Origin of the sequence: Bradyrhizobium sp. LMTR 3, from assembly GCF_001693485.1 — a bacterium.
Classification (GTDB): domain Bacteria; phylum Pseudomonadota; class Alphaproteobacteria; order Rhizobiales; family Xanthobacteraceae; genus Bradyrhizobium.
The window spans coordinates 57,672-115,342 of the sequence record NZ_MAXC01000010.1; the positions used below are offsets into that span (position 1 = coordinate 57,672).

Sequence of the window (57,671 nt, forward strand, 5' to 3'; positions counted from 1 at the left end):
AGCATCTGCTGCGATCCATCGAGATTGGCCGGGCGACCGGCAACCGTAACGCCAAACGTCACGGTCTGCTGGCCGGTATAGCGTTGCAGCAGCAACGCCCATACGCCTTGAACGACGGTATTGAGCGTGATCCGCTCACGGCGCGCGAATGCTTTCAGCTCCGCGGTCGCCGTCTCTCCGAGCCGCGTGTAGCAGCGCTCGTGGCCGGATGCATCATGGCGGCGAGCACCGAAAGCGTCCGCCAGTTGCGTCGGCTCTTCGAAGCTCTTGAGCTGTTCGCGCCAGAAAGCTTCGGCACCCTTGGCGTCCTGCGCCAGCAGCCAGGCGATGTAGTCGCGGTAGCGCGTCGGGTTCGCCGTGGGCACGCCGCCATAATAGCATTCCAGCACTTCCCCGACGAACCTTGCCGAACTCCATCCGTCCATCAGGATGTGATGATAGGTCCAGATCAGCCGATAGAGATTGTCCTCGAGGCGCAGCAGCCGCACGCGCTGCAACGGGGGCGCGGAGAGATCGAACTCGGCGGCGCGTTCGCCGGCAAGCGCCGCCGCAATCCGGTCGTTGTCGATCGCTTGCCCGCGCCAGTCCTCCTGTTCGAACGGCGCGACGGCGTCACGATAGACGGCTTGCAACGGAGACCCGGCAAGCTCGCGCCACAGAAATCCGGTCCGAAGCATCTGATGGCGTACGGTCACCTCGCGCCATGCTCTCCCGAGACGCTCCGCATCAAGTCCGCGGATTTCGACGCTGACCTGGTTGACGTAAACGCCGCTGCCGGCATCGCGCAGGCTGTGGAACAGCATGCCCTGCTGCATCGGCGACAGCGGATAGATGTCCTCGATGCGGCTCCAGTCCAGATCGAGCCGTTCGAGCTGTTCGCTGGTCAAGCCCGACAGCGAGCCGCGCGTTGGTGCCGGAATGTCATTGTTCGGGCTGACGTCGCGGGACAACGCGGCCAATGCTTCGATCGTCTGGTGCCGGAAGACATCGCGCGGCTCGATCGATACTCCTTCGCGGCGCGCGCGGCTCACCATCTGCAGCGAGATGATCGAGTCGCCACCGAGCTCAAAGAAGTTGTCGGTGACGCCGACGTTGGGCTGTTTGAGCAGATCGGCCCAGATCGCGGCGAGCGCCGCTTCTGCCGGCGTGCCCGGTGCGACGCGCTCGGTTGATGTCGCGAACTGGTCCGGTACCGGCAGCGCCTTGCGGTCGATCTTACCGTTCGGTGTCAAAGGCAGCCGGTCCAGCACCACGATCCGTGGCGGCACCATGTAGTCCGGCAGCAGTGACGACAGCGCGGTCTTGAGCTTGGCTGCATCCAGCGACGTTTCGCCGCTGACATAGCCGACGAGTTGACGTGAAGCGCCGACCTCGCGCGCTACCACCACCGTCGACCGCACGCCGTCCTGTTCGAGAAGCCGCGCCTCGATCTCGCCGAGCTCGATCCGGAAACCGCGGATCTTCACCTGGTGATCGGCGCGGCCGATATATTCGATCACCCCATCGGCGCGCCACCGTGCCACGTCGCCGGTGCGATACAGCCGTGCCCCTGGCGCGCCGAACGGATCGGGGATGAAGCGCTCCGCGGTCAACCCGCCGCGTCGCCAGTAGCCGCGCGCAAGCCCCGCGCCGCCGATATAGAGCTCGCCCGCGACGCCAACCGGCGCGAGATTGAGGTCGTTGTCCAGAATATGCAGCGTGGTGTTGCCGATCGGTCCGCCCAGCAGCGGACGATCGTCCTTGGCATCGAGGCGGTGGCGGGCCGACCACACCGTGGTCTCGGTCGGGCCGTACAGGTTCCAGGCTTCCCCGGCCTGCGCGATCAGCCGCCGCGCCAAGTCAGGCGGCAAGGCCTCGCCGCCGCACAGCGCGCGGCAGCTTGGCAGCGATGGGCCGTCATGGTCGAGCAGCATCCGCCAGGTCGATGGCGTCGCCTGGATCATGGTGACGCCGTGCTTCGCCATGATAGCCTTCAGCCGGGCCGGATCATGCGCGGCGGCGCGATCGGCCAGCACCACGCATGCCCCGATCGTGAGCGGCAGCCACAGTTCCAGCACCGCAATGTCGAACGACAGCGAGGTCAAGACGAGCACGCGATCCTCGCGCGCAAGGCCCGGTCGCTCCGCCATCGTCGCCAAGAAGTTCGTCACGGCGTCATGGCGGACCATCACGCCCTTGGGCAGGCCCGTCGAGCCGGAAGTGTAGATCACATAAGCAAGGCTCTCGGGATGGACGGTGACGTCGAGATTCGCCGCATCACCGCTCTCGCCATCTCCGTGCTGCTGCTCGTCGAGCAGCCACGCCTCGGCGCCGGTCTCCTCCAGCACCGCAGCAAACTGTTCCAGCAGCGTCCGCTGCGTCAGCACCAGCGCCGCGCCGCTGTCGCGCAGCATGTGCGCCAGCCGCTCCGCCGGGTAATCCGGATCGAGCGGCAGATACGCCCCGCCCGCTTTCAATACCGCGAGCAGCGCGACCATCATTTCGAGGCCGCGATCGAGCGCGAGCCCCACCACCACGTCCGTTTCAACACCGCGATCGCGCAGCCGCCGCGCCAGCCGATTGGCGCGAGCGTTCAATGCGCGATAACTCAGCTCCTTATCGCCAAACACCAGCGCGATCGCGTCGGGACATTGGCGAACCTGTGCCTCGAACTGCTCGACAACTCCCCGGCGCGGCGCATCGCAGCGCGTGTCGTTCGCCCGGGAGAGCAGCGCATCATCAGCCGGGTCGCCGGCCGCGATCATGCCGACGGGCCGCTCGGCATCGGCGCTCAACGCCTCCATCAGCCGCACAAAGGCGCGCTGCAGCCGCGCGATCTGCGCCTCATCGAAATGCCTGCGCTGATAGTTGAAGACCAGCCGCAACCGGTCATCGAGGCCGACACTGGCGAACAGCGGATAGTTGCTGGTCTCGACGATCCTGGTCTCGCCGACACGGATCTGTCCATTTTTCCCCATCAGCGCGCGGTCGACCGGGTAATTCTCAAACACCAGGATGCTGTCGAACAGCGGCCGCCCGGAACGTCCCGCCAGGCGCTGGATCTCGTAGAGCGGCGTCCAGCCGTATTCGCGCAAGGTCAGATTGCGATCCTGCAGCTCGCGCAGCCATGCGCCGACTTTCTGCTGCGGACCGACATCGTCGATAACAGGCAAGGTGTTGATGAACAGGCCCACCATATCCTCGGCGCCCGTCAATTCCGGCGGCCTGCCTGATACGGTGACGCCGAAGCAAACCGTTCCCTGCCCTGCATGTTGCCGTAACAGTTGCACCCAAGCCGCTTGCACCAGCGTGTTCAGCGTCACACGCTCGCGCGCAGCAAATTGCTGCAGGCGTTCGGTCGCGGCAACATCCAACTCCAGCGCGAGCATGCCGTGACCAGGCACCTCCGCGTCTGCATGTTCGGTCGAACCGCCTGCCAGGAAGCTCGGCTCTTCCAGCTTTGCCATCGCATTGCGCCAGAACGCCGCCGATTCATCGCTATCCCGGCTCTGCAGCCAACCGATGTAGTCGCGATAGCGGCGCTGCAATGCAGGCAGCCGGCCGTCACCATTGTGCTGCATCACCTCGGCGATCAGTCGCGCCGAGCTCCATCCGTCGAGAAGGATGTGATGGTGCGTCCAGATCAGCCAATGACGATCTTCTCCGAGCCGGATCAGCCGCACCCGCTGCAGGGGCGGCTTAGACAGGTCGAACCCTTCGACCCGTTCGCGCAGCGAAATTTCGCCCAGCGCAGCCTCCAACTGGGACGGCTCGGACGCCGCGGCCCGCGCGCGCCAGTCCTCCTCGACGAACGGCACCTCAGCACGCCGATAGACGATCTGTTGCGGCGAGCCGGAAAGATCGCGCCAGACGAAGCCAGTTCTCAGCACCGCATGGCGATCACTGACCGCCTGCCAGGCGCGATGGAACTTTCCGGCATCGAGGCCGCGCACTTCCGCTGCGACCTGATTGACGTAAAGCCCACTCTCGCCGTCGTGCATGGCATGGAACAGCATGCCCTGCTGCATCGGCGACAACGGATAGATGTCCTCGATCTCTCGCCAATCCAATTCCAGCCTGTCGAGATCAGCCTGGCCAAGGCCCGACAGTGCCACGTCCGACGGCGTCACGCCGCAGGCGCCGCTGGTGCAGTGATCGACCAGTTCGCGCAGCGTCACCTCGTACAACCCAGCCAGTCGCTCGATCGTCTCGCGCCGATAGCGCTTGCGACCGAAGCCAAACGAAAGCCGCAACTGGCCTTCGCGCACGGTGCCATTCACGCTGAGCCAGCGCCGCAACGGGCTCGATGCGTCACGTGAGGGACCGGCGCTTTCCGATGCCATGGCAAACAATGCCACGTCTTCGACGCCGCCGTCGATCTGGCCGAGATAGTTGAAGACAATCTTCGGCTCGGCAACGTCAGACAACGCCGCGCGCTGCTCCTCCGAGCCGAGATAGCGCAATATGCCATAACCGAGTCCCCGGCCGGGTATGCCGCGAAGTTCCTCCTTCACGGTCTTGATGAGTGACGAGGGATCCTGTGACCCGCCAGCCAGCCGCACGGGAAAGGCGGTGGTGAACCAGCCGACGGTGCGCGAAATGTCGAGATCGCCGAACAGGTCCTCGCGGCCGTGGCCCTCCAGCTCGACCAGCACGTCGTGCAGTCCGCTCCATTGCCAGACAGCGCGTGCAAGGCCGGCAAGAAGAAGATCGTTGATCTGCGTCCGATAGGCGGACGGCGCATCCGTCAGCAGGCGTTGCGTCAATTCCCGCTCGAACGTGAGCAAGACCTCGTCGGCATCGGCGACATAGTCGATGCCGCCATGCTCGTCATCGCAGGGAATATCCGCATTCGCACGGCGATCGATCCAATAGGAAAGTTCAATCGCCAATTCGGGCGACCCTGCATAATCTTGCAGCCGCTTGCCCCACACTGCATAGGCATGGCTCTTCGGCGGAAGCGCAACCGCCGCGTCGCGGTTCATTAGCTGCACGTACGCGGCAGCGATGTCTTCCAGCAGGACCCGCCATGACACGCCGTCGACCACCAGATGATGGATCACGATCAGAAAACGCTGAGTGCCATCGGCGACGTCGATCCCGACCGCCTGCAGCAGCGGTCCCCTCGATATCGAAAGACTTGCCTGCACTGATGCTGCCAACGCCGTCACAGCTTCGCCGTCGACCGCGCTTCGGATCCAAAGCAAATCCGCGGCGGCGGGTGCGGCGCCGTGCTCCGCGCGCCACGTTCCTTCGACTTCCTCGAAGCGAAGCCGCAGCGCGTCATGATGGTCGACGACGGCCGCTAGCGCGCGCCGCATCATTTCCCAGTCGAGACGATCCTTCGGCCGCAGCAGCACCGCCTGGTTCCAGTGATCGCGCTTTCCTGCGTCCTCTGCAAAGAACCGCGCCTGGATCGGCAGCAGCGAATGCGGGCCGGTGACCTGCCCCTGATCGGCAAGCGTTTCGCTGCGCTGCTCGGTGCGTGCCGCGAGCGCCAGCGCTTCCAGCGTCTGATGCCGAAACACATCACGCGGTTCGATCAGGTAACCGGCGCGGCGGGCCCGGCTCACCATCTGCAGCGAGATGATCGAATCGCCGCCGAGCTCGAAGAAATTGTCGGCGAGGCCGACAGCAGGCCGGCCGAGCAGTTCGGCCCAGATCGCCGCCAGCGCCAGTTCGGCCGGCGTGCGCGGCGCCTCGTACTGCGCAGCCGTGGACGCAGCGTCGGGCGCCGGAAGCGCCTGGCGGTCGATCTTGCCGTTCGGCGCCAGCGGCAGCCGCTCCAGCACCACGATCCGCGACGGCACCATGTAATCGGGCAGAACGGCCGACAGCACCGTCCGCAGCACCTGTTCCTCCAGTTCACTCGCGCCGCTGACGTAACCGATGAGCTGGCGGCCGAATCCGACCTCGCGCGCCACCACCACCGCGGAGCGGACACCGGGCTGCTCAAGCAGCCGTGCCTCGATCTCGCCGAGCTCGATGCGGAATCCGCGAATCTTGATCTGGTGATCGGACCGCCCGACATACTCGATCGCCCCATCGGCGCGCCAACGCGCCAAATCACCCGTTCGATATAGAAGCGCGCCAGGGCCGCCGAAGGGATCGGGAAGGAAGCGTTCCGCCGTCAGCGCCTGACGTCGCCAGTAGCCCCGCGCCAGCCCTGCTCCGCCAATGAACAATTCACCGGTCACGCCGGCCGGGACCATATTCAGATCGGTATCGAGGATACGAATGACCGTACCCGGGATCGGCCGTCCGATCGGCACCCGCGCCGCGCCATCGTCGCGACAGTTCCAGAACGTGGCATTGATCAAGGCTTCGGTCGGACCGTAGCGATTGTCGAAGCGCACGTTGGGGAAGGCTGCGAGCGCACGCGTCTTCAATTCCGCCGGCAAGGCTTCGCCGCCGGAAAATAGCCGCTTGAGGGTGACGCAGCGCTCCGCTTCGGGCTCGGCAACAAAATGTTCGAGCATCTGCGGCACGAAATGCAGCGTCGTCACCTCATGGGCGACGATGACATCGACGAGAAGCCGCGGCTCCCGATGCGCGCCCGGCGCCGCGATCGCAAGCCGTGCGCCGGTCGCCAGCGGCCACAGGATCTCCCAGACCGAGACGTCGAAGCTGAACGGCGTTTTCTGCAGCAAGGTCTCGCCGGCATCGAGGCGATATTCCGCCTGCATCCAGCCAAGCCGCGCAGCCAGCGCACCGTGCGAGCACGCCACGCCCTTCGGCATGCCCGTCGATCCCGACGTGTACATCACATAGGCTAGGCTGTCGGCATGGAGCGCTACGTCGAGATTGCAAGCCGGCTCTCCTGCCCAAGTCTCGCTTTCTCCTTCTATAGCCCAGGCTTCAACGGACGCGCTCGCAATTGCGCGCTCGAGACGATCCAGCAGCCGGCTTTGCGTCAGCACCAGCGCGGCTCCGCTATCGCGCAGCATGTGCAGAAGACGGTCCGGCGGATAATCGGGATCGAGCGGCAGATAGGCTCCGCCGGCTTTCAGCACGGCGAGAACACCGACGATCAGTTCGACGCTGCGCTCCAGTGCCAGCCCGACCAACCGGTCGTGGCCGATTCCGTGGGCTTGTAGCCGCCTTGCCAGACAATTGGCGCGAGCGTTCAAATCCTCGTAGCTGACCTGCTGGTCGCCAAATACCAACGCAATAGCGGATGGCGAAGCAGCCGCACGAGCCTCGATCTGAGCGACGATACTATTGGCAACATTCGGAACCTTGGCAAAGCCACCGCTCCAGCCGAGCACCTTCCGCGTCTCATCGGCGACGAGCCCGCTGAGCTCACCCAGCGGTCGGGAGGCATCCGCGACGATCTCGGCAAGGAGCCGCGACAGCGTGAGCTGCAGATATCTGACCTGGCCTTCATTGAACCGGGCTCGGTCATAGCGGAAGCCGAGATTGATGCCGTCGGCCTTGGCGAATACCGCTACCGTCAGCGCATAGTTGGTGATCGAGACCTGCTCGACCCGCCCGAAACGGCGACCGCTTTCGTTCTCGCCGCGCAAGGCCTGATCGATCGGATAGTTCTCGAACACCAGGATATTGTCGAACAGCGGCCGGCCGGATCGTCCGGCGAGGCGCTGGATCTCGTAGAGCGGCATCCAGCCGTGATCGCGCAAATCGATGTTGCGTTCCTGCAGGTCCCGCAGCCATGCACCAACATCGGTTTGCGGGTTTGCCCGATCCACAACCGGTAGCGTGTTGATGAACAGGCCCACCATGTCCTCGGACCCGCCGATCTCTGCCGGCCTGCCCGATACCGTCGCGCCGAAGCAGACCACGCGCCGGCCGGTATGACGGCGCAACAATTGCGCCCATGCGCCCTGCAACAGGGTGTTCAGCGTGACGCGCTCGCGCTTTGTAAATGCGTGCAGCTTTGCAGTCAGATCGGCAGTGAGAAGCAGGTCGAGCGAACCATGGCCGGATGCACCGGAGGCCGCAGGTCCTCCCAGCGTATCCGCCAGGAAACCCGGCTCATCCAGTTCCGCCAATGCGGTGCGCCAGAACGTCCCGGACGCGTCGCGGTCCTGCCGTTGCAGCCAGGCGATGTAGTCGCGGTAGCGGCCCTGTACGGCGGGTAAACGATGGCCGCGTTCGTGTTGCAGTATCTCGGCCACCAGCCGCGCCGAGCTCCAGCCGTCTAGCAGGATATGATGATGCGTCCAGATCAGCCAGTGGCGGCTTTCGTCAAGCCGGATCAGCCGCACGCGCTGCAAAGGCGCCTGCGACAGGTCGAATCCCCTGGCGCGCTCGGCCTGCGACGCCTTCGCCAGCGCCGCCTCGCGTTCGCCGCGGTCCATGGCTGCGGCCTGCTCGCGCCAGTCTTCTTCCACGAATGGAAGCGTCACATGGCGATAGACCACTTGCTGTGCCGCGCCTGACAGTTCGCGCCAGGCAAAGCCGGTCCGCAGCACCGCGTGACGCCCGCTCACCTCGTGCCAGGCTGCACGCAACCTGCCGGCATCGAGACCTCGCACTTCGAGACCGACCTGGTTGACGTAGTTGCCGCTTTCTCCGTCGCGCAGTGCGTGGAAAAGCATGCCCTGCTGCATCGGCGACAGCGGATAGATGTCTTCGATGTCGCGGCAATCGATCGTCGCGCCCAGGAGATCGAGATCGGCTTGACTCAAATTCGACAATGCGACGTCCGATGGCGTGATGCCGCGAGCGCCGCTTGTGCAATGGTCGACGAGTTCTCTCAGCGCCGCGGCATAATGTTCTGCGAGGCGTTCGATCGTGGCTCGCCGGTAACGCCTGCGGCCGTAGCTGAACGACAGCCGTAGCTGGCCTTCCCGCACCTGGCCGTTGATGCTCAGCCAGCGGCCAAGCGGCGCGCTGTCGCTGCGCGACGGCCCGGCGCTCTCAGGAGCGATCCTGAACGGTGTGCCCTCACCCACGCTGGAATCAAACTGGCCGAGATAGTTGAAAACGATGCGCGGCTCGGGCAGCGCGCCGAGCGCATGGCGCTGCGCCTCGGTGCCGAGATGGCGCAATACGCCGTAACCCAGTCCGCGGGCGGGAATCGCCCGAAGCTCCTCCTTGACGAATTTGATCAGCGAAGCGTCGTCGCCGGAGCCGCCCGGCAAGCGCACAGGGAAGGCGGTGGTGAACCAGCCGACCGTGCGGGAAATGTCTACGCGAGCGAAGATGTCCTCGCGGCCGTGCCCTTCGAGCTCGACGGCAACATCCTCAATTCCGCTCCAGCGCGATACCGCCCGCGCCAATGCCGCCAGCAGCAGATCGTTGACCTGGGTCCGGTAGGCGGACGGTGTTTCCTTGAGCAGCCGCGTCGTCAGCCCGGCATCGAATGCCAGCAGAATTTCCTCACCCTCGGCAACCCGGTCGATCCCATCATGATCGTCGTCGCAGGGCAGATCGGCGCGCGAACCTCGTTCGAGCCAATAGGGCAACTCGGCAGAAAGCTCTTCGGCGCCGCTATATGCCTGCAACCGCGCGCCCCAGGATGCATAGGATTGGCTCCTCGCCAGCGCGAACGACGCTGTGCCTTGCCGAAACTGCCCGTAAGCCGCAGCAAAGTCTTCGAGCAGCACGCGCCACGACACGCCGTCGATGACGAGATGGTGCACCACGATCAGAAGCCGCTGGCTGCCGTCGACGAGATCCATGCCGACCACGCGCAGCAGCGGTCCTGCCAGCGACAGGCTCACCTGGGCGGCAGAAGCGACGGCCGTCACCTCGGCTGCATCGCGGATGCCGCTCCGAATCCACAACAACTCCGAAGCTGCCGGCGCGGCGCCATAGATTGCGCGCCAAGCGCCATCGACTTCCCTAAAGCCAAGACGCAAGGCATCGTGATGCGCGACGACGGCGGCGACGGCGCGCTCAACGCTCGCCCAATCCAGCCGCGACTTCGGCATCAAGAGGACGGCCTGGTTCCAGTGATGACGCTCGCCGGCATCTTCGCTGAAGAACCGCGCCTGGATCGGCAACAGCGGATGTTCGCTGCCGTCGAGGTCTTTCTCCGGAGCCGCCTCTTCCACCGGCCGTTCGACGCGCGCGGCCCACGCCAGCTCCTGCAAGGTCTGGTGCCGGAAAACGTCACGCGGTTCGATCACGAGGCCCGCCTGCCGGGCGCGACCGACCAGTTGCAGCGAGATGATGGAATCGCCGCCGAGCTCGAAGAAATTGTCGTCAATGCCAATGAGCGGCTGGCCGAGCAGCTCGGCCCAGATCGCCGCAAGCGTCGCCTCGGTCGCGGTGCGCGGCGCGACATGTCCGCCCGCAGTAGCTTGCGCATCGGGCGCCGGCAGCGCTGCGCGGTCTACCTTGCCGTGCGCGGTGAGCGGCAGCCGCTCAAGCTTCACGATACGGGCCGGCACCATGTAATCGGGCAGTTCGTCCGAAAGGGCCGCGCGCATTGCCGCTTCATCGAACGCAGCCTCGCCGGCGACATAGCCGACCAGTTGGCTGGTTACGCCGACTTCACGGGCAACGACCACCACCGATCGCACGCCCGGCTGGCGCATCAGCCACGCCTCGATTTCGCCGAGCTCGATCCGGAAGCCGCGGATTTTCACCTGGTGATCGAAGCGTCCGACATACTCGATCACGCCATCGGGGCGCCATCTCGCCAAATCGCCGGTGCGATATAGCCGCGCGCCGGGCGCGCCAAAGGGATCGGGGATGAATCTCTCGGCCGTCAGTTCGGCGCGCCGCCAATAGCCTCGCGCCAGTCCCTCGCCGCCAATGAACAATTCGCCGGTCACGCCGACCGGCACGATGTTCAGGTCACCATCCAGAATATAAGCCGAGCGGCGTCCCACGGGACGGCCGATGGGCGCATAGTTGCCTTCGATCTCTTCGCTGGCATCGACCTTCCAGACCAGCGGCGTCACCACCGTTTCAGTCGGGCCGTAGCCGTTGATCAATGTCCGCGGCTTGAGCGCGCGCTTGACCTTGTCGAAGCCTGCCTTCGGCATGGCCTCGCCGCCGAACGAGTAAAGCCCGACCGGCGGCGGATCGCCGCGCCACGCCGCGAAGTCGGCGAGCTGCTGCAAATAGGCCGGCGGAAAGCCCGCGTTGGTGACGCGCTGCTCGCGCAGAACGTCGAGCGTCTGTTCGGCCGACCACAGATTCTCGTCGCGCATCACGAGCGCCGCGCCGCAAGTCAGCGCCGTCCAGAGCCGCTCATGGGCGCCGTCAAAGGTAAAAGACAGGAAGTGCAGTTCGCGCGAGTACCGGTCCATGTCGTAGAGTCCGGCGGTCACCTCGCAATGCATCGCAAACGGCCCGTGCTCGACGGCTACTCCCTTCGGGATGCCGGTGGAGCCAGAGGTGTAGATCACATAGGCAAGGCTTGTTGCTTCGACGGCAATGCCGGGATCGTTCTCCGACTCTTGGCCGAGATCGCTTGCGTCGAGCGGGACAGCCGCGATCCCCGACGGAAGCGCAGTGAGTGCCGAGCCTTCCAAATCAACCAGCACGAAGCGCACGCCGGCGTCGTGCATGGTCCCGACCTGTCGTTTTGCCGGATGCTCGGGATGGAGCGGCAGATAGGCCGCGCCGGTCTTCAATATGGCCAACAGCGCTACCACGAGGAATGGCGAGCGCCGCGCCGAGATACCGACCAGATCGGCAGGACTGACGCCCAAGCGGATCAGGCGATGTGCCAGCCGATTGGCACGACGGTCAAGCTCGGCATAGGAGATTACATCGTCGCCAAAGATAAGCGCCGGCGCGTCAGGTGTTTCCGTGGCCAGCCGCGCGACCGTTTGGTGCACCGGCGTAAACGACGCGCCCATCCCGGCACCCGCGCCGTTCCACTCGCGGAGCGTGGCCACTTCCTGCGCTGAAAGCAGTGCCATGCCGGCGACCGACTGCGCGGCGTCCTGAACCATCGTGTTCAGGATCGTGATCCAATGCGACGCAAGGCGTTCGATCGTGGCCGGCTCGAACAGCGCGGTTGCATAGGTAACGATCGCGCGGATCTCGCCTGTCGGTCCCTCTTCGCTGTCGAGCGCCAGGTCGAACTTCACTGTATCGACTTCGGCGTCGAGCTTCTCGATCTGCAGGCCGGTGCGGACGGGCGGATTGCCCGACACGCGCCGGCGCTGATGGTTGTAGAGCACCTGAAAGAGCGGGTTCTGACTCAAGCTGCGCTTTGGCTGCAGTATCTCCAGCAACCGCTCGAACGGAAAGTCCTGGTTCTCCTGCGCTTCGATCGTGGCCGAATGAACGGCAGCGATGAAGTCAGCGATCGTCGCGCGACCGTCGAGCTGCGTGCGGAGCACCTGGGTGTTGACGAACAGCCCGATCACGCCGCGAGTCTCATCGCGATGGCGATTGGCGACCGGCACGCCGACGCTGATGTCGGACTGGCCGGTGTAGCGATAAAGGAGCAGTTTGAAGCTCGCCAGCAGGACGACGAACAGCGTGGTCCGATGCCGGCGCGCCAGCGCGCGCAAGCCCTCGGCGAGCGCCGGATCGAACGTCATGCGGAGCGCGGCGCCGGCGAGATCAGGAACCGCCGGCCGCGCCCGATCGATTGGAAGCTGCAGCACCGCCGGATCGTTCAAGCGCGCCGTCCAGTAATTGACCTGGCGCTCGCCATCGACAGCGCTCATCCAGAGCCGCTGCCAACAGGCATAGTCGGCATATTCAATATCGGGCTCCGGTAAAGCCGGCGCCTCGCCGCCTGCGAACGCCGCATACAAGCGCCAGAACTCGTCGACCAGCACGCCCATCGACCAGCCATCGGCCACGATGTGATGCAGGCTGACGACAAGGAGATGGTCGTCTTCTTCCAGCCTCAGCAACGCGGCGCGCATCAGCGGGCCGGCTTCGAGATCGAACGGCAGCGATCCTTCCTGCCGCGCCAGCAGATATGCCTGCTGCTCGCGGTCATCGCCATCGAGCAATACATGCCGCAACGTGAACGGTTGCGGGTCGAGCACGACCTGCTCGGCTTCCCTGCCCTGCTGCCGAAACACCGTACGAAGTGCGCTGTGACGGGCGACCAGCGCATCGAAGGCCTGCTGCAGGGCGCGCCGTTGAAGCTGCCCTCGCACCCGCACCGTCGCCGATATGTTATAGGCGGCGCTGTCCGGATCCATCCGCCAAAAGAACCAGAGGCGCGATTGCGCAAAGGAAAGCGGTGCCCGCGTTTTCTCCTGGCGCGCAATCGGCAGCATGGCGAGATTGACGCCCTTCGCCGCGAGCTGCGTCAGGAACGCTTGTTGCTTGCCGGCATCAAGACGCATCAAGCGTTGCGAGATGTCACGAAGCTGCTGCTTCTGCGTGGCGGCGATATCATTCATCGGAAAGTTCGACTTCCTTCAACATGTCGAGCATCGCGGCGATGTCGTCGCCGCGCTTGTCGACCTGGATCTCCGGGGCAAGGGCAGCGGCCATCGTCTCGACGGTCGTCATTTCAAAGAGGCGGTTAAGCGGCAGGTCGTGGCCGAGATCGCGCTTGATGCGGCTGACGAGCTGGACGGCGATGAGAGAGTCGCCGCCGAGCTCGAAGAAGTTGTCGGTGACGCCGATATTGGGCTGGCGCAGCAAGTCGGCCCAGATCGCGGCCAGGACCACTTCTGCCGGTGTGCGCGGTGCCACATGCTCGGTTGATGTCGCAAGCTGATCGGGCGCCGGCAGCGCCTTGCGGTCGATCTTGCCGTTCGGTGTCAGCGGCAGCCGGTCCAGCACCACGATCCGTGGCGGCACCATGTAGTCCGGCAGCGTTGACGACAGCGCGGTCTTGAGCTTGGCTGCATCCAGCGACGCGTCGCCGCTGACATAGCCGACGAGCTGGCGGGCAGCGCCAATCTCGCGCGCCACCACCACCGCCGAGCGCACGCCAGCCTGTTGGAGCAGCCGGGCCTCGATCTCGCCGAGCTCGATGCGAAAACCGCGGATCTTCACCTGGTGGTCGGCGCGGCCGATATATTCGATCACCCCGTCGGCGCGCCATCGCGCCACGTCGCCGGTGCGGTAGAGCCGCGCGCCTGATTTGCCGAACGGATCGGGGATGAAGCGCTCCGCGGTCAGCGCGCCGCGCCGCCAGTAGCCGCGCGCAAGTCCCGCGCCGCCGATATAGAGCTCGCCCGCGACGCCAACCGGCGCGAGATTGAGGTCGTTGTCGAGGATATGCAGCGTGGTGTTGCCGATCGGTCCGCCCAAAACGGGACGGTCGTCTTTGGCATCGAGGCGGTGGCGGGCCGACCACACCGTGGTTTCGGTCGGGCCATACAGATTCCAGACCTCGCCGGCCTGCGCCACCAGCCGCCGCGCCAGGTCCGGCGGCAAGGCCTCGCCGCCGCACAGCACGCGGCAGCTTGGCAGCGATGGGCCGTCGTGATCGAGCAGCATCCGCCAGGTCGACGGCGTCGCCTGGATCATGGTGACGCCGTGCTTGGCCACCATGGCCTTGAGGCGCGACGGATCATGCGCGGCGGCGCGATCGGCCAGCACCACCCGCGCGCCGATCGTCAGCGGCAGCCACAGTTCCAGCACCGCAATGTCGAACGACAGCGAGGTCAGGCCGAGCACGCGATCCTTGGCCGTCATGCCCGGCTGCTCCGTCATGGTCGCCAAAAAGTTTGTCACGGCGTCATGGCGGATCATCACGCCCTTGGGCAGGCCGGTCGAGCCGGAGGTGTAGATCACATAGGCGAGGCTTTCGGGGTGGACGGCGATGCCGAGATTCGCCGCATCACCGCTCTCGCCACCATCGTTCTCGTCGAGCAGCCACGCCTCGGCGCCGGTCTCCTCCAGCACGGGAGCGAACTGTTCCAGCAGCGTCCGCTGCGTCAGCACCAGTGCAGCGCCGCTGTCGCGCAGCATGTGCGCCAGCCGCTCCGCCGGGTAGTCCGGATCGAGCGGCAGATACGCGGCGCCCGCCTTCAACACCGCAAATAGCGCGACCATCATCTCGACGCCGCGGTCGAGCGCGAGCCCGACCACCACGTCGGTTCCGACGCCGCGATCGCGCAATCGCCGCGCCAGCCAGTTGGCGCGCACGTTCAACGCGCCGTAGCTCAATGCCTCATCGCCAAACACCAGCGCGATCCCGTTGGGAGATTGGCGGACCTGCGCCTCGAACTGCTCGATGAACGAGCGATCTCGTCGATATCGCGCGGGCGTCCGGTTCCACGTCTCGAGCAAAAGCCCACGCTCTTCGGAAGGCAGAACATCCAGTTGTCGCACCGGAGAGCGAGGCGCGCGCTCCAGCGCCTCAGCCAATTGATCGAGCGCCTGCTGCATCAAGGCGCAGATGCGATCGGCCGAGAGCGGATGGACGACTTGAGCGGTCAAGCCGAGCGCCTGGCCATAATCCTCGACCGCCATCATCAAGGGATAGTTGGTGCGCTCTTCGCCGCCGAGCCACTCGACGCCGTGCAGGCTTGCGCCGCCCTGCCCCGTGGACGAAGCCGCCGGCATCGCATTGTGCCGGTAGTTGAGGATCGAGCTGAACAGGGGCGCCGGCGCGGCGACACCGCTGCATCGTTGCGCGTGCGCCAGCGAGGCATGTTCATGCGCCATCAACTCGGCCAAGCTTGCGTGCGCATGACGAACACTGTCCTCAACCGCGCTGTCATCGAGATCGAGCCGCAGCGGCAATGTGTTGATGAACAATCCCATGGTGCGATCGCCACCGGCGCCCGCATGCATACGGCCGAACAGAACCGTGCCGAACACGACGCGCTCACGCCCGCTGCTTCGCGCCACCACCTGTCCCCACGCGAGATGACAGAGGCTGGCAAGGCTCACCCCCAGCCGCCGCGCCAGAGCGCGGAGCCGTGCATTGAGCTGTTCCGGCAGCGTTCGCCGCGCTTCCGCCATGCCACCACCGTCGCCGTGCACGCGATCCAGCCCAAACGGCGTGGTCGGTTCATCGATATCGGCCAGGATGCTGCGGAAGAAGCGCTCGTGCTCCGCAATCGCCGCCGATCCGCGCGACTGCGCCACCAGATTTCGGAACGGATACGGAGCCGGAAGCTCATGACCGCGTCCGGACAATATTTTCTGCACTTCGTCGTGCATTACCTCCAGGGTGGAGTGATCGCCGATCAAATGATGCAGCAGTACCAAGAGCAGCCAGCGCTCCTTGCCGGGATCGCGCGCGACCGCAAACCGCAGCAGCGGCGCCTGGCCGAGATCGATCCGGTTACGGCGCGGGTCGAAACGTCGCGCAAGCTGCTCATGCGCAGGGCTTTCGCGGTCCAGCACGACTTCAGTGACGACCACAGAAGCGCACCGCCAAACCACTTGCGCCGGAGCGGACAGCCCATCCCATGCAATGGACGTGCGGAGAATGTCGTGACGATCGATCACCTGTTGAACGGCAGCGAGATAGCGGTCGAGCAGGTCACGGCTGGCAAACGCCATCTGGCCGACCAGCAAATATGGATCGCCCTGCTTCGACAGCAGATGGTGAAACAGGATGCCATCCTGAAGCGGCGATAGCCCGTAGATATCCTGGATGTTAGCTACGCCCCCGGGAACCTTGGCCACGATGCTGTCGAGGTCGGATTGCTTCAAGACGATCAATGGCAATAGCTCAGGCGTAATTGCCGTCGTCTGCGGCGTGATCAGATTGGGCGGAACAGCCGCGCCGACGCCGCCATTGAGGCTGGCGACGAAATCAGCGAGCACGGGATTGGCGAACAGCGCGCGCACGTCGGCGCGGAGCGAATGCCGCTGCAAGCGTTCCAGCATGCGGACCGCAAGCAGCGAGTGGCCACCCAGTTCAAAGAAGTGATCGTTGCGTCCGATCCGGTCGACGCCGAGCAGCTCGGTCCAGATCTTTGCAACGATCTCCTCGGTCTCCCCTTGCGGCGGCTCAAAACTGCGCCTTGCAAAGGCATCATCCTCCGGCGCGGGCAGCGCTTTGCGATCGACCTTGCCGTTCGGCGTCAGCGGCAGTGTATCCAGGCGCACGAACGCCGACGGCACCATGTAGTCCGGCAAGCGCTCACGGAGGTGATTGCGCATCGCAGCCGCAAATTCACCGGCATCACGCTTCACGCCGTCGTCCTTCGCGGCCACATAGGCGACCAGCCGCGGATCACCGCTGTGATCCCGCGGCGCCAGCACCACCGCATCGGTCACGCCGGCGTGCTCATGAATACGAAATTCGATCTCGCCCAATTCAATGCGAAAGCCGCGAATCTTGACCTGATGATCGTTGCGGCCGAGGAACGCGATGTTGCCGTCCGGCAGGTAGCGTCCGAGATCGCCGCTGCGATACATCCGCGCGTTAGCGTCGCCAATGAAGGGATCCCGCACGAAACGTTCCGCCGTCAGGTCGGCGCGATTGAGATACCCGCGGGCTACTCCTGCCCCGCCGATGTAGATTTCGCCGGTCGCCCCCAACGGCACAGGTGCACCGAATCTATCCAACAGATAGGTTCGCGTATTGGGAAGCGGCCGACCGATCGGGACGACATCGCCATCAAAGCCCGCCGGCCGCAGCCAACTGGTAGCACAGACCGTTGTTTCCGTCGGCCCATAGCCGTTAAAAACGGCAACGCTAGCCGGCAGATGCCTGATCAGTTCAGCCTTGGGCAATTCGCCGGCGAGGACGAGCACCCGCAGCGACGCCAGCCTGTCGAGATCATCCCGCCCCTGCAGCATCGCCGGCGGCAAGGTCGCGTGCGTAATCGCGTTGTCCGCGAGAAAATCGAGCAGTTCCGACGTATTGCGGTGCTGTCGCGGGCCGACGAGAAACAGCTCGGCCCCCGAGCACAGCGCCATGACGATTTCCCAGGTGCTGGCATCGAAGCTGAACGAAGCAAACTGCACGACGCGGCTGCGTCGGGAAACCTCGAACAGCCCTCCCTGTGCCAGCGCCAGATTAACCAGGCCGCGATGCTCGACCATCACCCCCTTTGGCCGGCCGGTGGAGCCGGAAGTGTAGATGATGTAGGCGAGATGCCGTGACGTAAGTCCCGTGACAAGGTCGCCTGGATCTGAAGCCGTAAGCGCTGCGATGGCGGGCGCGCACGCATCGAGATCAACGATCTTGCACGCGACATTCGCGAAGATTGCGCGTCCGTCACTATCAGCGATCAACAATCTCGGTTTTGCATCCTCCACGATCTGGCGCAGCCGCTCCGCCGGATAGGCCGGATCCAGCGGCAAATAAGCGCCGCCTGCCTTCAGCACGGCCAGCAGGCTGACGACCATGGCGATGCCGCGCTCCAGGCAGATCGCGACCGGCTGATCTGGACCGACGCCCAATGCGATCAGGTGCCGTGCGAGCTGATTGGCCTTCGCATCAAGTTCGCCATAGCTCAGGCGAATGCTTTCATGAACCAATGCTGTGGCTTCGGGCGCGGTTCGGACCTGCTCTGCGAACAGCTCGTGGATGCAGCGCTCCGAGGGGAATGGCGCAGCCGTCTCGTTCCATGTGTCCAGAACGAGCTTGCGTTCCTCTTGGCCGACAATATCGATCCGGTCGACAATTTGGTCCGCGTCGGCGACCATGGCCCGCAGCAAAACCAGCAGATAGTCCCTGTGACGCCTGATCGTCGCTTCGTCGAACAGTGCCGCTGCATAGTTCAAGGCGCCGACGATGCGGCCGTCCACCTCCCCCAGATTGAGTTCGAGATCGAACTTGACTTGCCGCAGCGGAATATCGGCAATCTCGGCCCGGAGGCCGGGCAGTTCAAGTGCTGCCGCTTCGTTGTTCTGCCAGGCGAACACGACCTGGAAGACCGGCGTATGGTCCAATCGCCGCGGCGGCTGAATGATCTCGACGAGTTGCTCGAACGGCAGATCCTGATGATCCTGAGCTTCGAGCGCTGCAGCGCGCACGCGGCTGAGCAGCTCCGCCACATCAGGCTCTCCCGATAAATCGACGCGGAGCGCCAGCATGTTGACGAAGAAGCCGACCAGGCCCTCGATTTCGCGCCTGTTGCGGTTTGCCGTCGGCGTGCCGATCACGAGATCGGTCTGCCCGGAAAATCTTGACAACACCGCAGCCCAGGCTGCCAGCACCGTCATGAATGCCGTCACGCGGTGCGACTGGCAGAATAGCCTGATGCGATGCACAAGCTCGGCGTCGATCTCGATCGGCAATGACGCGCCGGCGAGAGACCTGACCGGCGGGCGGGGCCGGTCTGTCGGCAGTTCGAGCACCGCGGCAGCGCCCGCGAGCGCCTGCCGCCAATAGTCGACCTGCCGCTGCAACCGCTCGCCCGCCAGCCATTGCCGTTGCCAGGCAGCGTAGTCCGGATACTGAATTTCCAGCGGCGGCAACGGATCGTCTTGGCCCGCCGTGAAGGCTCGGTAAAGCGCGCCAAGCTCGCGCACGAGCACGCCCATCGACCAGCCGTCGGAGATGACGTGGTGCTGGGTGAGCAGGAACAGACACTTCTTCTCCGCTGTCCGTATCAGGCGTCCGCGGATCAACGGTCTCGCGGCGAGATCAAACGGCGTATCGGCCTCCTCACGGCACAAGCGCGCGAGTTCCTGTTCGGCATCCAGGTGTTGCCGCAAATCATGTTCGAGCACTGGCAGGTGCTCATCGGCCGGCAGCAATTCAACGAAAGGCTTTCCATCGACCACGCGAAAGACACTGCGCAGCGCTTCGTGACGCGCAAACAACCGGTCAAGGCTGCGACGCCACGCATCGACGTCGAGATCACCCGAAAGCTGCAAAGCGCCGCGAATGTGATAGTTGGCGTTGGCGCCATCGAGCTGCGCCAGCAACCAAAGCCGCTGCTGGGCAAAGGACAATTCCAGCGGCCCGCCGCGTGGCACCGCCGGAATCGAGGCGATTCCATTCTTGCTGGCATTTCGGCCGCGGTCTCTCGCCAGCGACAGGAGTTTTTTCACCTGTGCGGAATCCAGATCACGCAAACCTGGCTTTGATGGTTCAGCCATGTTCACTGCCCCGCCGCGATCAGATCCTGGAGCTCATCGGCATCGAACTCCTGCTCGATCAGCCTGATCGACACGACGCGCGCGAATGACGCGAGGTCGGGATGAACGAACAGATCCGAAACCGGGATCGACACGCCGATCTCCTGCGACACCCGGCTGAGCACCCGCACCGCCAGCAGTGAGTGCCCCCCGAGCTCGAAGAAGTGATCGTTGCGTCCGATCAGGTCGACGCCGAGCAGTTCGGCCCAGATCTTCGCCAGCGCGATCTCGATTTCGTCCTCGGGCGCCTCATAGAAGCGGCGTGCCTGGGCATCCTCGTGCGGCGACGGCAATGCGCGACGGTCGATCTTGCCATTGGGGGTCAGCGGCAATTGCTCGAGCACCATGATCGTCGATGGCACCATGTAGTCGGGCAGATTGGCCGACAGCGCATCACGCAAGGCGCGGCCGTCAAGGGTCGGCTCGCCGCTCGCATAGGCGACCAACTGACGGCCGGTCCTGCTCTCGCGCGTCACCACGGCGGCGGCGCGCACGCCGCGCTGCTCGAGCAGCCGCGCCTCGATCTCTCCCAGTTCGATACGGAAGCCGCGGATCTTCACCTGCTGGTCCGCGCGGCCGACATAGTCGATCACGCCGTCCGCCCGCCACCGCGCAAGGTCGCCGGTCCGGTAGAGACGCGCGCCGCTACCGCCGAACGGATCCGGGATAAATCGTTCCGCCGTCAGCGCGCCCCGGTTCAGATAGCCTCGCGCCAACCCAACACCGCCGATGAACAGCTCGCCAGTGACACCAACGGGCACGATGTTGAGATCGGCGTCGAGGATGTAGGCGGACCTGATGCCAACGGGCCGTCCGATCGGCGCCGGCAGGCCCGGCGTCAACGCAGCGTCGTCGACGAGCCACGCTGTCGGCGCGATCACCGTTTCGGTCGGGCCGTAAGCATTGACCAGAAGGTCGACGTCGGCGGTCTGGCGGAGCGCTTTGATTCCGCTATCCGACCAGGCCTCGCCGCCGACAATGCAGGCTCTGATTGCAAGGCGGCGCCGACTCTGCCGCAACGCTGCGCTCAATTGGTCCGCATAGGCTGGCGGCAGAAAGATCGTCGAGACCGAGTTTCTCGCAATCTCATCGACGAGGTCGTCCATCAATAGACCTGGCCTGGACGGCAGCACGAGCGAGCCACCCGTCATCAGCGGCACCAGCCAGCGCTCGTGGGCAATGTCGAAATTGATCGAGGCCGACTGGAATTCGCGGTCGCGCGAAGTCATGCGGTACAACCGGCCGATCGCTTCGCAATGCATCGCCAGCGGCCCATGCGAGACCGACACGCCCTTCGGCGTCCCGGTCGAACCCGACGTGTAGATCACGTAGGCCAGACTATCCGGATGAATCTCGAGATTCAGATTGGCTGTATCTTCGCCGACGGGCCGCTGCGGCTCGTCGATGCACCAGGCCTCGACGCCGGTCTCGCGCAGCACCGGCGCGAGAGGTTCGAGCAGCACGCTTTGCGTCAAGACCAGTGTCGCCGCGCTGTCGCGCAGCATGTAGGCGAGCCGCTCGGCCGGATAATCCGGATCGAGCGGCAGATAGGCGCCGCCTGCTTTCAGAACGGCCAGCAGCGCGACCATCATTTCCGGGCTGCGCGCCAAGGCAATGCCGGTCAGGCGATCCGGACCGGCCTCGAAGTGGCGAAGCCGTTTCGCAAGCTGGTTGGCCCGGGCGTTCAATTCGCCATAGCTCAGGCGCTGGTCGCCCCACACAATCGCAAGGGCAGAAGGCGCCCGCGCGGCTTGCGCCTCGATATGCGCGACGACGCCGACATATGGAGCACCTGCCGCCAAACGGCCGGCACCGCTCCATTCGAGAATTCGCCGGGCCTCATCGCCGGCGGATAATCCGAGATCGCCGATCGGTCGCTCCGCACTGGCGGCGATCCGCTCCAGCAATCCGTGCAGGATGTCCCGGAGGCGCCGGATGGCAACCTCGTCAAAGCGGGCGCGGTCGTAATTGAACTCGAGATCGAGCCGTTCGCTTCCGGCAAACACGGCAACCGCCAGCGCATAATTCGTCGGCGTCACATGTTGCACCCGTCCCAGGCGCGGGCCGCTCTCCCCCGTTCGCCGCAGCGCCTCATCGATCGGATAGTTTTCGAACACCAGAATGCTGTCGAACAGCGCCTGCCCGGCCTGCCCAGCGAGGCGCTGGATTTCGTAGAGCGGCGTCCAGCCATGTTCGCGCAGAGCGAGGTTCTGCTCCTGCAACTGACGCAGCCAGTCACCGACTCGCGCTTGCGGGCCCGGTGCGTCGACAATCGGCAACGTATTGATGAAGAGGCCCACCATCTCCTCGGAGCCCGGCAGGTCAGCCGGACGGCCCGACACGGTCACCCCGAAACAGACGGCGGCCTGCCCCGAATGCCGGCGCAACAACTGCGCCCACGCCGCCTGAACGAGCGTATTGAGCGTCACCCGCTCGCGCTTCGCAGATGCCTTCAGCCGTTCGGTCAACTCCGGATTCACCGAAAGCGCAATGCTGGCGTGTCCCTCCTCCGATGTTTTGTTGTTCGTAGCCGGCGCATTCGCCAGCAGGGTCGGTGTTTCGAGCTCTGCCAAAGCGTCGCGCCAGAATTTTTCGGCGCCTGCGTGATCGCGACTTTGCAGCCATGCGATGTAGTCGCGATAGCTGCCCTGCACGGCTGGCAGTGCGCACCCGCTCACATGCCGAAACACCTCCGCAACCAGCCGCGCCGAGCTCCAGCCGTCGACAAAGATGTGGTGATGGGTCCAGATCAGCCAGTGACGCTTGTCGTCGAGCCGGATCAACCGCACCCGCTGCAACGGCGGCTGAGAGACGTCGAAGCCGCTCTCGCGCTCGCGCCGCGATGCTTCCGCCAGCGCGGCGTCCAATTCAGCCCGTCCGCCACGTTCCAGCGCTGCGGTCCGGCTGCGCCAATCCTCTTCGACGAACGGCACCGTCACATGACGGTGTACGACCTGCTGAGCCGCGCCTGACACGTGCTGCCAGACAAAGCCGGTCCGCACGGCGGCGTGCCGGTCACACACCGCTTGCCACGCGGCGCGAAGCTTGTCGGCATCGAAGCCGAACAGCTCGAGCCCGATCTGGTTGACATAGGCATCGTTGTCGCCATCGCGGATCGCGTGGAACAGCATGCCCTGCTGCATCGGTGAAAGCGGATAAATGTCCTCGATGCTGCGGAGATCCAAAGTCGTCGCCAACCGATCGAGATCGGCCTGATCGAGTCCGGACAACGGGAAGTCCGAAGGCGTGAGACCAGATGCGCCGCTGCAGCAATGCGCCACCAGCTCGCGCAGGGCCGTTTCGTAAAGCTTCGCCAGCCGCTCGACCGTCTCCCGCCGATAGCGCTTGCGTCCATATCCGAACGACAGATGCAGACGTCCCTCACGCACCAGACCGGTGATGTTGAGCCACCCCCGCAAGGGAGCGGCGGCGCTGCGAGACGCCCCCGCGCTCTCGGACGCGAATCCGAACAGCGAGGAAGCTCCCACGCTGCCGTCGAAGCGGCCGAGATAGTTGAAGACGACCTGCGGCTCCGCCAGTTGCGCCAGGGCCTTGCGCTGGTGGTCGGCGCCGAGATAGCGCAACACGCCGTAGCCAAGCCCGCGGTTCGGAATCGCGCGAAGCCTCTCCTTCACCGTCTTGATCAGGGAGGCGTGGTCGTCCGACCCGCCTTGCAGCCGCACCGGGAAGGCCGTCGTGAACCAGCCGACCGTCCGGGAAATGTCCGCGCCGGGGAATATGTCCTCGCGGCCGTGCCCCTCGAGCTCGACCGTTACATCGTCGCGCTGGCTCCAGCGCGATACGGCACGCGCCAGGCTCGCCAGCATCAGATCGTTGACCTGCGTCCGATAGGCGGAGGGCGCATCCTGCAGCAGGCTTGACGTCAGTTCGGTATCGAACACCAGCGACACCTCTTCGCCGTCACCGACGCGGTCGACGCCGCCATGATCATCGTCGCATGGCAGGCCTGGACCCGCCGCACAATCGAGCCAGAACGGCAGTTCGTCAGCAAGCTCGCTGGTCGTCGCGTAAGAATGCAACCGTTCGCCCCAGGACGCATAGGACTCGCTCTTCGGCGGCAGCGTCGCGGCGGCGCCTCTCTTCAACTGCTCGTACGCCGCGGCCAGATCTTCAAGCAGGACCCGCCAGGATACGCCGTCGACAACCAGATGATGGATCGCGATCAGCAGCCGCTGGCTGCCGTCCGCAAGGTCCATCGCCACCGCACGCAGCAAACGACCCGCGGACAGCGACAAGCTTTCCTGCGCGGCCGATGCAAGCGCGGTGACCTGTGTCGCATCTCCGACATCGGTATGGATCCACAGCAACTCCGACGGCGATGGCGGCGTGCCCTGCGCCGCGCGCCACGCGCCGTCCACCTGCGCGAACCGCAGGCGCAACGCATCGTGATGATCGACGATCGTCGTCAGCGCACGTCGCAGGGTCTCCCAGTCCATCCGCGATTGCGGGACCAGCAACACGGCCTGATTCCAGTGATCCCGGTTGCCGATGTCTTCGCTGAAAAAGCGTGCCTGAATTGGCAGCAAATGACGCATGCCGGTTGCCGCATCGATCGATACCTTTGCGGCCGAACTCTCCTTCCTTGCTAAAGGTGCTGCCGCGACGGCGGCAACGGTAGCCAACCCCGCCACGGTCTGCTGGCCGAAGACCTGCTTCGGCGTCAGGCGAATGCCGCGCTTGCGCAGGCGCGCGATGATCTGCAGGCTGAGAATGGAATCGCCGCCAAGCTCGAAAAAATTGTCGGTGCGGCCGATGCGTTCGCGACCGAGCACCTCACGCCACACCGCCGCAATCTGTTCCTCCGTGTCTCCCAGCGGCGCGGAATAGTTCGCGGCGACCACGTCCCCAGCCGGCTCCGGCAGCGCCTTGCGGTCGATCTTGCCGTTTGGCGTGAGTGGCAGCCGTTGCAGAACAATGATGTGCGACGGCACCATGTATTCCGGCACCACCGCGGCCAGTTGCTGCTTGATCACATCCGGCTTCGGTGTGGCGCCCATCGCGGGCACACAGTGCGCAACGATCTCCCAGCGTTCGGCGCTGTCGCCGATGGCGCGTGCGACAACCACCGCGTCGTCGATCCCCTGAAGCGCCTTGATCGCGCGCCCGACTTCGCCAAGCTCGATGCGATAGCCGCGTAGCTTGATCTGATCATCGCCACGGCCGAGGAATATCAGCCGGCCTGTCCGATCGCAGCGAACGCGATCGCCGGTTCGATACAGCCGCGCTCCGGCCGGCCCAAACGGGTCCGGAATGAAGCGCTCGGCGGTCAAGCCGGCCTCGCCACGATAGCCCCGCGCGACGCCGGCGCCGCCAATGTAGAGTTCGCCGGATACGCCGATCGGAACCTCGTTGAGCGCATCATCCAGAACGTGCACGCGCAGATTGGCAAGCGGCAGGCCAATGGGGACCGGGCCTATCTCGTCTGTAGCCTCACATTCGTACGTGACCGCGCCAACAGTCGTTTCCGTCGGCCCGTAGTGATTGAGAATTCGGCATTGCGGCCGCAACTGCCGGATCTCGTTCAACAGCGCGGGATCGCTGGCCTCGCCACCGAGGATCAGCGTATCGCTGGGCAGGAGATCGGCCGAGCACGACGCCTTTAACAGCCCTCGCAGATGGCTGGGCACGATCTTGAGAATGCCGACTTCGCCGTCCCGCATGGCTTTCGCGAACGCATCCGCATCGAACACCACTTCGGGCGGCAACAAATGCAGCGTCGCGCCGCAGGCGAGCGCGCCGAACAGGACGGTGTGGCCAAGATCCGCCGCCACGGTCGAGACCATCGCCATGTTCGCCAAATGCTGCGGCTGCAGGCGTTGCAGCAGCGCTTGCACGTAATTGGCCAACGCACCGTGCGAGACGGCAACACCCTTCGGCGTCCCGGTCGATCCGGAGGTATAGATGACGTAAGCGGTCTGCGCCGGGTGGATCAGATCCTCGGGCGGCACGCTCGATGTTTCCTCGTGCGCCGCTTCGGCTTCCGCATCGAGCACGGTGCAATCGAGCGCAAGCGCTTGTGCCAGCTTCTCGCCGGCTGCCAGCACGATTGCGATGTCCCCGTCCTTCAGGATGCGCCTGATACGCTCCAGCGGCCATTTCGGATCGAGCGGCACATAGGCGCCGCCGGCCTTCAGCACGCCAAGCAGCCCGACAACGAAGGCCGGAGAGCGCTCGATCCACAGCGCAACCGGTACCTCGCGCGTCACGCCCTTGCCTGCAAGCATGTGAGCTATTCGGTTCGATTTCTGCTCCAGCTCGGCGAACGTCAGCGTCTCACTGCCGCACCGGATGGCAACCCCGGCCTGGCGATCGGCCGTCGACGCACGATGAAGACCGACCACATCGGTAAATCCAAACGCGGCTGCCTCGCTCGGCACGACCTGCCGGTTCGCATCGTCGATGACGAAGTCCGAAATGCGCCGCTCAGCATTTTCCGCGATCTGGCGCAGCATCGAGCCGAACTGCGCCGCCAGCCGCGCAATCGTCGGGCGATTGAACAAATCGGTGGCGTAGTTGAACGTCGCCTTCATGCCGCCGGCGCCATCGACGACATCAAGCGCAAGATCGAAATGCGAACCCGCGAGGTCCATGATGTCGATCTCGGCGGTGAGCCCTGCGATACCGTCGAACCCGCGCGGCGCCGTCATGTAGTTGAACTTGGCCTGGAACAGCGGATTGTGCCCACCGCTTCGTTCAGGGCGCAGCCCGTCGACAAGCATTTCGAATGGCAGATCCTGATGCGACAGCGCTTCGATCACCGCGCCCTTGACCTCTCGCAGCAGGTTCGGGAAGGTTGCGTCATCGGCAATCTCGGCCCGCAGCACCAGCGTGTTGACGAAGCAGCCAATCAGCCGCTCGAGCTGCGCGTGACGGCGTCCCGCGACCGGCACGCCGACGCGCAAATCGCTCTGCCCCGTATAGCGATGCAACAGCCCCTGGTACGCCGCGAGCAGCAGCATGAAGACGCTCACGCGATATCTTGCGGCGATCTCCCGTAATCGAGCGGCCAGCGCGCCGTCGACGGCAAGGCCGATCGTATCGCCGGCATGGCTTTGCGTTGCCAGACGCGGCCGGTCATGGGGCAGCGCCAGCACGGGGTGCGCGTCACCCAGCTTTGCGCGCCAATAGGCGAGCTGCCGATCTCCCTCGCCACCAGCGAGCCAGTTTCGCTGCCAGACCGCGAAATCCGCATATTGCATCATCGGCACCGGCGGCCGGCCTGCGTCCTGCCCGGTGCCGTTGCGGTAGAGTCCCGCCAGCTCTTCGAGCATCACGTCGAGCGACCATCCATCGACGGCGATGTGATGAGCAAGCAGCAGCAATTCGTGCGCATCATCTGCGAGCTGAAGCAACACCGCCCGCAATAGCGGCCCATTGACAAGGTCGAACGGTTTGCCGAGTTCGGACCGCCTGACCTCCGCCGCATGTTCGGCGGGACTTCCACGGAGATCCTGGTGCCTGATATCGACGCCGATGGCGTCGTGAATGACCTGCCTTGCGCGACCGTCCGTTGCGACGAATGTGGTGCGCAGCACCTCATGACGCTGAACGATTTCCGCAATTGCCTGCGACAAGGCGATATGGTCGAGCTTCCCCTTCAGCCGGATCGTGCTCGCGACCGTATACGCCGTACCATTGGGGTCCAGATTCCAGAGAAACCACAGCCGCTCCTGCGCATGGGACAAGGTCGCGCGATCGGCCGGCGTCGCCCGCTGGATCGGAGAAAGCCCCCTCTTCGCGCCATCGCGCAACAGAGCGTCGATATGATCAGCGAATGCGCCAAGCCTCGGCGCATCGAAGAAGCTGCGCAGTTCCAGCTCGACGCCGAAACGTTCGCGCAGCGCCGCGGCGATCTGGCCGGCCGCGATCGAGTTTCCGCCCAGCACGAAGAAATCGTCCTCGCGGTGCACGGCTCTTACGCCCAGCGCCTCGCACCAGATCGACGCCAGCGCGCGCTCGGTGTCGGTTACGGGCGCGGTCAGCGTCGCGCCATCGCGGCGTCGCCCTCGCTCGAACACCATAAAGCTGTCGAGCGTGTTGTTGGCCCAGCCGGCGGCGCAGGCGGAGCGCTGCAACTTTCCACTCGTCGTCAGCGGCATCGCTTGCGGATTCAACAGCACGATCACGGCCGGATATTCCTGCGCCTGCCGCAGCACCGCCTCGCCGATTCCCTGGGCGAGAGCCTCGGGACGCTCGCGCTTGAGAACGGCGCGGCTGAACTCTGCCGCGACGCCAATGCTTTCCCGCCCATCGATCTCGACCGCAAACGCGGCAACCCGTCCGCTACGGACGGATTCGACCTCGGCTTCGACCGCCTGCTCAACGTCAGTCGGATATACATTCTGGCCGCGAACGATCAGCAGGTCCTTGAGCCGGCCCGTCACGATCAGCGCGCCGTCCTTGACGAAACCGATATCCCCGGTACGCAGCCAACGCACGCCGTCGCGCTCGACGAAGGCTTTGTGTGTGGCTTCGGGATTGTTCCAGTATCCGAGCGCGACACTCGGGCCCGCGACCCAGATCTCGCCGACTTCGTCGGCCGGTGCCGCCATCGATCCATCAATGCGCATGATGCGCGTGACATGATTGGCGGCCGCCCGACCGCATGCCACAAGGTCAGTGCCCTCGTCGGCTGTTGCGACGCGGCCCGCCGCAAGCGCCGCCGTATCGAGGGTATAGCTGACGGTTTTGGTCGAGAGGTCACCTGCCGTTACCAGCAGCGTTGCCTCGGCCAAGCCGTAGCACGCGTTCAACGCTCGTCGATTGAACCCGGCCGGCTCGAACCTGTCGCCGAATCTGCGCAGCGTGGTCTGGCGCACAAATTCCGAGCCGGAGAATGCGAACCGCCAGCGGCTAAGGTCGAGCCGGCCGATCGTTTCGTCGGAGATGCGGTCGGCACACAGCGCGAAGGCAAAGTCAGGTCCGCCACTGAGCGTACCGCCGTGACGATCGATGGCCTCAAGCCAGCGTCGCGGCCGCTCGAGAAAATTGCGCGGCGACATCAGGACGGCGGTAAAGCCGGTAAACAGCGGATTCAACAGCCCGCCGATCAGTCCCATGTCATGATAGAGCGGCAGCCAGCTCACAAAGACGTCGTCGGGCGTCCCTGCGGCCACGGCCTCGATCGCCTTCTCGTTGGCCGTCAGGTTCGCGTGAGAGACGCAGACGCCTTTCGGCTGCGAGGTCGATCCGGACGTGTACTGCAGGAAGGCAATCGCATCTGCCTCCGGCCTCGTCTCGCGCCACTCTGCAGCAAGCGCCGCCGGTATCGCATCTACCGCGATGATCTCTACATTCGCCAGCTCGGGAGGTGCCGCTTCCACCGCACCAACCAGCGCGGCTTCCGTCAGGATGAAGCGAGGCGTCGCATCGCGCAGAATGCCGTTGAGACGCCCTGCATAGCGCTCGGCACCGGTCTCCGGCGCATACGCCGGGACAGCGATCACACCGGAATACAGGCACGCATAGAACGCCACGGCATAGTCGAGGCCGCTGGGCAGCAGGATAACCCCGCGCTCGCCCGCGCCGCCCAACTGCTGCAGGTAGGCCGCGACGGATCGAATCCGGGCGTCGAGACCGGCAAACGTCAACTCTTCGGCGACGCCGTCTCCCTCCAGGAAGCGCAACGCGATCCCGTCCGGGCGTAACGCGGCGTGGCACCGTAGTCGTTCGACGAGGTTATCTCTGTACATCTTCTCGAATCCAGTTCGCCCGCGACCGACGATTCTCGCCGCCCGAAAATGCCGATCAGCCCTGCCGATGCGCTTCCGCCATGGCGACGATCACCTTGCGAGGCCCCTTGAACGGCGCGCGCGCATGCGCGGTGAGCATGTTGTCCAGCATCACCACGTCGCCGGCCTGCCAGGGAAAGCTGATCTTGTGCGTTTCGAGAACGTTGCGGACGGTGGCGAGCATCTCGTCGTCGATCGGCGAGCCGTCGCCGTAGAACACGTTACGCGGCAGGTCGGTCTCGTCGCCGACCACGTCGAGCAAGCTCTCGCGCACCTCCGGCTCGAGATTGGAGACGTGAAACAAATGGGCCTGATTGAACCAGACCCACTCTCCCGTTACCGGATGCCGTGCCGTCCCCTGACAGATCTGGCGCGTGCGAAGCTCGCCGTCTTCCTTCCATTCACATTCGATGTCGTGCCCGGCGCAGTAGGCCTCGACCTCCGATCTCGACTCGGTGCCGAACACCTGCTGCCAGTCGACGTCGAGCCCGTTGCCATAGTTCCGCACATACATCACGCCCTTCTCGGCGAACCGCTCCCGAATGGCCGGCGGCATGTCGCGATAGATGGCGCGGCTGTCGGCGATCGGCGTCTCGCCGCCTTCCTGCGCCGGCTTCATGCAATAGAACCAGATCTTCATCGGCCAATCGCGCGTATAGGCCTGCTCGTTGTGCAGCGGGATATGCTGGTGCGGCGGGTATTCCGTGGAAGTGTAGACGCCGGAGGTAACCTGCGAGCGCGGCGTCGATCCAAACTCGTATGTGAGCAGCGGATGACCGAAATCGGCCGCGAACGCCCGGAACGCGTCGGGGCCATCGAGAGAGAAATCGCGAAACACGATGCCGCCGCAATCGGTCAAATGCCGGTCGATGGTATCGCGCAGCATGGGAAGCGCCGCGCCAAGCGGCTGCCCGGCCTTGTCGGCCTTCAGCAGCAACGGAAGAGTTTTGCCTTCAATGAGTGGCTGAACGGAGAATACGCTCATGATCCTCGCTCCGATGCGAACTAATCGATCGCCCTGATCGCCGGGCCAGGGCCGATCCGATCAGGCCGAGCAGTTCGGCTTGCTGCGTGTGAATGAAGAAGTGATGGCCTGGCAGCACGTCGAGCGCGAATTCCGCCGACGTTTCCTGCCGCCAGGCCTGTAACGATTCGTGGCCGGTCTTGTCGTCAGCCCCGCCGAAGACGTGCACGGGACACGACAGCGGATGCCGCCGCCGATAGACATACGCGCCGCACATCAAAAAATCCGCGCGGAGCACCGGCAATGCGGACCGCATCAGCTCCGCATTCGACAACGCCTCATCCGGCGTGCCCTGCAGATCGCGCAGCTCCTTCAGCAGCGCCTCGTCGCTCAATGGCAGGCGCCATTTGCTGCCGTCTCGAACGGCCGGCGCCTCGGCACCTGAGGCAAAGAGAATGGCCGGAGCAGCCGCGCCGCGATCGCGCAAGCTATGCGCGAGTTCGAACGCAATCAGCGCGCCGAGACTATGTCCAAACAACGCATACGGCGTATCGAGCTGGACGTGAAGTTCTGCAGCGAGTTGCCGTGCAAGCGCGTGCGGGTCGGTCGCCAGCGGCTCGTCCATGCGTGCGCCGCGCCCGGGCCATTCCACCGGCCGGACATCGATCCATGACGGCAACAGCCTGCGCCACCGTGCATAGAACATGGCGCTGCCGCCGGAGTAAGGCAGACAAAGAAGCCGCATCGGACGACAAGGCTCCGTTGGCTCAAGCCGACTTCTGCGGCGCCGTCTCGTCCATGAATTTGCGCAGCGTTAGGGGGCGCATGTCGGTCCACACTTGCTCGATGTGCTCGAGGCATTCCTTCTTGCTGCCCGTCTTGCCAACTGCTTTCCAGCCGTTCGGAATTTCCTTGAACGTCGGCCAGATGGAGTATTGCTCTTCGTGATTGATAACGACGGTAAAGGTGACGTCGTCTCTGTCGAACACCATCATGGTTCGGTCCCTCTTCAGAAAACGAAAGCAATGACGTGTTGACTAGGTCAGAAGCAAATGAGGGTCAAAGCAATATCGACGACGAAGTTTTTAATAGCTCCAAGGTGGCGATAGCGTGAAATGATGCAACCTCCGCGCTTGCGCGGCCGAGCTCGTGACAAGCGACTGATGGGCAATGCGATGCGCAGTTTCTTGCAATTCTAGCTCGCCAGGCGGGAACCTTTTTGATTTCCGAAATCGCACATCCAACGTCCGACGATTTTTTCATCGCATTGTCATCAATTTCGACGCGTCAGGTTTGCGACACCATCAGATCAAAGAAATGCCGCCGCGGATGAGATCCGCGGCGGCAAATATTTCAGGTGATGCGAACGGCGTAGCGTTCAGAAGTTGAACGTCGTCGACAGGAGGTAGGTCCGAGGAGCAGCGAGCGTGATCACGCCGCTGTAGGCCGAGGCCCAGTAAGCCTCGTTGAAGACGTTCTCGATGTTGGCGCGCACCACGATCGGCTTGCCGTTCCAGGGTGAGGTGAAGGTATATCGCGCGCCGATATCGACGCGCGTCCACTCCGGCAGCGTGAGGGTGTTGGTCTCGTTGACATATTGCGGACCGGTATAAATGACCCTTGCCGAGAGGGTCAGGTCACGCATGAACGGCGTATCCCAATCCACTCCGATGTTCGCGGTGAGCGCTGGCACGCCAACCGCCTTCTTGCCATTGTTGCGTGGGTCTCGGGCCTGTTCCTGCACGCCGTCGATCAAGGCTAGGCCACCAAGCAATCGAATCGCCGGCGTGATTTCGCCGAATACGTTGATCTCCGCACCGCGGTTGCGCTGTCTGCCGTTGAGTTCCTGGGTCGCAGTCACACCCGAGCCCACCGTGATGATGCTCGGCTGATTGATGTCGAACATACTCAGCGTTGTCGTGATGCGGCCTGCGTCGATCTTCACGCCCGCCTCGGCCTGTTGCGTTTGTGCGACCGGGAACACAGTCCCGCGATTGGCATAGATGCCACTGACGACAGTCGGTGTCTGGAGCCCTTCGATATAATTTGCGTAGAGCGAGATATTCTCGACCGGCTTGATCAAGATGGCATAGGCCGGGCTCCACACGGATTCTTCCTGAAAGGGCCGGCTCGGATTGGCGAGGGTTGGCAAGAAATTTAGCACCTCGCTTCCAGCCGTCTGACGACGAAGGCCGACGGTGAACTGGACGCGCTCGTTCAGCATCGACATGGTATCGGTAACGCCGATGCTCGACAATCTCACTCCGGTAATTTGATTGGCAGCCAGAAACGTGAAGTTGGGCTTGGGAATATTGGTCGGCTCGTTGTAGAGGTTCCAGAAGATAACGTCGGCCACAGGATTATTCGAACGTGTCCGGACCTGCTGCGTATAGGTTCGGTCGTTGATGGAGTAGTTGGCGTTCAGCGCATGATTGATCGGGCCGGTGTCCACCGTTGCACGAAGGCCCGCCTCACCTGCGAGCGTCTCGAACGTCTCCTTGCCGGCAAACGGTCGCGACCACAGGCCTCCCAATTGGAACGTACCCGGGGGGGACGTTATGGCTCCCGGAGCAAGATTGGAGATGTTGGGCGAAGGATAGGCATAGTTGATGTTACTGTCGTGATATCCAAACGCCGCATAGGCGGTTACCGAGTCGGTGAGGTCAACCTCGCCCTTTACGGTCGAGAAGAAGTCCGTTGGCGCATAGTAGGCCCACGGAACTTGGAAATTGTGTCCGGCTTTCGGCGGCGGAGGAATAATGGTTGTTGTGGGAGCGACTGTAAAGAAACGCAAGGGCGGCTTCAGATTGTCGGCCTGGTAGCCGACATCAACCTCCATGCGCGCGTTCTCACCGCGGTAGTCGAGACCGAGGTGAACGTTGCCAAATTCGTCGGTCTGACGATTCCAGGGCGTGTTGCCGTTTGAATAGGTGCTGTTCAGCCGAATGCCCCACTCCTTGCGCTCGCCGTAGCGCCGGCTGACGTCCATATGCCCGCCGAACTGCGATTTCGAAACATAGGTGCCCGTCAGCCGCGTGATGTCGACATCGAGAGCATGCTTGGTGATGAGATTGATGCTGCCGCCGACCGCACCACCGCTCGAAACACCGGTACCGCCAGTGGTCATGCCGTTGAGCACGGCGCTCGGGCCCTTCAATACCTCGACGCGCTCGATGAAATTTGCCCCGATGGAGTAGTATGGCGCGATTCCGTACAGGCCGTTCAACCCAAAATCGCCGCTGTCATAATAGAAGCCGCGGATGAACAGACTGTCGGCGCCGCCGCCCGCTGCCTGCACCACTCTCACGGAAGGATCGTTCGCCAGTACGTCACGGATGGTGCGCGCCTGCTGGTTTGCGATCAATTCCGCCGTGTAGCTGGTCTGGTTGAACGGCGTATCCATCACGCCGCGATTGCCGAGAATGCCCAAGGTTCCGCCACTCGCCACCTGTCCGCCAGCATAGGGAGCCGGGAGCGCGCCGATAGTTCCAGTCGAAGGCGTCACATACGGAACCGGCTCCACCCGAGGCGGCGCCGGCGCAGCGACGCGCCGCTGCACGCGCGACGTCGACGTTTGCGTTCTCCGTGCTGCTGCGGGCCGCGCGCGTTGCTGGGTTGGAGCATCGACGGTGACGGGCGGCAGGTTCTGCGCGAATGCGCTCGGGCCGCCGGCAAAATCCAGTGAGAGCGCAAGATAGCTCACCGCTCCCAGCGAAACAGCGCGCATAACATTTCTGGCAGCGACACGATGCGTCATACTTCTACCCCAAAGACCCACAAGCAGGTTCCGGCTCGTTCTAACTTCTGAGGTGGAAACGGCGAGTAGAAGCCATCTAAGGTAACGAAGCGTGCACATAACGGATTGCGTTAGTGGCGACGAGGCAACACCTCACACTTTTCGAATCGTTCTAAGCCGCATGGAATTTTTAAGCGTTCTAAATTTTGTGAGCTAAACCCGAAGTCGAATGAAGCGGTCGGCCGAGTCGTGATGCTTTGTTATGCAGCGATATCTGGAAATTGATTCGCCTCACATCAACCCAACAGGTTGCGCAGCGCGCGGATGAAGACGCGCGAGCCGACTTCGATCAGCTCGTCCGGAAAATCATAGTCCGGCGCATGCAGGCCGGCATGATCCACGCCCGCGCCCACGAAAAACATCGCAGACTTCGCTTGCCGGTTGAACAGGCCGAAATCCTCGGAGCCGCGCAGCGGCAGCCCCCGCGCGGAATGCGCGATGCCTTCGTCATCTAGCGCCCTCTTCAGATGAATGACGGCCTCCGGCGCGTTCATGCAGTGAGCGAAGACGTCGCGATAGGCGATCTCCACCTTCAGCCGCTCGTCTAACGCAACGCGCCGAACCAAATTCTCAGCCTGCAAGCGGATGCTTTCCATCTTTGCATCCGTCAGCGTTCTGAGCGTCAACCAGAGCTCGGCATGACCCGGCGAGATTCCAAACGCCGGCTCGCCCAGCCGCGCGTGGGTGACCGTGACCATCGAGAATTCGCTGGCGAGCTCGCCGCCCTGTCCCAGCGCGGGGATTTCGTTCAGCAGCCGGACCATGGCGGCTTGCGGCGAAACGCCAAGCTCCGGATTCGACGCGTGCGTCGTTCGGCCGAACAATGCGATCTGCATGCCGCGCGAGGCGCAATTGACCAGACCTTCTGCGATGGCAACCTCGCCCAGCACAAGTCCCGGCAGATTGTGCAAGGAAAACACGAAGTCCGGCTGGACGTGCTGAAATTTTTCGTCGGCAAGCACAGAAGCTGCGCCCGATCCATTCTCTTCAGCAGGCTGGAACAGCAACACGGCCCGCCCGCAGCGCGGACGCGTTCGGCCGAGGTCGCGCGCCACGGCTGCCAGGATCGTCATGTGACCGTCATGGCCACAGAGATGCGCTTTTCCCGGCACCTCGGACCGATGCGGAATCGCGGATGTCTCATGAATCGGCAGTCCGTCCAGTTCGGCCCGAAGCATGATCGTCGGGCCGGGCGTCCTCCCGTCATAGATCCCGGCCACGCCATGCCCGCCCAATTCCGCGATGACCTTGTCAGCCCCGGTTGCCCTGAGAAGCGCTTGTACGGCTTGCGCCGTTTCCTTCTCCTGCCCCGACAATTCCGGCCTGCGGTGTAATTCGCGGCGCCAGGCGACCAATTCGGCCAGGTCCTGTTCGAGCAAGAACATGAGCTATCCCCGGGTTAAGAGTGAAGATTGCGTTTACCAAAATTCCGCACATCAGCGCTCCGACGCGGCGCGCGAACGCAATTGTTTCGACTGCTCCTTCATATCCGCGGCAGATGCGGTACCGATGTCCAGTGGAGCTGGAATGTGCATTCCCGGATCTACCCGCGAATCCCAAAGCCCGTATTGGGGTGCCAGGGCTCTCAGCAGCAGTGTCGTGGGTTTAGCCACCCATTCTGAGGGTTGGCTTTCCCGAAAAATGATATATATTGCCGATATCATGTATCAAGGATGCAGGCAATGCGGACATTGGTTGATCTCGGCGATACCCAGATCCAAGCGCTCGACGAATTATCGAGGAAGGAGAAGCGGTCTCGCGCGGCCCTGATCCGTCAGGCGATCGACGACTATCTCGCAAAGCGACATAGCAAACAGGAAGATGATGCATTTGGCCTATGGGGCAAGCGCAAAGTTGATGGATTAGCCTACCAGGAAAAAGTGCGTAACGAATGGTGAAGCCGCTGTTCGACACCAACGTTCTGGTCGACTATCTTAATGCCGTTCCCGAAGCGCGCACTGAACTTCAGCGCTACACGGAAAAAGCAATCAGTATCATCACCTGGATGGAGGTCATGGTTGGCGTCAATCAGGATCTTGAAGCGGCGACGCGCAGCTTTCTGAGTGGCTTTGATCTCATTGGTGTCGATGAGCGGATTGCCGAACGCGCTGTCAGTCTTCGTCGCAATCATCGCATCAAACTACCCGATGCAATCATCCGGGCAACAGCACAGGTGCACGCGATGCTACTCGTCACGCGCAATATCAGGGATTTCCCGGCCGGCGATCCCGGTATCCGCGCCCCTTACAAGTTGTGAGAGAGCACGGTGTCGAATCTGACTCCGAAACGCGCATGTCTTTCTACTACACTGCGACGGCCTGATTTACGTTTATCTACGACCGGGCGCGCGGAAACAACCTAGCACTCGACACGGGGTATTAAGATGCAACGAGATTTTCGTATTCTTTCGCCGTCGCCAGTGTCACCCATTGCAGAATGGCGCAATCATGCGCGCAGCGTTGAGCATACAGCGAACGTGCAATAGTGAGTGCATCGTCAACACGCCGAAGCGACGTAAATCCCAACAATCCCATTCGACTGTCCACGGCAGCCTCGTTGGCGTTTCCCGATGGATCGATGACCAGCTCAGGGCTTCGCAAGGAGGCGTTGCGCGGTCGACTCGTCATCGAGCGTATTGCTGGCAAGGATTTCACGACGCTGGCACATATTGAGCGCATGAGGGAACTATGCCGCGTATCAGCAAGGGCCCAAGGCTCTACAAGCGAAAGGCGAAGCGAAAGAACGGACGCATCATTGCCAACGCCGTCTGGACCATCCGTGACGGAGAACGGGAAATTGCCACAGGAGTCTTTGCGGGCGAAGCTGAAAGAAAGCCGCTGAGGATGCCCTAGCCAACCACATCGTTTCAAAATATCAACCTTCCCGTCGGACCCGCGACATTGAAGATATTGATATCGCGGACGTGCTTGCAATCTACCACGCCCATCGCGAGGGTATTTATCTCGAGCGCAAAGCCAAGCAAACCGACATCACAGAATTTGCCGATCGCATTGGCCGCCTGAACGATTTTTTTGGCGGCATGATGTTGATTGAAGTGAATGCGCATACCTGCGCAAAGTACGTCAAGGCGCGTCGTCGACCAGGTGGGGCCCGCCGCGATCTCGAAGATCTGCGCGCCGCGATCAACCATCATTCGCGCGAGGGCCTTCACCGCGGCCCTGGTTCGTGTGGCACTGCCAGCCAAAGGGCGCGGCCGCGACCGATGGCTAACACGTAGCGAAGCGGCTGCTCTTTGTGGACCTGCTGGCGATATCGCGAGGTGCAGACGCAACATCGCGGTGCCTTGAAAAATCAAAAAATAGAAACCGACAAGCGTCCACTGCGTCACATCGCACGCTTCATCCTGATTGGCCTCAATACGGGGACGCGAGCCGGCGCCATCGCATCCGCGTCACCGTATCGGGATGAAGGCCGATCGTATGTCGATCTGGAGCACGGCATCTTCTACAGGCTTGCACAGGGTCAGACAGGCACCAAGAAACGCCAGCCACCGGCGCCATTACCCGATCGCCTGCTCGCACATATGCGGCGCTGGATTCGAACGGATGCTATCATATCGCATTTCGTGGAGTTCAACGGCGCGGCTGTGAAATCCGTGAAGACCGGATTTCGAAGCGCTGTCAGGCTTGCGCGACTATCCACCGAACAGGGCAAGGTCACGCCTCACACGTTACGACACACCGCCGCAACCTGGCTGATGCAGCGCGGGGCAGACCCGTGGAAGTCGGCTGGATTCCTCGGGATGTCCGTCGAAGTACTACTCGATACCTACGGCCATCATCATCCGGATTTTTTACGCGATGCGGCCAGCGCAATCACGTCGAAACCAAAGCAGAACACCGTTTCTGGGGTTATTTCCGGGGTTGACTTGGCTGCCTATCGTGAAAAAAGACGAAAAGCATAAGAATTTCATGGTCGGAGTGGCAGGATTCGAACCTGCGACCCCTGCGTCCCGAACGCAGTGCTCTACCGGGCTGAGCCACACTCCGACTTGGAACGCGGCTTATAGCCTTGGGTTTCGGCGACCGCAAGCAGCCGAATTAAGGAAATTAATCACAGTGAATGTTGGCCTGAAAACCCAGATTTTGCCCGCCGGCGAGGCTGCCGTGGCGGCTGCCGCGCGTGCGCTTTCAGAAGGCGGGCTGGTGGCGTTCCCGACCGAGACGGTCTACGGCCTCGGCGCCGACGCCACCAATCCGGCCGCGATCGCCCGCCTCTACCAGGCCAAGGGCCGGCCCGCCTTCAACCCGCTGATCGCCCATGTCGGCGATCTCGCGGCCGCGCGGCAGATCGCCCGGTTTGATGCGGCTGCGACGGCGCTCGCCGAAACATTCTGGCCCGGCCCGCTGACGCTGGTGCTGCCGAAGACGGAAGGTTGCTCAGTCGCCGATCTCGCCACCGCGGGACTCGATACGGTGGCGGTCCGCATTCCGGCCCACAGGATCGCGCGCGACATCCTGCGCGAGTTCGGCGGCCCCGTGGTGGCGCCGTCCGCGAACATCTCCGGCCATGTCTCGCCGACGACCGCAGCCCATGTGCTGAGCGACCTCGCGGGGCGGATCGACCTGATCGTCAATGGCGGCGCGGTCGAGGTCGGCGTCGAATCGACCATCGTCGGCTGCTTTGACGCGCCGACGCTGCTGCGCCCCGGCGGCCTGCCCCGCGCCGAGATCGAGCGCGTGCTGGGCCGTGTGCTGGTGCAGCCACCGACGGACGCCGAAAACGAAGGCGGTCAGCCGCTGGCGCCGGGCATGCTGGCCTCGCACTACGCGCCCCGCGCGCGCGTGCGGCTCAATGCCGTCGCGCTCGAGCCGGGAGAAGCATTGCTCGCGTTTGGCCTCGGAGCAATTTCGGGAATTGACGCCGCCTCTCACGTGATGAATCTGTCGGGGCGTGGCGATCTTGACGAGGCCGCCGCCAATTTGTTCGGCCATCTTCGCGCGCTCGACAGCAAAGGCGCGCGCACCATCGCGGTGATGCCAATCCCCGAGGAAGGATTGGGCGAAGCCATCAACGACCGGCTGCGCCGCGCAGCAGTTGGGCGAGAATAAACGGGCGGGAATGAAAGAGAAGAAAATGAATATCGTTCAGGGTTCCGTGCCGCCGCTTCCCGCCGAGCGGATCGCAAAATTCCGCGCCATCGTCGGCGACAAATATGCGGTGACCGATGCCGCCGATATCGCGCCCTACGTCACCGAGGAACGCGACCTGTTCCACGGCCGCTCGCCGCTGGTGCTGCGGCCGGGCTCGACGGCAGAGGTGTCCGCGATCTGCAAGCTCGCCAGCGAGCACAAAATCGCGCTGGTGCCGCAGGGTGGGAATACCGGCCTGGTCGGCGGGCAGACCCCGCATCATGGCGAGGTCGTCGTCTCGCTACGGCGGCTGGACAAAATTCGCGAGATCGATCCCGCGTCCAACACCATGACGTGCGAGGCCGGCGTGGTGCTGCAGATCGCGCAAGCTCGCGCGGCCGAAGTGGATCGCCTGTTCCCGCTCTCGCTCGGTGCGGAAGGAAGCTGCACCATCGGCGGCAATCTCTCCACCAATGCCGGCGGCACGGCGGCGCTGGCGTATGGCGTGGCGCGCGAGATGGCGCTCGGGCTCGAAGTCGTCCTCGCCGACGGCCGGATCCTGAACGGATTGTCCAAACTGAAAAAGGACAACACCGGCTACGATTTGCGCAACCTCTTCATCGGCGCCGAGGGCACGCTCGGCATCATCACTGCGGCGACGTTAAAGCTGTTTCCGAAGCCGCACGCGGTGGAGACCGCCTATGTCGGCCTCCAATCGCCGGCGCAGGCATTGAAGCTGTTGTCGATCGCGCAGAATGAGGCTGCCGGCAGCCTGACCAGCTTCGAATTGCTGGCCGACATCGCCGTCGATTTCAGCCTGCGTCACGGCATCGACATCCGCGATCCGCTCTCGACCAAGCACCCCTGGTACGTGCTGATGGAATTGTCGTCCTCGCGCGAAGACGCGCGTGATGCGCTGGAAGCGATCCTCGCTCAGGGCATGGAGGAAGGCATCGTCGACGATGCCGTGATCGCGGCGAATCTCTCGCAGCGCGCCGGGTTCTGGAAACTGCGCGATGAAATGTCGGCCGCGCAGAAGCCGGAAGGCGGCTCGATCAAGCACGATATCTCGGTGCCGGTCGCGGCCGTGCCCGCCTTCATCGAGGAGGCCAATGCGGCCGTTGTAAAACTCATTCCGGGCTCGCGGCCGGTGCCATTCGGCCATCTCGGCGACGGCAACATCCACTACAATGTCAGCCAGCCGATCGGCGGCAACACCGCCGACTTCATGTCGCGCTGGCATGAGGTCAACGAGGTGGTGTTCGAAATCGTGCTGCGGATGGGCGGATCGATTTCCGCCGAGCACGGCATCGGCGTGCTCAAGCGCGACGAACTGCCCGACGTCAAGGACAAGGTCGCGATCGAACTGATGCGCAGCATCAAGGCAATGCTCGACCCGCTCGGCATCATGAACCCGGGCAAGGTGTTGTGACCGCATCAGCGACGAAGCCCGTGCCTGCGCTCGCCATCACCGACATCGCAGATGCCGACGTCGCGGCCGTGATCGCGCTGTGGCAGGCCTGCGGCCTGACGCGGCCCTGGAACGATCCCGCCAGCGATATCGCGCTGGCACGTCGCGGGCCGAATTCGACCGTGCTGATCGGCCGCGAGGGTGCCGCGATCGTGGCCACCGCGATGGTCGGCCATGATGGGCATCGTGGCTGGGTCTATTACGTCGCGTCGGATCCTGATCGCCGCGCCAAAGGCTATGGCCGCGCCATCATGAACGCGGCCGAGGACTGGCTGCGCGCGGCCGGCATTCCGAAACTGCAATTGCTGGTGCGGCCGGAAAATTCGGGCGTCGCCGCGTTCTACCAGTCGATCGGTTTCGGCGAGCAACAGATCCTGTTCTTCTCCAAATGGCTCGACGGCCGCGAGCCGCCGCGGTGAACTGAAGGATTGCCATGAGCCTCGCAGATCGTGTCCGCGTCAAGAACGTCCATGTGCTCTCCGACCGGCACTATCGGTTGGAGGAAGTCGAGTTCGACTATCGACGCGGCAACGGCGAATGGCAGACGATGAAGCGGGAGGTTTTCGACCGCGGCCACGCCGCCACGCTGTTGGCGTACAATGTCGCAAGCCGCACCGTCGTGCTGACGCGGCAGTTCCGCCTGCCGCCCTATCGTGCCGGTCACGACGATCTCATGATCGAGGCCGCCGCCGGCATGCTCGACGACGAGACTCCCGAGAACCGGATTCGTGCGGAGGCGGAGGAGGAAATCGGCTATCTATTGCACGATGTGCGCAAGGTGTTCGAGGCCTTCATGAGCCCGGGCTCGGTTACCGAGAAACTGCACTTCTTCGTCGCCGAATACGAAGCTGCGATGCGGGTCGGCGACGGCGGCGGATTGGCCGACGAAGGCGAGGACATCGAGGTGCTGGAGTTGCCGATCGACCAGGCGCTCGCAATGATATTGGACGGCCGCATCGTCGACGCCAAGACCATCATGCTGTTGCAATACGCAGCGCTGAATATTTTTCGCTGACTGTAGGGTGGGCAAAGCGCAGCGTGCCGACCATTGCGAGCAGAATTGCGCGGTGAAAATGGTGGGCACGCTTCGCTTTCCTCACCCTACGAGAGAACGACGAGATCTGCATCCACCTCAGAACAACGACCCCTGCCCGTCATCCTCCGGCACCGCCGGAGCCGCCTTGCGCGGCGCGGCGCGCTTCGCAGGCTTCGGCTCCTCCGCTGCGCGCTGCTCGTCGGTGATCGGCAGCAGCAATTGCGCGTCGTCATTGACCACGCGATTGACGCGCGTGGAAATCTCGTGCCAGGCGAATTCGCCCTCGGTCGGCCCGCGCAGCAGCGGCATGACATCCTCTGCGTCGTGGATGCGGCCGTCGAGCCAGCGCTCGAATTCGTCAGGGGCGATCGTCACGGGCACGCGGTGATGCAGCGTGGCGAGATCGCGGCTGGCCGGTGCGGTGACGATGGCGACGCTGTCGGTCTCCTCGCCGTTCGGCCCCATCCAGGTCTCCGCGAGCGCAGCAAAGCCAACGGGATGGCCGTCGCGGCGATGGATGAAGAACGGCCGCTTGCGGCCGCCCGCGTCCTGCCATTCGTAGTAGCCGTCCGCCGGGATCAGACAGCGCCGCCGCTTGATGGCGTTTTTGAACGCGGGCTTGTCGAGCACCGTCTCCGAGCGCGCGTTGATCAGGAGCGTAAATTTGCGGGGATCCTTCACCCAAGCCGGCACCAGGCCCCAGCGCATCAGCCGGAAGTGACGGCCGCCGTTTTCCAGAATCACCACCGGAACCGGTTGAGTCGGCGCGATATTATACTGTGGCGGGAAATTGGGCTGCTCGATATAGCCGAAGATTTGCCGGAGCGCCTCCGGCGGCGAGGTGATGACGAAGCGTCCGCACATTATCTGACCAACATAAGCTTCCGTTTAATGGGTGTTAACCCCAGATGTTAACAGTGGGGCCGATGACCTCCATGGCCGCCACAGAAGTGCGATCCGATCCGCCGATGCCGCCACCGACGGGCCGTATAGACGAGGCTCGCGCGGAGCAATTGCGCGTCGCCAACATCAATCCCCGCACCGGGCTCGCCACCGACTATCTGAATCATTTCAACGAAGCCATCATGCTGCTCGAAATGGTTCCGGACATGCCGGAATGCGCCGAGGATTTTCTCACCTGGACGCCGCTGTCCTACGCCGAGCATTTCTGGGCCTCCAACTTCAAGGCCCGCGACCTCGCGATCGAGGCCTATGAATGCGCCGACCCCAAGGTCCGTGCCGATTTCGACAAGCTTACGGCGACCATGACCTCGATACTGACCGCGGTGGGCAAGGCGATGCGCGAGGCCCAGCAGGACAAAACCCGCGCTACGCTGGCCGAGCAGGCCACCGCCTGGGTCAAGCCGCTGGTGGCGTTGGCCGGCGGCGTCATCAACGGCAATGCCGAGGCCGACTTCGACGCGGCGATGTCGAACTAGCCGCCTCGTCCCCGGCCCACCACATTAGACCTGCGCGGCCCGATCGGGCATGATCGCTTGCGCAGCGAGTTCCCTGCTTACCGGATCACCCCTTGACCTCCCCCATTCAGCCGGACCGCCCCCAACTCGCCGTCAGCGGCGCGATCTTCCGCGACGGCAAGGTCCTCTTGGTCCGCCGCGCCCGCTCGCCGGGCAAGGGCTTCTACTCGCTCCCCGGCGGCCGGGTCGAATTCGGCGAATCCCTGCATACTGCGCTCCACCGCGAGGTGGACGAGGAAACCGGCTTGCGAATCGAGATTCTGGGCCTGGCCGGCTGGCGCGAGGTGTTGCCTGGGGCCAGCGGCGGCGGGCATTACCTGATCATGTCGTTCGCGGCGCGCTGGACGGCCAGGGAGCCGGTCCTGAACGACGAGCACGACGATTTCAAATGGCTGGCGCCGGATGGGCTCGGCGATCTCAAGATGACCGGCGGCCTGCTGGAGGTCATCGAGGCCGCCCGGAAGCTGGTCTAGGCCGTCCCTGCCGGCGCCTCACGCCTTGCCTCGGGCGTATTGAGGGGGCATATCGGCCCTCAAATGTTCAAGCACGCCCTCGCCGCCCTCATCCTCATTTCGGCATGCCATGTGGCCCCCGCACGCGCCCAGGACGCGGCTGCGCCGTTCGACGGCGACCTGCAGCGGCTGGCCGAAATTCTCGGCACCCTGCATTACCTCCGGGGCATTTGCGGCGCCAATGAAGGAGCGAAATGGCGCAATGAGATGCAGGCGCTGATCGACGCCGAAACCCCTTCCGGGGACCGCCGCGCCCGCATGATCGCCGGCTTCAACCGCGGCTATAACGGCTTTCAGCAGACCTACCGGACCTGCACGCCGGCAGCCTCGGTCGCGATCCGCAGGTATATCGAGGAAGGCTCCAAAATCTCGCGCGACCTCACCGCGCGCTATGCGAACTGAGGGTCGTTGTTTGACGCATTTTCTCACCGCGAACCGGGTCCCCACTTCGCTCGAAAACGCTATGACGGACGCAATTTATTTCGACCTCGATGGAACGCTGACCGACCCCAAGCCGGGTATCACCCGTTGCATCCAATACGCGCTGCAAAGGCTCGATCATCATACGATTCCGACCGCGGACGAACTGACCTGGTGCATCGGCCCGCCGCTGCGCTCGAGCTTTGTGAAGTTGCTCGGCGATCACTCCGCGGACCGCGCGGTGACGCTCTACCGGGAGCGATTTTCCGACATCGGTCTCTACGAAAACGGCGTGTACGACGGCATCGACGAGGTGCTGACGGCACTCCGCGCGTCCGGCCACCGGCTGTTCATCGCTACCAGCAAGGCGCACGTGTTCGCCGAACGCATCATCGACCATTTCGGCTTGCGCAAGCACTTCGAGCGCGTGTTCGGCGCCGAGCTCGACGGCACCCGCGCCGACAAGTCGCATCTGCTGCAATACGCGCTGAAGGAAGTCGCCGTCGATCCGTCCAAAACCCTGATGATCGGCGACCGCGGCCACGACATGGTCGGCGCAAAAAACAACGGCATGAAGGGCATCGGCGTGTTGTACGGCTATGGCAGCCGGGCCGAGCTGATCGAGGCCGGCGCCCACCATGTCTGCGCCACGCCCGGAGCGATCCCCGGCTGCATTTCTTGACGTTGGGAACCTCGTGGAACCGCCGCCCGAAAAATCGGCACTGCCGTTAACCTTTCCTAAAGATGTGGCCTAGGCGGCCCTGCACCGCGTGCTACAGCTTGTCGCGTCAGGATGCGATCCGCCCTGGTTCGCGCGCAGATTTCGTTGAGCTTCATGAGCCGCCCAGTCTCCTTCTCGACCACCCACGACCCGCTTCCGGATCTCGAACAGAAGCAGACTGCCCTTAGCTACCTGAGCGAGGCCTGGGCCGAAGCGCGGCACGATGGCGTCGACGGCGACTGCCTGGCGCAGGCGAGCCTGTTCACGGCACTCGCCGAACTGGTCTCGACCTATGGCGAGGACGCGGTAGCAAAATTCGCCGAAGGTCTTTCGGCACGCGTGCGCAACGGCGAGTTTTCGCTGACGCTGGCGAAGCAATGAGCTTGCACAAATGTCATCGCCCGGCTTGACCGGGCGACCCAGTACGCCGCGGCTTCTCGATTCAATCACTACCGTCTCTGGAATACTGGATCACCCGCCTTCGCGGGTGACGACGACTATGGGCGGCGCGACACCGTGCCCTCGCTCGACGGCAGAGACTCTTACGCCCTCAACGTCTCCAGGAACCGCACCGGTTCGCCGATGGACGGCGTCGTTACCTCGCCCTGCCACATCACGCGCCTGCCGCGCACGAAGGTGCCGACCGGCCATCCGGTGACGCGGACGCCGTCATAGGGCGTCCACCCGGCGCGCGAGGCCACCCACTTATTGGTGATGGTCTCAGAGCGCTTGAGATCGACGATGGTGAAGTCGGCGTCGTAGCCCGCAGCAATGCGGCCCTTGCAGGCGATGTTGTACAGCCGCGCAGGACCCGCGCTGGTGAGATCGACGAAACGCTGTAGCGACAGCCGCCCGGCATTGACGTGATCGAGCATCAAGGGCACCAGCGTCTGCACGCCGGTCATGCCGGAGGGCGAAGCGGGATAGGTCTTCGCCTTTTCTTCCAGCGTATGCGGCGCATGGTCGGAGCCGAGCACGTCGATGATGCCCTGCTCGATGCCATACCAGATTCCCTCACGGTGATCGGCCGCGCGCACCGGCGGGTTCATCTGCGCAAGCGTGCCGAGCCGCTCGTAGCATTCCGGCGCGGCCATGGTGAGATGATGCGGCGTCGCCTCGCAGGATGCGACATCCTTGTGGTCGCGCAGATATTCGATCTCCTGCTTGGTCGAGATGTGCAGCACGTGGATGCGCTTGCCGGTCTCGCGCGCAAGATTGACCAGCCGCTGGGTTGCCATCAGCGCTGCAGTCTCGTCGCGCCATACCGGATGCGAGCGCGGGTCGCCCTCGATGCGGAGCGACTTGCGGTCGTTGAGGCGATATTCGTCCTCAGCGTGAAAGGCGGCGCGGCGGCGGATTACCTGGAAGATGCGCCGCAGGCTTTCGTCGTCCTCGACCAACAACGCGCCGGTGGAAGAGCCGATGAACACCTTGACGCCGGCACAACCAGGCGCGCGTTCCAACTCGGGCAGATGGTTCACGTTCTCGCGGGTGCCGCCGATGAAAAAGGCAAAGTCGCAATGCATGCGATGACGGCCGGCGTTGATCTTGGCGGTGAACGTCTCCTCGGTGACCGTGAGCGGATTGGTGTTCGGCATCTCGAACACTGCGGTAACGCCGCCCATTACGGCGCTGCGCGAGCCGGTCTCGAGGTCTTCCTTGTGCGTCAGCCCCGGCTCGCGGAAATGCACCTGCGTGTCCATCACGCCAGGCAGGATGTGCAGGCCTTTGCAGTCAATGGTCTCGCCGGCGGAGGCCTGTCCGAGCCCCCCGATCGCAGCGATCCGGCCATTGGAGATGCCGATGTCGCAGATGCCCTCACCGTCCTGATTGACCACGGTGCCGGATTTTAGAATGGTATCAAATCGCTGATTCATCGCTGCTTCATGGTCCTCTGGCGCTCGCTTTAAGGCCTTGTTGACAGCACCTTAGCGCCTTACGTTCCCATGTGATATCCGGCTCCTGCGTTTTCCCAGGAACTTGAGAGCTCACTGCAAATCGCACTGCAAAAGAGGCCGTTTTACCTAATGAAAGCAGCGTTTCTTCCGGACCGGGGCGTGGTCAAGGTCAGCGGCGAGGATGCCCGCAATTTCCTCAACGGCCTCGTCACCACAGATGTCACGCCGCTGCAGCCCGGTCTTGGCCGGTTCGGCGCGCTGCTGACGCCGCAGGGAAAAATCACGGCGGACTTCCTCATTACCGAAGCCCCTGCAGGTCACGGCGGCGACTTCCTGATCGATGCGCCCCGCGTGCTGGCGCAAAACCTCGCTGACAAGCTCGGCTTCTACAAGCTGCGCGCCAAGGTCGCGGTGGAGAACATCTCCGACAGCATGGGCGTGCTGGCGGCTTGGGACGGCGAGCCCGCGGTGAAGCCCGATCTGGCCTTTGCCGATCCGCGGCATGAAGCTCTCGGCTGGCGTATTCTTGTCCCTGAAGATCTCAAGCAAAAGGTGGCCGAGCTGATCGGCGCCGACCTCGTCGACAGCGAGGCCTACGAGGCGCATCGCATCGCCTTGGGCGTGCCGCGCGGCGGGCTCGACTTCATGTACAGCGACGCATTCCCGCACGAGACCAATATGGATCGCCTGCACGGCGTCGATTTCGACAAGGGCTGCTATGTCGGCCAGGAAGTCGTGTCGCGCATGCAGCATCGCGGCACCGCGCGCACGCGGATCGTGCGGGTCACGCTCGAAGACTTTTCGCCGGAAACCGGCGTCGCCGTTCTCGGCGGCGACAAGCAGGTCGGCACCATGGGATCGACCGCCGGCGGCCGCGGCCTCGCACTGGTCCGGATCGACCGCGTTGCGGATGCGCTCGATGCAGGACTTTCGTTGACCGCCGGCGGCCTTGCGATCCGGCTGACCGATCCGAATGACGTTCGCGTCCCACCGAAGCAGACCGTCGCATGAGCAAATCTGCGCGCCTGCACGCCGACGGCAAGACACGGTGCCCGTGGCCCGGCGAAGACCCGTTCTACATGGCCTATCACGACACGGAATGGGGTGTGCCTGAGTATGACGACCGGGCGCTGTACGAAAAGCTGATCCTCGACGGTTTTCAGGCCGGGCTGTCGTGGATCACGATTTTGCGCAAGCGCGAAAACTTCCGCAAAGCATTCGACGATTTCCAGCCGGAAAAGATCGCGCGCTACAATGCCAAGAAAATCCACGCGCTGATGAACGACGCCGGCATCGTGCGCAACCGCGCCAAGATCGAAGGCGCCGTCAACAGCGCCAAGGCCTATTTGAAGATCATGGAAGAAGGCGCGGGCTTTTCCAAATTCCTGTGGGACTTCGTCGATGGCAAGCCCATCGTCAACCAGTTCAAGACCACGGCCAGCGTACCGGCCTCGACCCCGGTCTCGGTCAAGATCTCAAAGGAACTCGGCGCGCGCGGCTTCAAGTTTGTCGGCCCGACCATCGTCTACGCCTTCATGCAGGCTACCGGCATGGTCAACGACCATCTCGTCACGTGCTTCTGCCACGAGGCCTGCAGCGGCAAACTGCGCAAGCCCCGCCTCAAGGCCAAATGACGGCGCGAAGATCGTCCAGCGTCGCCACGCGCGCCTGGCAGCGGATGCTGTCGGGGCGGCGGCTCGATCTGCTCGATCCTTCCCCGCTCGATATCGAAATCGCTGACATAGCCCATGGCCTGGCGCGCGTGGCGCGCTGGAACGGGCAGACCAGCGGCGCGCACATCTTCTCGGTGGCGCAGCACACGCTATTGGTCGAAGCCGTGATGCGTGAGCAGATGCCGCGCGTCGACGCCCGCTTCCGTCTCGCTGCGATGCTGCACGACGCGCCGGAATATGTCATTGGCGACATGATCTCACCGTTCAAGGCAGTGCTCGGCGGCGACTACAAGTTGGTGGAGAAGCGCCTGCTGGCCGCGATCCATATGCGCTTCGGCCTGCCGCCAAGCCTCGCCGATGAAATCACGAGGGCCATCAAAGCGGCCGACCGCGGTGCGGCCTATCTCGAAGCCACCCATCTGGCGGGATTTTCGGTAAATGAAGCGAAGCGCCTGTTCGGCAGGGACCCCGGCCTCCCCGAGGCCACCGTGCGGGACTACCTGACGCCGTGGACCGCAGCCCGGGCCGAAAAGCAGTTTTTGGCGCGATTCGAGCTGTTGCTCGGTTGAATGGAGGCCGTTGTAGGGTGGGCAAAGCGAAGCGTGCCCACCATTATTGCCCCCGGAACAAGATGGTGGGCACGGCGCAAGAGCGCCTTTGCCCACCCTACGGCACCGGTTATATTGCTGGCCAAAGACTACCCAGGGAACGCCATGCTTCACGTCTGTTCGCTTGCCGCACTTCCCGACACCGTCAGGACGACCGGCGCCAGCCATATTCTCACCGTGATGGCCAATGTCGATCAGGTGCAGCGCCCGACCTCGGTGCTCGAGGCCAACCATCTGAAAATCTCGATGGACGACATCATCGAGGAGATGGACGGCTTTGTCGCGCCGGCGCATCACCACATCGAAAGAGTGCTGAATTTTGTCCGAAGCTGGGACCGCAGCGCGCCCATGGTGGTGCATTGCTATGCCGGCATCAGCCGCTCGACGGCGAGCGCGTTTGCCGCCGCCTGCGCCCTTAATCCGCATCGCGCCGAGATCGAGATCGCCCGGCAAATTCGCGCCCGCTCCCCGATCGCGTCGCCGAACCGGTTGATCGTCAGCCTTGCCGACAAGGCGCTGGGCCGCGAGGGGCGAATGCTGCGCGCGCTGGACGAAATGGGCCCGGGCAGCATGATGGTCGAAGGCCGGCCGTTCCGACTAGATCTGGAGTGACGCAGCGCTCCCCGGATGCTGCGCAGCGCCATCAGCGCGTTCACGCGCGTCTTTGACGCGCCATGGCTACGGATGCGCCAAATGACGCCCGGATCGGCGTGAACTTTTAGCGGACAAAGGTACACACAGGATTGCAACCGGGCTGCGGACGTGGCCGGTTAACGCTCTGACGCGCCCGCCTGGAGGCCCGATGTTCGACGACCCCTTCGTTTTCTTTTCGCTTGCGATCGCGATCGTCGCCCTGATCTTGGCGCGGAAGGCCATGAATGAGGTGGCGGGATTGCGTCAGCGTCTGGAGGCGATGCAGGCCACGCCGGCGGCCGCCGCTGCAGCCGTGCCTCCGCCCCTCACGCCATTTGAAGCCTTCGAGCAAAGCCTGCCACCAGCTCCGAGCGGGGCCACGCCGACGCCTCCGCCGATCGTTCCCGAAGCGGAATCCATCGCGTCCGCCGCCGGCCCTGAGGCGGCTGGGCAAGCCGCCGGCGGAGCACCGCCGCCGCCTCTATTGCCGCCGGCCGATCGCGGTTTCGAGGAAACCGTCGGCACGCGCTGGGTGGTGTGGATCGGCGGCCTGACGCTGGCGCTCGGCGGATTCTTCATGGTGCGCTATTCGATCGAAGCAGGTTTGCTCGGCCCCGGCGTGCGCACCATCCTCGGCGGCCTGTTCGCGCTGGCTTTGCTGCTTGCGGGCGAATGGACGCGGCGCAAGGAAAGCATTTCCACGATCGACGCGCTACCGATCGCCAATATCCCGGCCATTCTCACCGCTGCCGGAACGGCGGTGGCATTTGCCACGGTTTATGCAGCCTATGCGCTGTACGGCTTCCTGGTGCCGGCGACCGCGTTCATCCTGCTCGGGCTGGTAGCGCTGGGCACGCTGGCCGCGGCGCTGCTGCATGGCCCGGCGCTTGCCGGCCTCGGCGTGGTCGGCGCCTTTGTGACGCCGGTCCTGGTTTCGTCCGACAAGCCGGACTTTTGGGCGCTCTACATCTATCTCGCAATCGTCACTGCGGCGGCCTTCGGCCTGGCGCGCGTCAGGCTGTGGCGCTGGCTCGCGGTCACCACGATCGCGTTTGCCCTGTTATGGACATTCCCCTGCCTGCAGTGCGGTCCGTCGATGGTCGGCCCGCATGCGTTCCACGTGCTCGCCGGTTTCATTCTCGCCGCGCTACTCGTGGTGTGCGGCTTCATGTTCGGCCCGCCCGCGGACGAAGGCCGGGTTGAGCCGATCTCGTCCGGCTCGCTTGCGGCCTATCTGCTCGGCGCGACCTTGATCGTGCTGAACAGTTTTCATGCCGATACCGCGATGATCGTGTTCGGGCTGTTGGTGGCCGGCAGCCTCGCGGTTGCCTGGCGCAGCGATGCCGCCGCGGGTGCCGTCGGCGCTGCTGCTGCGTTGGTCTTCGTCGTGTTCGCCGAATGGGCGATTCGCGCCAATCCAGACATGCTGGTGCTGCCCGGCGGTCCGCTGCAAGGCATCGGGCCGACCGTCACGGACGGATCAGTGTCGCTGCATCTGATCTCGGCCGCGATCTTCGCGGCGGGCTTTGGCGTGGCGGGATTTTTCGCGCAGGCCCGCTCCGCGGGTCCGGTCATGCCGGTGATCTGGTCGGCCGCGGCGGTGTTCACGCCGCTGGCGCTGCTGGTCGCACTCTACGCCCGCATCGCGCATCTCGACCGCTCGATTCCGTTTGCGATTGTCGCGGTGATGCTCGCCGCGGCCTATGCTGCTGCGACCGAGATACTCGGCAAGCGCGAGGATCGTCCGGGATTACAGGCCTCGATCGCGCTGTTTGCGACCGGCACCCTCGCAGCCCTGGCGCTGGCGCTGACCTTTGCGCTGGAAAAAGGCTGGCTGACGATCGCCCTGGCGCTGATGTCGGCAGGCACCGCCTGGATATCCACGCAGCGGCCGATTCCGTTCCTGCGCACCCTTGCGGCCATCCTCGCCGGCATCGTCGTGCTGCGCATCGGCTACGAGCCGCGCATCGTTGGCGAGGCCGTCGGCACCACGCCGATCTTCAACTGGCTGTTGTGGGGCTACGGCATTCCGGCAGCATCGTTCTGGGCCGGCAGCATCTTCCTGCGCCGCGGCGGCGATGACGCACCACTGCGCACGGTGGAATCGGCGGCGATCCTGTTCACGGTGCTGCTGGCGTTCATGGAAATCCGCCACGCCGTCAACAATGGCGACGTCTACCGCCAGAGCGCCGGCCTCACCGAAGTCGCGCTGCAGGTCTGCGTTACGCTGGCGATGGCGATCGGGCTGGAGCGGCTGCGCATCCGCACCGGCAGCGTCATTCACAATGCCGGCGCGATCCTGCTCACGGCGTTTGCCGGCCTCGCGACCGTGTTCGGGCTGTTGCTGTTGGAAAACCCGATGCTGCGATGGATCGATGTCGGCGGCATCGTCATCAATCTTTTGCTGCTCGGCTATGCCCTGCCCGCGGTGCTCGCGCTGCTGTTGTCCTATGCCGTCGCGGGTCGGCGGCCGGTCGCCTATGCCAACACGATCGCGGCGGCAGCGCTCGTTCTGGCGCTCGCCTATGTGACGTTCGAGATCAGGCGAATCTATCACGGCCCGGCGATTGCGGCCGGCCCGACCAGCGGCGCAGAGCAATATACCTACTCGATCGCATATCTCGCCTTCGGCGTCGTCTTGCTCGGCATCGGTATTCTCTTCAACTCGCAGCGCGCGCGGCTGGCGTCCGCGGTGGTTATCGGACTGACGATCCTGAAAGCATTCCTGATCGACATGTCGGCACTGACCGGCGTTTATCGCGCGCTGTCCTTCATGTGTCTCGGCCTGGTGCTGGTGGCGATCGGGTGGCTGTACCAGCGGATCCTGTTCCGCAGGCAAGCGGCCGCGCCGACGGGAAGCTAGAGGATGGCCCTCTAACCGACGGATTCGGCGACGAGGCGAATCCTGAAGACGGGCTTTTTGGCTTCGTCCAAAAGCTCCATCTGCCATTCGGCGTTCTGCTTCAGGCTGCGGGAAAGGCTGCCTAGGAGGTTGCCGCAGACCTTGGTCATCTCGGCCCAGGCGGCTTCGCGGCTTTCGAATTCGGATCCCTGATCGGACGCGCCTGCGTAGCGACCATGGCTGATCCGAAAAAAATACAGCGGCATGATTGTTCTCACGTGTTGGGCCGCCTCCCGGCCTTCTCTGCCGGTCACCACTTGGAGCGAGATTCGCTACCAGGACATGAATGCGCCAGCCCGTATGACTACGGGCTCAGATGTGAGGGACGCGCAGTCAGCAGGGTTCCCTCCCCCGCAAGGGGGGAGGGAGCCCGAGCAGTGTGCTCACCTCACTTGGTAGAGCGCAGCGAAACTCTTCATTGATGCTGGCGGCGGCCGCCGGCGCAGTTCGCGATCAATCTGTCGAGCGGCGCAGCTCCGGGGCGCTCTCCGCCTTGGCGGGTTCGGGCTTTGCCTGCTCCGCCTTCGGCTCGGATTTCACCGGCTCGAGTTTGGCGCTCTCGACCGCAGGCGTCTCGACCCGCGCCGATACTTCGGCCCGTGCATCGGCCGGCGCCTCTCGACGATGCAGCGAGCGCGGTCGCGCCACGGAGCGCGCCATCAGCATCTGCGAGGCGCCCTGATGGCGGAAATCGCAATAGGCAAAGCCCATGCCCGAGACCGAGCCGCGGAACGAGCGATCATCACGCTTGTCGAGATTGAAGCAAGGCTCGAACGGCAGTCCCTTGATCGAAGCGCAGACGGCCTGGCCGCGAATCTGCAACGTGTTGCCGGGCAGGCGCACATGACGGATCGGGCCCGAGCCGCTGAATTGGACGGAACCGGCCGCGCCGAGATCGTCGAGGATGCGCCCAGCGCCGCGGGTGCCGTCAAAGCAGGTAAAGGCGAAAACCTTGCCGCTCACGAACCGGCGCGCCTCGTCGGCATTCATCATCCCAGCCAGCGCAGGAACGATCATCGCACTGGCCGTGACGGCCCCCAGAACCAAACGCGCAAGCATACAGCTACTCCAACTTAACAAGAGCGCGGGCGCCCGCCTTTACCCGCTACTTACCATACCAACCACCATGGCAACATTGGAGCAGGTTGGTTGGTAAAGTCTGAATACCGTTAGAGGATTTTTACCACGATTCGACCGCGGACCTTCCCTGCGAGGATTTCGGCGCCCGCGCCGATGACCTGGTCCAGGCCAATTTCGTGAGTAATATCAGCCAGTTTCCCCTTATCCAAGTCGTTGGCAAGGCGATTCCAGGCAAGCTTGCGCTGCTCGATCGGGCACATCACAGAGTCGATGCCTAGAAGGCACACTCCGCGTAAAATAAACGGCGCGACCGAGGACGGCAGATCCATACCGGCGGCAAGGCCGCAGGCGGCAATGGCTCCGCCATATTTGGTCATCGACAGCAGGTTGGCGAGCGTGGTCGATCCGACGCTGTCGACGCCACCCGCCCAGCGCTCCTTCGCCAGCGGCTTGGCGGGACCTGCGAGCTCGGCGCGATCGATCACTTCGGCGGCGCCGAGGCCCTTGAGGTAGTCGGCCTCCGACATCCGCCCGGTGGACGCGATCACATGATAGCCGAGTTTCGAGAGCACGGCTGACGCGACCGAGCCGACGCCGCCGGCGGCGCCGGTCACCACGATGGGACCGCTCTTCGGCGTCAGTCCGTGTTTCTCCAGCGCCAGCACCGACAGCATCGCGGTGTAGCCGGCGGTGCCGATCGCCATCGCGTCACGCGTGGAGATGCCATCGGGCAGCCGCACCAGCCAGTCGCCCTTGACGCGCGCTTTTTCGGCGTAGGCGCCGAGATGAGTCTCGCCCATGCCCCAGCCGTTGCAGACGACCTTGTCGCCGGCCTGCCACGCCGGATGCGAAGATTGTTCGACGGTGCCTGCGAAGTCGATGCCGGCGATCATCGGGAAACGCCGCACGACGGGAGCCTTGCCGGTGACGGCTAGACCATCCTTGTAGTTCAACGTCGACCACTCGACGGCGACGGTGACGTCGCCTTCCATCAGCTCGGCTTCGTCGAACTGCGTCAGCGCGGCGGTGGTGCCTTTATCGGCCTTGTCGATCCTGATGGCCTTGAATGTTCCCACGGCAAACTCCCCGGACTTTTCTGTATCGGGAGTGTTTACCGCATCAGGCGGGTTGTGCAACCGGGCGCGCGACCGGCTGCTCGACGATCGGCAGGTTGATCAGCGCCGACAGCACGCCGAACAGGATCGAGAGCCACCAGATCGGGGTATAGGAGCCGAACTGCTCGAACACGATGCCGCCGAGCCAGACGCCGAGGAAACCGCCGACCTGATGGCTGACGAAGGCAAAGCCGTACAGCGTTGCGAACCACTTTGTGCCGAACATCAGCGCCACCAGTGCCGAGGTCGGCGGCACCGTCGAGAGCCAGGTCAGGCCGCTGACCGCACCGAACATGATCGCCGAGAACGTCGTGATCGGAAACGAGATGAACGCGACGATCGCCAGGGCGCGGGTAAAGTAGATAAGCGAGAGGATGTAACGCTTCGGGTACTTGTTCTGCAGCCAGCCGACGCTGAGCGAGCCGATGATGTTGAACAGTCCGATCGCCGCGACCACCCAGCCGCCGGTCTGCGACGAGACTCCGCGATCGGCGAGATAGGCCGGCAGATGCACCGTGATGAAGGCGAGCTGGAAGCCGCAGGTGAAGAAGCCCAGCACCAGAAGAACATAGGAGCGATGGCCGAATGCCTCCGCCAGCGCCGTCTTGAACGATTGCTGGTCCCCGACAGGCTCGTTCGACGACGTCGAGGGTGGCGTCGCGATCGCGAGCGACAGTGGCACGATCAGCAGCATCAGGAGCGCGAATACCGTCAGCGCCGCCTGCCAGCCGAAATTGTCGATCATCGCGACACCGAACGGCGCGAACAGGAACTGGCCGAAGGACCCGGCCGCGGTGCCGGCGCCGAGCGCAATGCCGCGCTTCTCGACCGGCAGCAGCTTGCTGAATGCCGACAGCACGAGATTGAACGAACAGCCCGAAAGACCGAAGCCGATCAGGACGCCGGCGCCGAGATCGAGCGACAGCGGCGCCGTGGAGTAACGCATCAGAAGCAGGCCGGCGGCATAGAGCAAGGCGCCGACAATCATCACACGCAGGATGCCGAAGCGATCGGCGATGGCGCCCGCAATCGGCTGCCCCAGTCCCCACAGCAGATTCTGCAGCGCCAGCGCGAGGCCGAAAACGTCGCGGCCCCAGGCGAATTCGCGGCTCATCGGCTGCACGAAAAAACCGAGGCTGGAGCGCGGTCCAAAGCTCAACAGCGCGATCGCGCAGCCGCAGATGATGATGACGACCGGCGTCCGCCAGGTGCCGAGGCCGGAGGACGGACGAAGGTCGGTCGTTACAGCCATTTGCTTCCCCTGGACCAATCGGCGCCCGGGAAGGCCCGAGCGAAACGTTACGGTGAGTTAATGCAGTTGCATGAAAACCCCAAGGGGCGGAAGAGAAAAATTTTCCGCTGCAGGGCAGCTCTGCAAAATTGGCGAGGGCAATGAGTGCAATTTGCGAGGCGATGGCGCATTTGCTGAGATGCTGTGAGAGCTTGCTGAGATGTCGTCCCTGCGAACGCAGGGACCCATACGCCGCGGCCGCGCAGTTTAAGGAAGTGCCCGTCGTTCAGCCTGGATCAAACAACCACGCCGGTGGTGATGGGTCCCTGCGCTCCGCAGGGACGACGGAGAGAGCTACCGCTTCGCGCTCGCCTGCTCGGCCGAGCTTTGTGCGGCTTCCGCGAGCTTGGCGGAGATCGCCGCGGTCTCGGCGGCGGTGCCCCAACTCGGCGCGTCGCTGCCATTGCCCCAGGCGCGTGGCCGATAGAAGGTGTGCACGCCGAACTTGTGCATCTTCTTCATTTCATTGACCCAGGACGGCCGCACCCAATAGGCGTGGTAGTGCGTCGACTTGTCGACTTCCGGCAGCCAGAGCTGGCCGTCGAGCATCGCCTTCGCGATCTTCTTCGCCCGCTCCCACATGTCGGGCTCGCGAATGACGTCCTTGTTGTTATCGCAGGCGAAGGTGAACTGGCACGCCAGATGGCGATGCTTGTTCTGGTAGACCACGCCGCACACGGTTTCGGGATATTTGCCGGAGAAGGCGCGGTTCAAAACCACCTGCGCCACCGCGATCTGGCCTCGCACCGCTTCGCCGCGGGCCTCGAAGTAGACCGCTTCAGCCAGACACTTTTCCGACTTGGCGCGCGATTTCTCGTCGAACAGGCCGAGACGTTCGGCCGGCGTCTTGGCGCGCTGGTTGTCGGCGTTGACCTCGCCCTTCGGCGCGACGCTCTCGCCCATCTCGCCGGCCCGCACCGGACCATCGGCATCGACCGGCAGCGAGGCCATCACCTTCATATCGGGATCCGGATGCGCTGGTGGCATGACGATGACGGGCTCTTCGCCGGGCTGCCAGCGTTCGATGCTTTCAGGCGAGCCGAGCGAAGAGCCAAAGAACAGGCTTGAGGTCTTGAAGGAGAAACCATCGCGCGGCGGCGCAGCCGCTTGCGGCGCGACCTTGAGATCGTCCTGCGGCTTGCTCTCGAGCGACAGCGACATATCCAGTGGCGGCGCGTTCAGCGCGGCCTGCAGCTCGGGATCGAGCGGTGCACGCTCGACAGGCGGCGGCGTCTCGGCGGTCTTGGCGCCCTTGACCGATGCATTTGATGTCGCGGGATCCTCGATCGCCGGCGCTCGATCGGCAGGGCCTGTGGTCTCCACTGCCGGCGGCGGCGCGAT

The 57,671-nt window shown here is 63.9% G+C and carries 33 protein-coding genes and 1 tRNA gene (2 of these 34 cut by a window edge); 17 read left to right on the forward strand and 17 right to left on the reverse strand.

The features are described from left to right. The 8 genes from LMTR3_RS08505 to LMTR3_RS08540 all read right to left on the reverse strand — a co-directional run. Nucleotides 1-13,277, reverse strand: partial view of a non-ribosomal peptide synthetase gene (locus LMTR3_RS08505; protein WP_065744644.1) — the 5' portion only. Its footprint begins 3,166 nt before the window's first position; 13,277 of the gene's 16,443 nt are visible here — the first part of the coding sequence; the start codon lies at nucleotides 13,275-13,277; its stop codon lies beyond the left edge, outside the window. Then, complete coding sequence (locus LMTR3_RS08510; RefSeq protein WP_065744645.1) at nucleotides 13,270-19,848, reverse strand: non-ribosomal peptide synthetase; 6,579 nt, start codon at nucleotides 19,846-19,848, stop codon at nucleotides 13,270-13,272. The genes LMTR3_RS08505 and LMTR3_RS08510 overlap by 8 nt, the downstream gene beginning before the upstream one ends. 2 nt (nucleotides 19,849-19,850) lie before the next feature. Continuing rightward, complete coding sequence (locus tag LMTR3_RS08515) at nucleotides 19,851-29,600, reverse strand: non-ribosomal peptide synthetase (RefSeq protein WP_065744646.1); 9,750 nt, start codon at nucleotides 29,598-29,600, stop codon at nucleotides 19,851-19,853. 55 nt (nucleotides 29,601-29,655) lie between these two features. After that, nucleotides 29,656-30,624: a TauD/TfdA family dioxygenase gene (locus LMTR3_RS08520; RefSeq protein WP_065744647.1), complete on the reverse strand. Its 969-nt coding sequence runs from the start codon at nucleotides 30,622-30,624 to the stop codon at nucleotides 29,656-29,658. Continuing rightward, complete coding sequence (locus tag LMTR3_RS08525) at nucleotides 30,593-31,348, reverse strand: thioesterase II family protein (protein WP_084029491.1); 756 nt, start codon at nucleotides 31,346-31,348, stop codon at nucleotides 30,593-30,595. The genes LMTR3_RS08520 and LMTR3_RS08525 overlap by 32 nt, the downstream gene beginning before the upstream one ends. A 22-nt stretch (nucleotides 31,349-31,370) precedes the next feature. Continuing rightward, nucleotides 31,371-31,598 (reverse strand): MbtH family protein, encoded by a 228-nt coding sequence (locus tag LMTR3_RS08530; protein WP_065744648.1) that lies wholly within the window; start codon nucleotides 31,596-31,598, stop codon nucleotides 31,371-31,373. Nucleotides 31,599-31,981: 383 nt separating this feature from the next. Then, nucleotides 31,982-34,330 (reverse strand): TonB-dependent receptor, encoded by a 2,349-nt coding sequence (locus LMTR3_RS08535; RefSeq protein ID WP_245319808.1) that lies wholly within the window; start codon nucleotides 34,328-34,330, stop codon nucleotides 31,982-31,984. 305 nt (nucleotides 34,331-34,635) lie between these two features. Beyond that, a complete protein-coding gene (locus tag LMTR3_RS08540) occupies nucleotides 34,636-35,784 on the reverse strand; it encodes an amidohydrolase (RefSeq protein ID WP_065744650.1) in 1,149 nt (382 codons plus the stop codon). Between the two features lie 297 nt (nucleotides 35,785-36,081). Here LMTR3_RS08540 and LMTR3_RS08545 point away from each other — a divergent pair, with 297 nt between their 5' ends. Together LMTR3_RS08545 and LMTR3_RS08550 are read left to right on the forward strand one after the other, a co-directional pair. Next, the gene (locus LMTR3_RS08545; protein ID WP_065744697.1) at nucleotides 36,082-36,297 is read left to right on the forward strand and encodes a ribbon-helix-helix domain-containing protein; all 216 of its coding nucleotides are present in this window, start codon (nucleotides 36,082-36,084) and stop codon (nucleotides 36,295-36,297) included. After that, nucleotides 36,291-36,656: a type II toxin-antitoxin system VapC family toxin gene (locus tag LMTR3_RS08550; RefSeq protein WP_065744651.1), complete on the forward strand. Its 366-nt coding sequence runs from the start codon at nucleotides 36,291-36,293 to the stop codon at nucleotides 36,654-36,656. The genes LMTR3_RS08545 and LMTR3_RS08550 overlap by 7 nt, the downstream gene beginning before the upstream one ends. Nucleotides 36,657-37,265: 609 nt before the next feature. Here LMTR3_RS08550 and LMTR3_RS39085 read toward each other — a convergent pair. Further along, nucleotides 37,266-37,571, reverse strand: a complete 306-nt coding sequence (locus LMTR3_RS39085) for a hypothetical protein (RefSeq protein ID WP_245319809.1) — start codon at nucleotides 37,569-37,571, stop codon at nucleotides 37,266-37,268. 108 nt (nucleotides 37,572-37,679) lie between these two features. Here LMTR3_RS39085 and LMTR3_RS39090 point away from each other — a divergent pair, with 108 nt between their 5' ends. Then, nucleotides 37,680-38,324, forward strand: a complete 645-nt coding sequence (locus LMTR3_RS39090) for a tyrosine-type recombinase/integrase (RefSeq protein WP_245319810.1) — start codon at nucleotides 37,680-37,682, stop codon at nucleotides 38,322-38,324. Nucleotides 38,325-38,332: 8 nt separating this feature from the next. Here LMTR3_RS39090 and LMTR3_RS08560 read toward each other — a convergent pair. Next, nucleotides 38,333-38,409 (reverse strand) — tRNA-Pro (locus LMTR3_RS08560). 69 nt (nucleotides 38,410-38,478) lie between these two features. On the opposite strand from LMTR3_RS08560, the gene LMTR3_RS08565 reads away from it, so the two are divergent. From LMTR3_RS08565 to LMTR3_RS08580, 4 genes are read left to right on the forward strand one after another with little or no spacing between them, the layout of a single operon-like run. Then, the gene (locus LMTR3_RS08565; protein WP_065744652.1) at nucleotides 38,479-39,471 is read left to right on the forward strand and encodes an L-threonylcarbamoyladenylate synthase; all 993 of its coding nucleotides are present in this window, start codon (nucleotides 38,479-38,481) and stop codon (nucleotides 39,469-39,471) included. A gap of 25 nt (nucleotides 39,472-39,496) precedes the next feature. Further along, entirely contained in the window at nucleotides 39,497-40,924 is a 1,428-nt protein-coding gene (locus LMTR3_RS08570) for an FAD-binding oxidoreductase (RefSeq protein WP_065744698.1), read from the forward strand. Between the two features lie 20 nt (nucleotides 40,925-40,944). Beyond that, nucleotides 40,945-41,382 carry a GNAT family acetyltransferase gene (locus tag LMTR3_RS08575; protein WP_065744699.1) on the forward strand — a complete coding sequence of 146 codons (438 nt, stop codon included), beginning with the start codon at nucleotides 40,945-40,947 and terminating at the stop codon, nucleotides 41,380-41,382. A gap of 14 nt (nucleotides 41,383-41,396) precedes the next feature. Continuing rightward, nucleotides 41,397-41,978, forward strand: coding sequence for an NUDIX hydrolase (locus LMTR3_RS08580; protein ID WP_065744653.1), 582 nt, complete (start codon nucleotides 41,397-41,399; stop codon nucleotides 41,976-41,978). Nucleotides 41,979-42,095: 117 nt separating this feature from the next. On the opposite strand, the gene LMTR3_RS08585 is transcribed toward LMTR3_RS08580, so the two are convergent. Further along, the gene (locus LMTR3_RS08585; protein ID WP_065744654.1) at nucleotides 42,096-42,863 is read right to left on the reverse strand and encodes an SOS response-associated peptidase; all 768 of its coding nucleotides are present in this window, start codon (nucleotides 42,861-42,863) and stop codon (nucleotides 42,096-42,098) included. Nucleotides 42,864-42,925: 62 nt separating this feature from the next. Between LMTR3_RS08585 and LMTR3_RS08590 the strand changes: the two genes are divergently transcribed. From LMTR3_RS08590 to LMTR3_RS08610, 5 genes are all read left to right on the forward strand, one after another. Then, a complete protein-coding gene (locus LMTR3_RS08590) occupies nucleotides 42,926-43,438 on the forward strand; it encodes a hypothetical protein (protein WP_065744655.1) in 513 nt (170 codons plus the stop codon). Between the two features lie 92 nt (nucleotides 43,439-43,530). Further along, nucleotides 43,531-43,950, forward strand: coding sequence for an NUDIX hydrolase (locus tag LMTR3_RS08595; protein ID WP_065744656.1), 420 nt, complete (start codon nucleotides 43,531-43,533; stop codon nucleotides 43,948-43,950). Between the two features lie 63 nt (nucleotides 43,951-44,013). After that, nucleotides 44,014-44,391 (forward strand): TIGR02301 family protein, encoded by a 378-nt coding sequence (locus LMTR3_RS08600; protein ID WP_057841689.1) that lies wholly within the window; start codon nucleotides 44,014-44,016, stop codon nucleotides 44,389-44,391. A gap of 61 nt (nucleotides 44,392-44,452) precedes the next feature. Then, nucleotides 44,453-45,091, forward strand: coding sequence for an HAD family hydrolase (locus tag LMTR3_RS08605; protein ID WP_065744657.1), 639 nt, complete (start codon nucleotides 44,453-44,455; stop codon nucleotides 45,089-45,091). A 153-nt stretch (nucleotides 45,092-45,244) separates the two neighbouring features. Beyond that, nucleotides 45,245-45,511, forward strand: coding sequence for a hypothetical protein (locus tag LMTR3_RS08610; RefSeq protein WP_065744658.1), 267 nt, complete (start codon nucleotides 45,245-45,247; stop codon nucleotides 45,509-45,511). Between the two features lie 161 nt (nucleotides 45,512-45,672). Here LMTR3_RS08610 and LMTR3_RS08615 read toward each other — a convergent pair whose 3' ends face one another. Beyond that, a complete protein-coding gene (locus tag LMTR3_RS08615) occupies nucleotides 45,673-47,007 on the reverse strand; it encodes a dihydroorotase (protein WP_065744659.1) in 1,335 nt (444 codons plus the stop codon). A 150-nt stretch (nucleotides 47,008-47,157) separates the two neighbouring features. Between LMTR3_RS08615 and ygfZ the strand changes: the two genes are divergently transcribed. From ygfZ to LMTR3_RS08640, 5 genes are all read left to right on the forward strand, one after another. Beyond that, the gene (gene ygfZ, locus LMTR3_RS08620) at nucleotides 47,158-48,039 is read left to right on the forward strand and encodes a CAF17-like 4Fe-4S cluster assembly/insertion protein YgfZ (protein ID WP_065744660.1); all 882 of its coding nucleotides are present in this window, start codon (nucleotides 47,158-47,160) and stop codon (nucleotides 48,037-48,039) included. Then, nucleotides 48,036-48,662: a DNA-3-methyladenine glycosylase I gene (locus LMTR3_RS08625; protein WP_065744661.1), complete on the forward strand. Its 627-nt coding sequence runs from the start codon at nucleotides 48,036-48,038 to the stop codon at nucleotides 48,660-48,662. Before ygfZ ends, LMTR3_RS08625 begins: the two co-directional genes overlap by 4 nt. Next, on the forward strand, nucleotides 48,659-49,270 hold the full coding sequence (locus LMTR3_RS08630; RefSeq protein WP_065744662.1) for a YfbR-like 5'-deoxynucleotidase: 612 nt from the start codon (nucleotides 48,659-48,661) through the stop codon (nucleotides 49,268-49,270). Before LMTR3_RS08625 ends, LMTR3_RS08630 begins: the two co-directional genes overlap by 4 nt. Nucleotides 49,271-49,414: 144 nt before the next feature. Continuing rightward, the gene (locus LMTR3_RS08635; RefSeq protein ID WP_065744663.1) at nucleotides 49,415-49,921 is read left to right on the forward strand and encodes a tyrosine phosphatase family protein; all 507 of its coding nucleotides are present in this window, start codon (nucleotides 49,415-49,417) and stop codon (nucleotides 49,919-49,921) included. A 190-nt stretch (nucleotides 49,922-50,111) separates the two neighbouring features. After that, nucleotides 50,112-52,805: a DUF2339 domain-containing protein gene (locus LMTR3_RS08640; RefSeq protein WP_065744664.1), complete on the forward strand. Its 2,694-nt coding sequence runs from the start codon at nucleotides 50,112-50,114 to the stop codon at nucleotides 52,803-52,805. An 11-nt stretch (nucleotides 52,806-52,816) separates the two neighbouring features. On the opposite strand, the gene LMTR3_RS08645 is transcribed toward LMTR3_RS08640, so the two are convergent. The 5 genes from LMTR3_RS08645 to LMTR3_RS08665 form a co-directional block, all read right to left on the reverse strand. Continuing rightward, nucleotides 52,817-53,050 carry a DUF6894 family protein gene (locus tag LMTR3_RS08645; protein ID WP_028346922.1) on the reverse strand — a complete coding sequence of 78 codons (234 nt, stop codon included), beginning with the start codon at nucleotides 53,048-53,050 and terminating at the stop codon, nucleotides 52,817-52,819. A gap of 247 nt (nucleotides 53,051-53,297) precedes the next feature. Continuing rightward, a complete protein-coding gene (locus tag LMTR3_RS08650) occupies nucleotides 53,298-53,903 on the reverse strand; it encodes a hypothetical protein (RefSeq protein ID WP_065744665.1) in 606 nt (201 codons plus the stop codon). A gap of 110 nt (nucleotides 53,904-54,013) precedes the next feature. After that, nucleotides 54,014-55,000 carry an acrylyl-CoA reductase (NADPH) gene (acuI, locus tag LMTR3_RS08655; protein ID WP_065744666.1) on the reverse strand — a complete coding sequence of 329 codons (987 nt, stop codon included), beginning with the start codon at nucleotides 54,998-55,000 and terminating at the stop codon, nucleotides 54,014-54,016. A 43-nt stretch (nucleotides 55,001-55,043) separates the two neighbouring features. After that, on the reverse strand, nucleotides 55,044-56,291 hold the full coding sequence (locus tag LMTR3_RS08660; RefSeq protein WP_057841698.1) for an MFS transporter: 1,248 nt from the start codon (nucleotides 56,289-56,291) through the stop codon (nucleotides 55,044-55,046). 333 nt (nucleotides 56,292-56,624) lie between these two features. Continuing rightward, nucleotides 56,625-57,671, reverse strand: the 3' portion of a protein-coding gene (locus LMTR3_RS08665) for a cell wall hydrolase (protein ID WP_065744667.1). It continues 381 nt past the right edge of the window; 1,047 of the gene's 1,428 nt are visible here — the last part of the coding sequence; its start codon lies off the right edge, out of view; it ends in the stop codon at nucleotides 56,625-56,627.

Excerpts from the sequence above, each read along its gene's own strand:
- LMTR3_RS08535 (WP_245319808.1), bottom strand. The coding sequence starts at position 34,330 with ATGCGCGCTGTTTCGCTGGGAGCGGTGAGCTATCTTGCGCTCTCACTG.
- ygfZ (WP_065744660.1), top strand. The coding sequence starts at position 47,158 with ATGAAAGCAGCGTTTCTTCCGGACCGGGGCGTGGTCAAGGTCAGCGGC.
- LMTR3_RS08530 (WP_065744648.1), bottom strand. The coding sequence starts at position 31,598 with ATGATGGTGTTCGACAGAGACGACGTCACCTTTACCGTCGTTATCAAT.
- LMTR3_RS08580 (WP_065744653.1), top strand. The coding sequence starts at position 41,397 with ATGAGCCTCGCAGATCGTGTCCGCGTCAAGAACGTCCATGTGCTCTCC.
- LMTR3_RS08605 (WP_065744657.1), top strand. The coding sequence starts at position 44,453 with ATGACGGACGCAATTTATTTCGACCTCGATGGAACGCTGACCGACCCC.
- LMTR3_RS08540 (WP_065744650.1), bottom strand. The coding sequence starts at position 35,784 with ATGTTCTTGCTCGAACAGGACCTGGCCGAATTGGTCGCCTGGCGCCGC.
- LMTR3_RS08515 (WP_065744646.1), bottom strand. The coding sequence starts at position 29,600 with ATGTACAGAGATAACCTCGTCGAACGACTACGGTGCCACGCCGCGTTA.
- LMTR3_RS08615 (WP_065744659.1), bottom strand. The coding sequence starts at position 47,007 with ATGAATCAGCGATTTGATACCATTCTAAAATCCGGCACCGTGGTCAAT.
- LMTR3_RS08660 (WP_057841698.1), bottom strand. The coding sequence starts at position 56,291 with ATGGCTGTAACGACCGACCTTCGTCCGTCCTCCGGCCTCGGCACCTGG.
- LMTR3_RS08570 (WP_065744698.1), top strand. The coding sequence starts at position 39,497 with ATGAATATCGTTCAGGGTTCCGTGCCGCCGCTTCCCGCCGAGCGGATC.
- LMTR3_RS08545 (WP_065744697.1), top strand. The coding sequence starts at position 36,082 with ATGCGGACATTGGTTGATCTCGGCGATACCCAGATCCAAGCGCTCGAC.
- LMTR3_RS08630 (WP_065744662.1), top strand. The coding sequence starts at position 48,659 with ATGACGGCGCGAAGATCGTCCAGCGTCGCCACGCGCGCCTGGCAGCGG.
- LMTR3_RS08645 (WP_028346922.1), bottom strand. The coding sequence starts at position 53,050 with ATGCCGCTGTATTTTTTTCGGATCAGCCATGGTCGCTACGCAGGCGCG.
- LMTR3_RS08590 (WP_065744655.1), top strand. The coding sequence starts at position 42,926 with ATGACCTCCATGGCCGCCACAGAAGTGCGATCCGATCCGCCGATGCCG.
- LMTR3_RS08635 (WP_065744663.1), top strand. The coding sequence starts at position 49,415 with ATGCTTCACGTCTGTTCGCTTGCCGCACTTCCCGACACCGTCAGGACG.
- LMTR3_RS08510 (WP_065744645.1), bottom strand. The coding sequence starts at position 19,848 with ATGGCTGAACCATCAAAGCCAGGTTTGCGTGATCTGGATTCCGCACAG.
- LMTR3_RS08640 (WP_065744664.1), top strand. The coding sequence starts at position 50,112 with ATGTTCGACGACCCCTTCGTTTTCTTTTCGCTTGCGATCGCGATCGTC.
- LMTR3_RS08525 (WP_084029491.1), bottom strand. The coding sequence starts at position 31,348 with ATGCGGCTTCTTTGTCTGCCTTACTCCGGCGGCAGCGCCATGTTCTAT.
- LMTR3_RS08610 (WP_065744658.1), top strand. The coding sequence starts at position 45,245 with ATGAGCCGCCCAGTCTCCTTCTCGACCACCCACGACCCGCTTCCGGAT.
- LMTR3_RS08585 (WP_065744654.1), bottom strand. The coding sequence starts at position 42,863 with ATGTGCGGACGCTTCGTCATCACCTCGCCGCCGGAGGCGCTCCGGCAA.
- LMTR3_RS08550 (WP_065744651.1), top strand. The coding sequence starts at position 36,291 with ATGGTGAAGCCGCTGTTCGACACCAACGTTCTGGTCGACTATCTTAAT.
- LMTR3_RS08650 (WP_065744665.1), bottom strand. The coding sequence starts at position 53,903 with ATGCTTGCGCGTTTGGTTCTGGGGGCCGTCACGGCCAGTGCGATGATC.
- LMTR3_RS08520 (WP_065744647.1), bottom strand. The coding sequence starts at position 30,624 with ATGAGCGTATTCTCCGTTCAGCCACTCATTGAAGGCAAAACTCTTCCG.
- LMTR3_RS08600 (WP_057841689.1), top strand. The coding sequence starts at position 44,014 with ATGTTCAAGCACGCCCTCGCCGCCCTCATCCTCATTTCGGCATGCCAT.
- LMTR3_RS08625 (WP_065744661.1), top strand. The coding sequence starts at position 48,036 with ATGAGCAAATCTGCGCGCCTGCACGCCGACGGCAAGACACGGTGCCCG.